Origin of the sequence: Sutcliffiella halmapala (assembly GCF_050107295.1) — a bacterium.
GTDB lineage: Bacteria > Bacillota > Bacilli > Bacillales > Bacillaceae_I > Sutcliffiella_A > Sutcliffiella_A halmapala_A.
Map to the genome: position 1 here is coordinate 1 of NZ_JBNIKR010000003.1, position 57,671 is coordinate 57,671.

54 protein-coding genes (1 of these 54 running past the window's edge) are annotated in these 57,671 nt (G+C 40.6%); 5 read left to right on the forward strand and 49 right to left on the reverse strand.

Annotated elements, in window-relative coordinates; translation table 11 throughout:
- Together ACQCT5_RS06010 and ACQCT5_RS06015 are read right to left on the reverse strand one after the other, a co-directional pair.
- Positions 1-429, reverse strand: a 429-nt coding sequence (locus ACQCT5_RS06010; RefSeq protein ID WP_499640008.1) for an NUDIX hydrolase, incomplete at its 3' end; no start/stop codon positions are given.
- A 59-nt stretch (positions 430-488) separates the two neighbouring features.
- Positions 489-920, reverse strand: coding sequence for a WapI family immunity protein (locus ACQCT5_RS06015; protein WP_499640010.1), 432 nt, complete (start codon positions 918-920; stop codon positions 489-491).
- 336 nt (positions 921-1,256) lie between these two features.
- Here ACQCT5_RS06015 and ACQCT5_RS06020 point away from each other — a divergent pair, with 336 nt between their 5' ends.
- Entirely contained in the window at positions 1,257-1,577 is a 321-nt protein-coding gene (locus ACQCT5_RS06020) for a hypothetical protein (protein ID WP_499640012.1), read from the forward strand.
- 44 nt (positions 1,578-1,621) lie between these two features.
- Positions 1,622-2,233: a hypothetical protein gene (locus ACQCT5_RS06025; protein ID WP_499640014.1), complete on the forward strand. Its 612-nt coding sequence runs from the start codon at positions 1,622-1,624 to the stop codon at positions 2,231-2,233.
- Between the two features lie 570 nt (positions 2,234-2,803).
- Here ACQCT5_RS06025 and ACQCT5_RS06030 read toward each other — a convergent pair.
- From ACQCT5_RS06030 to ACQCT5_RS06180, 31 genes are all read right to left on the reverse strand, one after another.
- Positions 2,804-3,997, reverse strand: a complete 1,194-nt coding sequence (locus tag ACQCT5_RS06030) for a PDZ domain-containing protein (RefSeq protein WP_499640016.1) — start codon at positions 3,995-3,997, stop codon at positions 2,804-2,806.
- Between the two features lie 97 nt (positions 3,998-4,094).
- Positions 4,095-5,573 carry a S41 family peptidase gene (locus tag ACQCT5_RS06035; protein WP_499640018.1) on the reverse strand — a complete coding sequence of 493 codons (1,479 nt, stop codon included), beginning with the start codon at positions 5,571-5,573 and terminating at the stop codon, positions 4,095-4,097.
- A 237-nt stretch (positions 5,574-5,810) separates the two neighbouring features.
- A complete protein-coding gene (locus ACQCT5_RS06040) occupies positions 5,811-7,133 on the reverse strand; it encodes a murein hydrolase activator EnvC family protein (protein WP_499640020.1) in 1,323 nt (440 codons plus the stop codon).
- A gap of 103 nt (positions 7,134-7,236) precedes the next feature.
- On the reverse strand, positions 7,237-8,130 hold the full coding sequence (ftsX, locus tag ACQCT5_RS06045; RefSeq protein WP_499640022.1) for a permease-like cell division protein FtsX: 894 nt from the start codon (positions 8,128-8,130) through the stop codon (positions 7,237-7,239).
- Entirely contained in the window at positions 8,120-8,806 is a 687-nt protein-coding gene (ftsE, locus tag ACQCT5_RS06050; protein ID WP_499640024.1) for a cell division ATP-binding protein FtsE, read from the reverse strand. Before ftsE ends, ftsX begins: the two co-directional genes overlap by 11 nt.
- Before the next feature lie 371 nt (positions 8,807-9,177).
- Positions 9,178-11,604 (reverse strand): S8 family serine peptidase, encoded by a 2,427-nt coding sequence (locus ACQCT5_RS06055; RefSeq protein ID WP_499640026.1) that lies wholly within the window; start codon positions 11,602-11,604, stop codon positions 9,178-9,180.
- Between the two features lie 364 nt (positions 11,605-11,968).
- Positions 11,969-12,313, reverse strand: coding sequence for a cytochrome c551 (gene cccB / locus ACQCT5_RS06060; RefSeq protein ID WP_499640028.1), 345 nt, complete (start codon positions 12,311-12,313; stop codon positions 11,969-11,971).
- Between the two features lie 69 nt (positions 12,314-12,382).
- Positions 12,383-13,210 carry a YitT family protein gene (locus ACQCT5_RS06065; protein WP_499640553.1) on the reverse strand — a complete coding sequence of 276 codons (828 nt, stop codon included), beginning with the start codon at positions 13,208-13,210 and terminating at the stop codon, positions 12,383-12,385.
- A 494-nt stretch (positions 13,211-13,704) separates the two neighbouring features.
- A protein-coding gene (prfB, locus tag ACQCT5_RS06070; protein ID WP_499640030.1) for a peptide chain release factor 2 occupies positions 13,705-14,803 on the reverse strand; the annotation gives its coding sequence in 2 pieces (ribosomal slippage) (positions 13,705-14,730 and positions 14,732-14,803; 1,098 coding nt in all).
- Positions 14,804-14,957: 154 nt separating this feature from the next.
- The gene (gene secA, locus ACQCT5_RS06075; protein WP_499640031.1) at positions 14,958-17,468 is read right to left on the reverse strand and encodes a preprotein translocase subunit SecA; all 2,511 of its coding nucleotides are present in this window, start codon (positions 17,466-17,468) and stop codon (positions 14,958-14,960) included.
- 189 nt (positions 17,469-17,657) lie between these two features.
- Complete coding sequence (gene hpf / locus ACQCT5_RS06080; protein WP_224839949.1) at positions 17,658-18,218, reverse strand: ribosome hibernation-promoting factor, HPF/YfiA family; 561 nt, start codon at positions 18,216-18,218, stop codon at positions 17,658-17,660.
- A 272-nt stretch (positions 18,219-18,490) separates the two neighbouring features.
- Complete coding sequence (locus ACQCT5_RS06085) at positions 18,491-18,877, reverse strand: DUF8042 domain-containing protein (RefSeq protein ID WP_499640555.1); 387 nt, start codon at positions 18,875-18,877, stop codon at positions 18,491-18,493.
- A 9-nt stretch (positions 18,878-18,886) separates the two neighbouring features.
- On the reverse strand, positions 18,887-19,240 hold the full coding sequence (fliT, locus tag ACQCT5_RS06090) for a flagellar protein FliT (protein WP_499640034.1): 354 nt from the start codon (positions 19,238-19,240) through the stop codon (positions 18,887-18,889).
- On the reverse strand, positions 19,240-19,641 hold the full coding sequence (fliS, locus tag ACQCT5_RS06095) for a flagellar export chaperone FliS (protein ID WP_499640036.1): 402 nt from the start codon (positions 19,639-19,641) through the stop codon (positions 19,240-19,242). The genes fliT and fliS overlap by 1 nt, the downstream gene beginning before the upstream one ends.
- 21 nt (positions 19,642-19,662) lie before the next feature.
- Positions 19,663-21,462: a flagellar filament capping protein FliD gene (gene fliD, locus ACQCT5_RS06100; RefSeq protein ID WP_499640038.1), complete on the reverse strand. Its 1,800-nt coding sequence runs from the start codon at positions 21,460-21,462 to the stop codon at positions 19,663-19,665.
- An 11-nt stretch (positions 21,463-21,473) separates the two neighbouring features.
- Complete coding sequence (gene flaG, locus ACQCT5_RS06105; RefSeq protein WP_499640040.1) at positions 21,474-21,818, reverse strand: flagellar protein FlaG; 345 nt, start codon at positions 21,816-21,818, stop codon at positions 21,474-21,476.
- A 657-nt stretch (positions 21,819-22,475) separates the two neighbouring features.
- Complete coding sequence (gene hag / locus ACQCT5_RS06110) at positions 22,476-23,306, reverse strand: flagellin Hag (RefSeq protein WP_499640042.1); 831 nt, start codon at positions 23,304-23,306, stop codon at positions 22,476-22,478.
- A 163-nt stretch (positions 23,307-23,469) separates the two neighbouring features.
- Positions 23,470-23,697 carry a carbon storage regulator CsrA gene (gene csrA / locus ACQCT5_RS06115; RefSeq protein ID WP_499640044.1) on the reverse strand — a complete coding sequence of 76 codons (228 nt, stop codon included), beginning with the start codon at positions 23,695-23,697 and terminating at the stop codon, positions 23,470-23,472.
- Between the two features lie 15 nt (positions 23,698-23,712).
- Complete coding sequence (fliW, locus tag ACQCT5_RS06120; protein WP_499640046.1) at positions 23,713-24,150, reverse strand: flagellar assembly protein FliW; 438 nt, start codon at positions 24,148-24,150, stop codon at positions 23,713-23,715.
- 12 nt (positions 24,151-24,162) lie between these two features.
- A complete protein-coding gene (locus ACQCT5_RS06125; RefSeq protein ID WP_499640048.1) occupies positions 24,163-24,756 on the reverse strand; it encodes a DUF6470 family protein in 594 nt (197 codons plus the stop codon).
- Between the two features lie 71 nt (positions 24,757-24,827).
- Entirely contained in the window at positions 24,828-25,706 is an 879-nt protein-coding gene (gene flgL, locus ACQCT5_RS06130) for a flagellar hook-associated protein FlgL (RefSeq protein ID WP_499640050.1), read from the reverse strand.
- Positions 25,707-25,715: 9 nt separating this feature from the next.
- Positions 25,716-27,578: a flagellar hook-associated protein FlgK gene (flgK, locus tag ACQCT5_RS06135; protein ID WP_499640052.1), complete on the reverse strand. Its 1,863-nt coding sequence runs from the start codon at positions 27,576-27,578 to the stop codon at positions 25,716-25,718.
- 12 nt (positions 27,579-27,590) lie between these two features.
- Positions 27,591-28,055 (reverse strand): flagellar export chaperone FlgN, encoded by a 465-nt coding sequence (gene flgN / locus ACQCT5_RS06140; RefSeq protein ID WP_499640054.1) that lies wholly within the window; start codon positions 28,053-28,055, stop codon positions 27,591-27,593.
- 9 nt (positions 28,056-28,064) lie between these two features.
- On the reverse strand, positions 28,065-28,322 hold the full coding sequence (flgM, locus tag ACQCT5_RS06145) for a flagellar biosynthesis anti-sigma factor FlgM (protein WP_499640056.1): 258 nt from the start codon (positions 28,320-28,322) through the stop codon (positions 28,065-28,067).
- A 63-nt stretch (positions 28,323-28,385) separates the two neighbouring features.
- The gene (locus ACQCT5_RS06150) at positions 28,386-28,802 is read right to left on the reverse strand and encodes a TIGR03826 family flagellar region protein (protein WP_499640058.1); all 417 of its coding nucleotides are present in this window, start codon (positions 28,800-28,802) and stop codon (positions 28,386-28,388) included.
- Positions 28,803-28,862: 60 nt separating this feature from the next.
- Complete coding sequence (locus ACQCT5_RS06155) at positions 28,863-29,543, reverse strand: ComF family protein (RefSeq protein ID WP_499640060.1); 681 nt, start codon at positions 29,541-29,543, stop codon at positions 28,863-28,865.
- Positions 29,536-30,909, reverse strand: coding sequence for an ATP-dependent helicase ComFA (locus tag ACQCT5_RS06160; protein ID WP_499640062.1), 1,374 nt, complete (start codon positions 30,907-30,909; stop codon positions 29,536-29,538). Before ACQCT5_RS06160 ends, ACQCT5_RS06155 begins: the two co-directional genes overlap by 8 nt.
- Positions 30,906-31,877, reverse strand: a complete 972-nt coding sequence (locus ACQCT5_RS06165; RefSeq protein WP_499640064.1) for a nuclease-related domain-containing protein — start codon at positions 31,875-31,877, stop codon at positions 30,906-30,908. The genes ACQCT5_RS06160 and ACQCT5_RS06165 overlap by 4 nt, the downstream gene beginning before the upstream one ends.
- Positions 31,878-32,299: 422 nt before the next feature.
- Positions 32,300-33,142 carry a DegV family protein gene (locus tag ACQCT5_RS06170; protein ID WP_499640066.1) on the reverse strand — a complete coding sequence of 281 codons (843 nt, stop codon included), beginning with the start codon at positions 33,140-33,142 and terminating at the stop codon, positions 32,300-32,302.
- Between the two features lie 320 nt (positions 33,143-33,462).
- On the reverse strand, positions 33,463-34,164 hold the full coding sequence (locus tag ACQCT5_RS06175) for a response regulator (protein WP_417898889.1): 702 nt from the start codon (positions 34,162-34,164) through the stop codon (positions 33,463-33,465).
- Between the two features lie 27 nt (positions 34,165-34,191).
- Positions 34,192-35,334 (reverse strand): sensor histidine kinase, encoded by a 1,143-nt coding sequence (locus tag ACQCT5_RS06180; protein ID WP_499640067.1) that lies wholly within the window; start codon positions 35,332-35,334, stop codon positions 34,192-34,194.
- 329 nt (positions 35,335-35,663) lie between these two features.
- Between ACQCT5_RS06180 and ACQCT5_RS06185 the strand changes: the two genes are divergently transcribed.
- The 3 genes from ACQCT5_RS06185 (at position 35,664) to ACQCT5_RS06195 (ending at position 38,644) form a co-directional block, all read left to right on the forward strand.
- Positions 35,664-36,305, forward strand: coding sequence for a YigZ family protein (locus ACQCT5_RS06185; RefSeq protein ID WP_499640557.1), 642 nt, complete (start codon positions 35,664-35,666; stop codon positions 36,303-36,305).
- 88 nt (positions 36,306-36,393) lie between these two features.
- Positions 36,394-37,047, forward strand: a complete 654-nt coding sequence (locus ACQCT5_RS06190) for an SH3 domain-containing protein (protein WP_499640069.1) — start codon at positions 36,394-36,396, stop codon at positions 37,045-37,047.
- Between the two features lies 1 nt (position 37,048).
- Complete coding sequence (locus ACQCT5_RS06195; RefSeq protein WP_499640071.1) at positions 37,049-38,644, forward strand: SpoIID/LytB domain-containing protein; 1,596 nt, start codon at positions 37,049-37,051, stop codon at positions 38,642-38,644.
- 50 nt (positions 38,645-38,694) lie between these two features.
- On the opposite strand, the gene ACQCT5_RS06200 is transcribed toward ACQCT5_RS06195, so the two are convergent.
- From ACQCT5_RS06200 to ACQCT5_RS06275, 16 genes are all read right to left on the reverse strand, one after another.
- Positions 38,695-39,657 (reverse strand): LCP family protein, encoded by a 963-nt coding sequence (locus ACQCT5_RS06200; RefSeq protein ID WP_499640073.1) that lies wholly within the window; start codon positions 39,655-39,657, stop codon positions 38,695-38,697.
- A 45-nt stretch (positions 39,658-39,702) separates the two neighbouring features.
- Positions 39,703-41,013, reverse strand: a complete 1,311-nt coding sequence (locus ACQCT5_RS06205; RefSeq protein WP_499640075.1) for a UDP-glucose dehydrogenase family protein — start codon at positions 41,011-41,013, stop codon at positions 39,703-39,705.
- 15 nt (positions 41,014-41,028) lie between these two features.
- Positions 41,029-41,895 carry a UTP--glucose-1-phosphate uridylyltransferase GalU gene (gene galU, locus ACQCT5_RS06210; RefSeq protein ID WP_499640559.1) on the reverse strand — a complete coding sequence of 289 codons (867 nt, stop codon included), beginning with the start codon at positions 41,893-41,895 and terminating at the stop codon, positions 41,029-41,031.
- Between the two features lie 19 nt (positions 41,896-41,914).
- Positions 41,915-42,913: an NAD-dependent epimerase gene (locus tag ACQCT5_RS06215; RefSeq protein WP_499640077.1), complete on the reverse strand. Its 999-nt coding sequence runs from the start codon at positions 42,911-42,913 to the stop codon at positions 41,915-41,917.
- A 14-nt stretch (positions 42,914-42,927) separates the two neighbouring features.
- A complete protein-coding gene (locus ACQCT5_RS06220; protein WP_499640079.1) occupies positions 42,928-43,764 on the reverse strand; it encodes a glycosyltransferase in 837 nt (278 codons plus the stop codon).
- A 98-nt stretch (positions 43,765-43,862) separates the two neighbouring features.
- Positions 43,863-44,957 (reverse strand): glycosyltransferase family 4 protein, encoded by a 1,095-nt coding sequence (locus ACQCT5_RS06225; protein ID WP_499640080.1) that lies wholly within the window; start codon positions 44,955-44,957, stop codon positions 43,863-43,865.
- 306 nt (positions 44,958-45,263) lie between these two features.
- Complete coding sequence (locus ACQCT5_RS06230; RefSeq protein ID WP_499640082.1) at positions 45,264-46,502, reverse strand: hypothetical protein; 1,239 nt, start codon at positions 46,500-46,502, stop codon at positions 45,264-45,266.
- Positions 46,503-46,648: 146 nt separating this feature from the next.
- A complete protein-coding gene (locus ACQCT5_RS06235) occupies positions 46,649-48,787 on the reverse strand; it encodes a hypothetical protein (RefSeq protein WP_499640084.1) in 2,139 nt (712 codons plus the stop codon).
- Positions 48,777-49,040 (reverse strand): hypothetical protein, encoded by a 264-nt coding sequence (locus ACQCT5_RS06240; protein ID WP_499640086.1) that lies wholly within the window; start codon positions 49,038-49,040, stop codon positions 48,777-48,779. The genes ACQCT5_RS06235 and ACQCT5_RS06240 overlap by 11 nt, the downstream gene beginning before the upstream one ends.
- Before the next feature lie 151 nt (positions 49,041-49,191).
- Positions 49,192-50,565 carry a phenylacetate--CoA ligase family protein gene (locus tag ACQCT5_RS06245; protein WP_499640087.1) on the reverse strand — a complete coding sequence of 458 codons (1,374 nt, stop codon included), beginning with the start codon at positions 50,563-50,565 and terminating at the stop codon, positions 49,192-49,194.
- A 3-nt stretch (positions 50,566-50,568) separates the two neighbouring features.
- A complete protein-coding gene (locus ACQCT5_RS06250; protein WP_499640089.1) occupies positions 50,569-51,861 on the reverse strand; it encodes a lipopolysaccharide biosynthesis protein in 1,293 nt (430 codons plus the stop codon).
- Between the two features lie 174 nt (positions 51,862-52,035).
- On the reverse strand, positions 52,036-53,154 hold the full coding sequence (locus ACQCT5_RS06255; protein ID WP_499640090.1) for a glycosyltransferase: 1,119 nt from the start codon (positions 53,152-53,154) through the stop codon (positions 52,036-52,038).
- Between the two features lie 116 nt (positions 53,155-53,270).
- The gene (locus tag ACQCT5_RS06260; RefSeq protein WP_499640092.1) at positions 53,271-54,191 is read right to left on the reverse strand and encodes a glycosyltransferase family A protein; all 921 of its coding nucleotides are present in this window, start codon (positions 54,189-54,191) and stop codon (positions 53,271-53,273) included.
- Positions 54,192-54,202: 11 nt separating this feature from the next.
- On the reverse strand, positions 54,203-55,333 hold the full coding sequence (locus ACQCT5_RS06265; RefSeq protein ID WP_499640094.1) for a glycosyltransferase: 1,131 nt from the start codon (positions 55,331-55,333) through the stop codon (positions 54,203-54,205).
- A 66-nt stretch (positions 55,334-55,399) separates the two neighbouring features.
- Positions 55,400-56,836 (reverse strand): lipopolysaccharide biosynthesis protein, encoded by a 1,437-nt coding sequence (locus ACQCT5_RS06270; RefSeq protein ID WP_499640096.1) that lies wholly within the window; start codon positions 56,834-56,836, stop codon positions 55,400-55,402.
- A 269-nt stretch (positions 56,837-57,105) separates the two neighbouring features.
- Positions 57,106-57,671: the final stretch of a cell wall-binding repeat-containing protein gene (locus ACQCT5_RS06275; protein ID WP_499640561.1), read on the reverse strand. The gene runs 4,093 nt beyond the window's last position; only the last 566 of its 4,659 coding nucleotides appear in the window; the start codon falls outside the window, past its right edge; the stop codon is at positions 57,106-57,108.

A 57,671-nucleotide genomic window follows, 5' to 3' on the forward strand; every position in this document is an offset into this window, starting at 1 on the left:
AAATTCAATATAAAATGGGTGTTTGCTATTATCAAGACAGTATTCAATTCTTTGCTTAAAGTTTCCCACGGTTACCATTTCTAACGCTTTCTCAATAGGATAGAACCCTACTTCTAGACTCTCTGATGAAGTTGTTAATTTTCCTCCTATTGGCTTAGCCAAAAACAGCGTATTACAGATTGATTTGTTCACATTTTGAAATATTCCACAGAATTTCAGAACTTCAATATCAATACCCGATTCCTCTTTAGTTTCTCTTACTGCGGCATCTTTCAAAGACTCGCCTTCTTCAACTATTCCACCTGGCATTTCCCACCCTCTACTAGGTCCCTTAATTAACAAAATTTCCTTTTCGTCATTGATTACAATAGTTGCTGCTGAAACAAAATGTTTTGGTGGTGTGTAAATTTGTTGTGTACTTTGTACCAAAATAACCCCCCTCTTTTTATGTTATTCTTCTTCAACAATCCTGCCCTATAGTGGAATAACTAAGGCTTTCCGATTACAGGGAAATGAGTTAGAATATCATCCAATTCTCTTATTAGCCTAATTAAAGATGTTTGATCTGATTCATATTCGAATTTAAGAACAGCACCATAGCCCGCAGGATAGCAGGTCTCAGCTGTCCACAACATCTGACCTAAATTGTTCATTTCACATTCAAACTGCAAATAACTATCTAAATTTTTTAGGCTTGCTTTTCCTCTTAAAGAGCGCTTCAATAATTTAAGTTCATTAACAAAGTCTCTTAATTCATCAGTTCTTAAATCTGCATCAAAACTAACAATGTAGCCTGGAATCTCTATTCTTATTTTCGATTTAACCCAATTACCATCCCAATAATCGAAACTGTTAGGATAATTTCGATGTAACACATCAATCTCTATTTTTGTTTCCTTACCTAAAAGATGGAATTTCATTTACTCACCTCTAAAAAACAATTCGTATTAGGAATTAACAATCTTCTCTTCTACAATGCCCTATTGCTTAATACCAATTATTTCAAATATCGACCATTAACTCAATATACAATTTCACAAAAATATGCAGCTTACCTTGTTCCAGATAATGCTTCTTTTATTCAACAATAAAACATATTTTTTTGAATATTCATAATGTATATAAGGGAATTTATGGTATTATAAGAATGTACGTTATTCATTTTGTCTGTTAATTGAAGTGATATATTCTTTGGGGTTATCGAATATTTGAATCGATTCCTTCTATTATCCGTATTCAGTGAAGGGGTGGTATTTTTGAAGAGATATTTATTTTTCGTATTGCTGGTTTTAGTGGTGGAGATCGGAATTCTTGTCGTAATATCGTTGATTTTTGATACGAACCTGTTAACGACATTCTTTTATGGTTCTTGTTTTTTCACTTTCTTTGCATTTTTAATCGGAACAACAGGCGATGCATTATCTAAGAATTCTCAAGTCGCTGTTTTTGATTCTTTGTTAGGGAGTTATAAACCTCAACACGAGAAAATGACATTTTCAATCAGTCCATTTTTAATAGGATCTTTGTTATGCCTTGGAACTTATTTTTCCTTGTACTACTTGGGTGTCATTGGATAATAATCGATATATTACTTGATTTATTTGGGGATGGGGGGGTTCATTTGAAGAAAAAAGACTTTATCAGTATCGCCTTCATCATTTTATGCGTTATTACCACCATAGCTGTCATTAGAGAACAAGATGCATTGGATGTGATGGGAGGGCTGCATGACGACAATGACGAATTAACGAAACGAATTTCTGATTTAGAAAAGGAATTTGAGGAAAGTTCTAAGTTAAAGAAGGATTATGATAACTTAAAGGAAAAACACGCCCTTTTAGAAAAAGAAGTGGATGAGTTGAAAACTTCTGTTAACTACGAGGACTTTGTGGAAGCGATAAGCATAATCGAAGCCTATAAAGTAGTACAATCATTCAGAGATGTTGAAGAGTTCTTGGCATGGGGACCTAATATTGGGATGGGTACTATGGACCGCGAGGGAACGTGCCCTTGCTCGCTTACCTTTGGTCAAAAAGGTATTTTATGGGAGCCTAATGCGGTGCTTGATCTTAGGGAATTTAGACACGAAAAAGACAAAATAATCCTAACCTATAATACCACAGAAGATATAGAGAAGGATTATCAATTTGTAATGACCAAGTCAGCAGGATGGAACGATAATAAAGAGAAATGGAAAATAGCAGAAATTATTCAAGAAGAGAAAGTGGAATAAAGATGGGTCTGAACTTGAGAAGAGATGTCCGAAAACTCTTGAGGGACATAACTGAATAATCTAAATAAACGCAGGGATAGCGACCCCGTAATCATTGTTGGTGTACCCTTCATGCAGCCTATAACGTGGTTGGAATTATTATATATTGTAATGAGCTTAAGTTTAGATCACTTAGCTGTTCAACAATTGTTCAAAAGTTTGTTTTAGTGCATCAATCAGTTTTTCATCCAATTCTTTTATACTTACAAGGATCTCCAAATCAACGTCTCCTTTTTCTGATCTATTTTAATTTCAATAAAGAAAACAGAACTTTAAATAGAATAGGCGATAAACCACTAAAATATCTCGAATTCAGGTCTTCCACATAATGGCCCGATAGTTGAAGATTAATATCTACATTTTTAAGTTAATCCATTGTAACTTCGTGGTTTATTGGTCAGTAAAATAAAAAATAGAGAAACGATTATTTCGTTTCTCTAAAGTATATCCATATTACTTCATTTCCGGAAAATTATGAATCCCAATCCGATAAATCGTGAACAGATTCCGAAGAATTATGGAAATTTACAATTAACCAGCTTCCGTACGTTTCCACTTCTTCCCGTACTGAACAAATAGCAATCCTAATTCATGATGATCGCCTTCGTAAATCGCACATTGTGCAAAGCGGTCCTCGCCATTCGTGTCCACGACCTGCAGCTTGCAGAATGCTCTGTTTTGCTGAAGCGCTTCGTAAAAGCCCTCTACCGTAGAAACCGGGATACCATTTACTTTTACAATGATTTCCCCGATCTGGAGATTCATTTTTTCCGCAGGACTTTGTGGAATCACTCCCAAAATGATCAGCCCTTTATCTCGTTGAACGAAGATTGGCTGGCTTTCATCATCATGGGTGCGCACTCTGTAGTGGATAAATTCCCTTCCAAACACCGCCAGGACAGCTGAAAGGATGGCTGCTGTCTCCCACCATACTCCTGCAATGGCCAGGGCCAAAATCAAGACCCCAAGCGCCGACATCTGACGCCCCGTAATTGGGACGGTTTCCTTTGGAAGGCTTGCTTTCAATCTTTGATAAAAGCCCATTGCGAAAGGAACGAGCCAGATGGAAAACGACTGTTCTCCGACTTGAAGAACCGGCCACCACTCAAAGCTGGTTTGTAGGGCCTCCCCGGGAACCAGCACGAACAATGGCAGTACCCATACACGTTGGGAAACATGAGATCCGACCGGAAGTCCACGCTTGCTTTTCTCCAATTGAGGCGACGTTTGCGTGGATGCCTGCCTAATAACCAGCATTCCCTCTGCAATCATGAGAATCCCCATGAGGACAGCCATGCTTGGTAGATGCGTCTCCGCTATTGAAGATAATAACCGATCCACACTTGCTATACCGGTTGTCCATTTCGGAAGCAGGACAACCAACAAAAGAGAAAAACCGAATATGTAGCCTGTTGAGAGGAAACGAGGCTTAATAAACAGGGTAAAAACCACTGTGACAATACTGATCAAAAAAATGGTTCCAAATGGAAGAATGATTCCTGCACCAAGTGTAAGTATGGATAAAGCCAGTCCCAAAACAAGCGTCTTCAACGCTTTTTGCAACTCAGTGAGACCATATTCCACCCGGATGTGAAAATCATGACGCTCCCGCTTGACGCGAAAATAACCTAATACCACTGCTACGGCCATGGTTACATAAAAAACAGGATGGATGAATAAGCGACCCACACCCTTCAGTAACTCCAATAACCATGATTCTATCATCGAATCACCGCCTAACATCGTCTGAAATATCTGTTGTTCTTATTATTTTAACACAAAAAAGCCGGTCCTCACCATAGGAGAAGCCGGCCTTGAAAATTTATTTGAATAAGTTTTTCATTGCTTCCTGAAGCTGTACATCATTCTTTTCGGCACGGACCGCTTCAAGCAGCTTGGACTGGATAAGCTCTGCAGTATTGCCATCAACCTTCCCTGTTGCGGAAAGTTCATTTTCCGATTGGAAGCTCTTTACGGCAGTTTCTGTTTCCTTGCTGAAGTAGCCATCCTCACGTCCTGGATCAAAGCCCAGACCTTTTAGCATAAGCTGAACATTTTTCACTTTCTCACTATTCGTATCGTAGCCCAGTTGTTCTTCTTTTTCCAGATTGATCGGATTTGCATAGAAGAAATCCGGCTGCTTCACAGGAATAGTAGGTTCCACTCCTTTTTCATGAATCCAGTTTCCATCTGGGGTCAGCCATTTGTATAGCGTCAGCTTCAGGTTGCTGCCATCGCCCATTGGCACCGCCTGCTGAACAGTCCCTTTACCAAATGAAGCATCTCCGACGATTTCATAATTTCCAGCCTCTTTTAAGGCACCTGCCAAAATTTCAGAGGCGGAGGCACTTCCTTTATCAATCAATGTGATAATCGGATATGGCTTTTGTTCTGTAATCGAGGAGAAGAAGCGCTGCTTTTCTCCATTACGCTGTTCTATCTGTACATAAGGCTTATCCTTGGTCACCAATTCGGAAGCAATGACCTGCACCTGCTCGAGCAAGCCTCCTGGGTTTCCACGGACATCGACAACAAGGCCCTCGATGTTCTGTTCCTCCAATGCAGCGAGCTGCTTTTTAAAATCCTCACCCGTATTTTGGGAGAAGGATGTAATCTGAATGTATCCGACCTTTTTACCTTCATGGTCATAGGTTTCCGAGTAGACGGTTTCAATCGGTATCGTATCACGTGTCACTTCGACCACAAACGGATCCTGTACGCCAGGGCGCTGAATCTGAAGCTTTACAACGCTACCCTTTTCCCCGCGGATTTTCAGTACCGCTTGGTAAAGGTCCAAACCTTCAATGTCCTCTTCATCCACTTTCAGAATCTGGTCATTTGGCTGCAATCCCGCTTTTTCTGCAGGGGAGCCTTTGAATGGGGAGACGATGGTCACTTTGCCATTTTGCATGCCAACCTCCGCACCGATTCCCTCAAAAGAAGATTCAAGGGATTGGTTGAACTGATCGGCGGTTTCTTTATCCATATAGACGGAATAAGGGTCCTCCAACGTATCTACCATACCTTGGATGGCACCTTGAATGAGCTTTTCGGATTCTACTTCCTCGACATATCTGGAGGAAATCAATTCATATGCCTGTTGGATCTTCGCCATTTGGGAGTCTAGATCCTTGGCTGTTTCTTTTGATGGTTCTTCAAGTGTGATGTCATAATCCTGTGACTGCTGAGAAGGAACAGCGGAAACCGGGTTCGACCCTAGCCATGTAAGAGCGGCATATGTGCCTCCTGCCCCAACTAAAACGGATAGTACCATTAATAATGTGACGATTTTGCGATTCATGAAAGCTCCTCCTCATCCCTATACCCAATACCGAACGACTAATATATGAGCAATTGTATCACAGCCCTGCATGGTTGGAAATTAAAAACGCTTATGTAAACGGTCTGCTGTATCGATTGTTTCATCACTCGCTAAGTAGGTAGGCTAATGTTGCAGTAAAAGGCATTACACGTTGAAAGTGTAATGCCTTTTGTCAGAAATAGTATATGTGGTGCTTGTACATAATATGTGTACTTTTTAGAAATTAATATAGTTGGCTGGGTTTACTGCATTGGACTTGGAACCATTCCATGAACCTTTGTGCAATTCAAAGTGTAAATGCGCCCCGAATGAATATCCAGTGTTACCCATTATACCGATTTGCTGGCCTTTGGATACGGATGTACCAGCTGGTGCTCCCGGACGCTCCAGATGAGCATAAACCGTTGTAAATGTTTGGCCATCAATGTAGTGAGTGATGAATACTACATTTCCATAAGAACTGGAGTAGTAGGATTGGAATACAGTACCGCTCGCTGCTGCCACGACTGGTACATCACCAGATCTACCATTTTTTCCGATATCAACACCAAAGTGATTTCCACCCCAACGTCCGCCATAACCGGAAGTAACGGATCCTGTAGCTGGTCGTGTCCAGTCACCGGATGATACTGGCGGTGGAGAAACTACATGTGCTGGCGGTGCGGGCTTTCCGGCTGCTGCTGCCGCTTCAGCAGCTTTTCTGGCCTCTTCCGCTTTTCTTGCTTCCTCGGCTTCTCTTCTTGCACGCTCTTCCGCTTCTTTTCTTGCGCGTTCTTCTGCAGCTTTAATTTCTGCGCGAATCGCTTTTTCTTGTGCCGCTAGGATCTGCGCTTCATTTTCAAGCTCATGGATCTCATGCATCGTTTCTTGCTCTTTTTTCTTAAGCTGTGCCATTAGGGCATCTTTTTCTTTGATTTGGTTCTTTAATTGAACTTCCATCGCTTCCAATTCTGTCAGCTGTTGCTCTAGGGAAGCCAGTTTTTCACGTAGTTCCAGCTCTTTATCCTCTAATAGCTGTAAGTCCTCTTGATGAGCTTTTAAAATATCACGGTCTGCTTGTACAATCGTAGCTACCGCACCAACGCGGTCTAAGAAATCTCCAAAGCTTTGTGCTCCCAGTAATACATCCAGGTAGTTAACGGCTCCTCCACCCTGTTGGAAAGAGCGAGCGCGATCTTTTAGAAGCTCATTTCTTTTTTCAATACGTTCTTTTAAAACAACAATCTCTTCTTGAAGTTTTGTAATATCTTTTCTTGTACCATCAATTTCTTCTTTTTTCGCACTGATTTTCGCTTTTGTTTCACCGACTGCTATATCTAATTGCTTTACTTCTTCCGCTAAAGTCTTCTGTTCGGCCTGAAGCTGATTCACTTCATCCTGCTTACCGGACCTTGTTGATTCATTATTGGATTGTTCATTTCGTACGTCATTCAGCTTTTCTTTTAAATTTGCAGAAGCTGTATCTGATAAGCCAGTAGAGAAAAATCCAGAAAATCCTATAACGGCAGCAATAGCGACTGTACCAATCTTTCTTCTCATCCCTTGTTTCCCCCTAAAATCTTATGTACTGATAGGGATTAATTACCAATCCCTATCAGGTTTTTGTTTTTTTATTATGGGTAGACCATTTATATGGATTCTTTTAAACTCGCAAAAACTTCCGGACGGACATCATGCTTCCCCAAACACCGATGAATGCACCAATTGCAACCAGGATTCCAATGACTTGGAAGGCGAAAGGATAGAACGGAAGCAGTTGAATGAATGTGCCCTGGATTCTCGGTTCTACCAAATCTATTAGATAATAGTAGGATGTGAGAATGATTCCGATAGGCACGATGGAACCCAGCACTCCCAGCCAAAGTCCTTCAAGGAAGAACGGCCAGCGGATAAAGCCGTTGGTTGCGCCAACCAGCTTCATGATTTCGATCTCTTTTCTTCGTGCAAAAATGGTGATCTTGATTGTATTGGAGATCAGGAACATGGCAGTAAAGACAAGTCCAAGAATCAAGGCAAGACCTACGTTTCTAGCAATCTCGAATACTTTAAATAACCGTTCCACCGTTTCGGCCCCGTAAATGACCTTATGTGTGAAATTCATTTCATCTATTTTTTTCGCTGCCGCGATCGTGTCCTGCGGATTAGCTGTCTTTACAATAAATACATCGTATAGTGGATTGTTCTGTTCAAACAGCTCGAATGCGCCACCATCGTCACCAAAGCTGTCAACCAATCCTTTCAGTTCTTCTTCCTTTGATGAATAATCGACCGTTTCGACTTCGGGTAATTTCTCTATCTGATCGCGAAGTGCGTTTTGATCTTCCTCTGTTGCTGTAAGGTCTATGTGCACTCGGATCTCTACGTCTTTTTCAATTTCATTAGCAACGCTATTCAGGTTCATCATGAGGACAAGGAATACTCCGACGAGTAATAATGTCACGGTTACGGCACTGACGGATGCAAATGTCATCCAGCCGTTTCTTGCTAAGCTTTTAAGGCTTTCCCTGAAATGTCGCAAGAGAGTTCTAGGCTTCATATCCGTAGTCCCCCTCTGCTTGGTCACGCGCGATTCTTCCGTTCTCAATTGCAATGACACGCTTCTTGATCGTGTTTACAATTTCACGGTTATGCGTCGCCATGACAATGGTTGTGCCCTTGTCGTTAATTTCTTCAAAGATGTTCATGATTTCCCATGAAGTATCAGGATCAAGGTTTCCTGTCGGTTCATCGGCAATCATTACCTTAGGGCTATTTACAATCGATCGTGCAATGGATATACGTTGCTGTTCTCCACCGGAAAGTTCATTCGGCAGATGGCGAGCTTTGTGCTTCAGCTTTACTAGATCTAAAACTTCCATCACACGCTTCTTTATATTTTTCGGACTTTCTTCAATAACTTCAAGCGCAAAGGCTACATTTTCATATACAGTTAATTGCGGGAGGAGTTTGAAATCCTGGAAAACCACTCCGATATTTCTTCTTAAAAGTGGAACCTTGCTTTCCTTCAGTTTGGATAGGTTCACCCCGTCTATAATGATGGAACCACTTGTCGGTTTTTCCTCGCGGTACATCATCTTGATGAAGGTGGACTTACCAGCACCACTCGGGCCTACAACATAGACAAACTCTCCAGCTTTAATGTTTACATTTATTCCATCAACAGCTTGAACGCCGTTAGGATATTTTTTAAAGACGTCTTGCATTTGTATCATTTAATCACCTATTGGGTTAGAATATTTGAATAGATTACTTGATGAAATTTTAATAAATACTGTATAGCTGCTACTTAGGGTCAGCTAATTCCACAAGTGGATATGTATATTTATCACAAATTTCCGCATAAATTCACTTCTTCATTATAACATCTATTTCGACAAAATCAGAGTTTTAATTATTACAGTTTCTTTTCAAATCGGAGTCATAGCTGGAAATAGAGGTTGTTTTTTCCTAAAATGAAGAAATTCCGTGGATAATGTCGATGAAAAACGATAGAAATCTATCTTTTCCTGGGGAATTTTGTAGGATGATAATAAAACATGGCCGGAGTTCACAGAACCCCGGCCATGTTTGTTAGTTGTTATTTCTATTCAATAGTCAATACATCTGCACCTAGTATAGCCCGGTCCAGTTCACCTTTCTTCGCATACACCGCTACACGGTATTGTCCTGCTGGCAACACTGTACCATTCACTAAAGTACCGTCCCAGTCATGATAGTTGTAGCCTTTGCCAAGATCTCCAGCATATAGAGCATCCCCCACATAGGATCCAAGCCCCCCTGCAGCATTTGCAGTGTAAACCCAAACCTGCAATTCTTCTGCTCCGCCCGGCAAGTAGGAGTAGAATTCAAACTCGTTGCCACCAAGTGCCGTAAATCCAAAGTGTGTCACACGAGGATAGTCAGGCTCCCCAATAAATAGGATAGTAGGAACCTCAATTACTGTGTCTCCCTCAGAAACAGTTAAATGTCCTTCATAGTAACCAGCAGCTAATTTAGATGCATCCACTTGAACATTCACATTGACCTTTTGGGTTTTGCCAGGATTAACTTTCAGGTTTTTACTGGTAGACACCTTCACATGTTTGCCTACTTCATTTTTGAAAGTAAATTCCGCAGAATACACTTTGGTTTCGTCAGATAGATTTTGAATCTCAAACTGTTGTTTTTCCACTTGCTTTCCTTTCGGCTTTTCAAAGGTTCCAAAAGAATAGCTTCCCGGATTAACCAAAGTTTCAGCTTTAAGCGCATCCACTACTCGAATGCTTCCTGCCCCTTGTGTGTTGTGCGGATATTCTGTTCCTGTTGCCGGGTTGATCAGCTTCTCGGCTGTATTCATCAATGCCGATTTCACTTCATAGACACCCCAGCCCGGGTTAGCCTGCAAAATCACTGCCGCAGCACCAGCGACATGCGGGGAAGCCATGCTTGTCCCTTGCTTCGCTCCATATCCGTGAGGGGAATCAGGATTGAATGTTGGAACTGTACTCACGATATTAACACCAGGTGCGGAAACATCCGGCTTGATCATCCACGTATCAATTACAGGACCGCGGGATGAGAAGTCAGCCATTGATTCGCCCACCGCTTTATCAAATTGGATATTAAAGCTTACTGTCACGTCTGCCACTTTTGCTTTTAATGCTTCTCCATCCTCCTGGTTCAGCATGATCGTCGGAACCGCCATTCCTGGAATCAGCGGCATTGTGCCTTCCACGTTATTGTATAGAACGGCTCCTTCCGCACCTGCTTTTGCCGCTTCCGTTGCTTTGTCCACGAATGGGATACCTGCTCCACGGCTGATCAGAGCGATTTTACCAGTCAAATCTTTTCCTTCAAAATCAGCTGGTGCACCAAATCCTACATCCACCAGTTCAAAAGCTTTTCCATTCAAGGATAATAATTCCGCTTCCGATGGGAATCCTTGCACTGCTGAGGATGCGTAGGATACGCCGTCCGATGAAGTGGTTGCTGCCTTGTAGACATTATACGGCAATTGTGTTGCCCCAACGGAGATCGCTTCTCTTGATGTACCAGGAGAACCGACTGTCCAGTTATTTGGACCACTGTTTCCGTTGGAAGTAACCGCTACTACGCCCTCTGCCATTGCTTGATCCAAAGCGATGGAGGTTGCCCAATCCGGTGCATTCAAGGAATTGCCTAAAGAAAGGTTCATGACGTCTGCACCGTCTTGCACTGCGCGCTCAATCGCTGCCACTACATTTTCCGTAGATCCACTTCCACCAGGGCCAAGAACACGGTATGCAAGCAAGGTTGCATCAGGTGCTACCCCTTTGATCTGTCCATTCGCCGCAATGGTACCTGCAACGTGGGAACCGTGTGTCGTCTCTGCTCCACGTGGATCTCCCTTAGGAGTTTCCTGTGGATCATTGTCGTTATCAACAAAGTCCCATCCAAGATACTCACCGAAATTCGGCGCCAAATCCGGATGCGTGTAGTCGACACCAGTGTCAATGACAGCTACTGTCACACCTTCACCGGTAAAGCCTAGATCCCATGCTTCGTTTGCTCCGATAAATGGGGCCGAATCAAACATCGCCGGGCTGTTTTCCTCCTCCGAAACTAGCTCCTCTGTCGTGGTGTACTCCACGTTAGGATAAACAGCCTTTACTCCAGGGGTCGCTAGCAGACTAGGAATCTCGTTTGCCGGCAGCTTCAAGGAGAACCCTGAAAATACATAGTCATATTCCCGGTTCACTTTATTTGTTGATACCCTTTTATCCAATTCATTCTTTACAAGTTCACGAGCACTTTTCAAGCTTTGCTTCGTTTGCTTTTTCCCATTGTGCTTCGCTTCTACAATGGACTGTTCCTGTAATTCAACAAGAACGGTTACCGCTTCTGAGGAAGATAAATCGAAATCACCCTGTAAGGTAGCTAGTTCTCCCCCTGAATTTTGTGAGTTAGCTTGTACACCATTTGAAGAGAATGCACTAAAGACCAGTACAATCGCAAACAACGGCATAAGAGCTGTCATCCACTTCTTTTTCAAATCTCCCACTCCCCCATACTTTTAGTTAATGGCAGCACACTATACTCTGAATATTCAGAACTAAGGATGCAGACCATTACATAAATTGTCATTCGACAATCTAAATAAAAGTATATTTACAAAAATTCTTATTTTCAATATAATTTTCCATCCCTTTGGCGAATGAAAGAAAAAGGGGAAAATCGGAGCGTTAATATGTAATATATTCCCTTTATATGTAGATTCAACGCACTATTTTCTGAAAATAAAAAATAGTATAATAGATAGAGTGTTTTTTATATCAGAAAAGCATTTGGTAATTTTTAGTTGAATTTAAAAAGGTTTCTTCCAAGGGTAATTCCCTAAAAGAAACCTTTTTCCGTCATTATTTTTGCTCCGCCAACCAGGCTGCAACCGTAGTCGCTTCTTCACCTTTGACGATGCCGCCCTTCATTTGGCCTTGGCCGTTTGCAATGATCTCTTCAATTTCTGCCTGGCTGTACTTGCTTCCTACCTTCTGAAGGTTTGGACCGAAGCCGCCCTCCAGGTTACCGCCATGACAGCTTGAACAGCTTTGCTGGAAGATTTGTTCCGCTTCCGCAGTATCAACGGCACCGCCGCCCTCTTCTGCAGGTGCATCAGTGGCTGTATTGTTCTCTTCTCCGCCACCACACGCAGCCAACGTGAGCAGTGACGTTCCAAATACGAATGCTAAAAAGTACTTTTTCATCAGGTTGTCCTCCTAAGGATAGAAGTAAAATATACCAACATGACATTATTATATCCTACCTATTCCCTTCTATTCCCTTTTAAAACCTTCGCCAAGTACCTCGGAAGCATTCATTACGACCACAAACGCAGATGTATCAATGCTCCGCACCACTTGTTTCAATTTTGTGAATTCAGTTTGATCGACCACACACATCAGAACAGGTCGCTCATCCTCCGTATAACCGCCAGTAGCAGAAAGCTTGGTCACACCGCGATCGATTTTCGTCAGAATCGCTTGTTTTACCTCTTCTTCCTTTTGCGTAATCACGATTGCCATCTTAGAATACCCAAGCCCGACCTGAACAAAATCAATCGTTTTGCTTGTTACGAAAAGACCGATGAGTGCATACATTCCTAGCTCCAGATCGAATACGATCGCTGCTGAAATAACGATTAGTCCATCTATGGCAGCAACACATGTACCAAGTGTGAGGCCAGTATACTTATGGATGATTTGAGCTGCAAGGTCGGTACCACCAGTAGAAGCACGCCCACGGAAGACGAGACCAAGTCCTAGACCTACCCCAATCCCTCCGAAAAGACTTCCAAGCAACGGATCTTTTGTCGCAGGCTCAAGTCCAGCTGTCCAAAGTACAATCAACGGCAGGGTAATCGTCCCAACCAGTGTCTTTAAACCAAATTGTTTTCCGAGCAGGATGACGCCTGCAAGGAATAACGGAATATTGAAGCAAAGTTGCACAATACCCGGCTCCCACCCCAGAGTGGCATCCAGAATCGTACTGATCCCGCTTACTCCGCCAGATGCCACCCGATTCGGAAGCAAGAACAGGTTAAAGGCAAGCGCCACAATGGCGGAGCCCAAAATTACATATGTATATTCTTTTACCCGTTGCATAACAGGATTTACTTGATAACCATTTCTATTACGATGTTTCAATTTGCTGTCCCTCCAAAGTTGTACCTATTAAAAAAATTCACACAACGAGCAAGAGTATAGCACGCGGATGAGGCGGTGTAAATGGTATTGGTATAACGTGGTAAAGCGTTAAATGGACGGGCGTTTGGTGGTAGTGTTTGTTAGTTTGACTGGTTTTATGAGGGGGGGCTGGTATTTGGGGCGTGCGGGGGTTTTGTAACCGAGGCGTCGTAGGTGAGGTCGATATTTGTCTGTTCATGTGGAATGGAGCGGTAAATTGAAATTATCGGGCGAAAAAATAAAAAAGCGGGCGGAAAAACCCTATTATCGGGCGCAAATTTAATAAAGCGGGCGAAACTAACCTGTTATCGGGCGAATCCGCATTTGATACCCGTACCCCTATAAGTATTAACCGGCCCTTCTGCTAAATAAAAAAGAAACCACCAGCCAATCGGCCGGAGGTTTCCAACATTTTATAGCTTCGAACGCAAATACGCATCAATAAACGGATCCAAATCGCCATCCATCACGGCCTGGGTGTTACCAACTTCCGTATTCGTACGGTGATCTTTCACCATGGAGTACGGGTGAAACACGTAGGAACGGATTTGGCTTCCCCAACCGATGTCCTTTTGCTCGCCGCGGATTTCATCCAATTCAGCCTGCTGTTCATCCAGCTTCTTTTGATAAAGCTTGGCTTGCAGCATCTTCATTGCACGTTCACGGTTCTTGATCTGGGAACGTTCTGTCTGACATGTTACCACGACATTGGTTGGGATATGCGTGATACGGACAGCGGAATCGGTCGTATTGATATGCTGACCACCCGCTCCACTCGCACGGTACGTATCGATTTTCAGATCTTCCGTACGGATGTCGATTTCAATGTTGTCGTCGAACTCCGGCATTACTTCACAGGATACGAAGGAAGTATGACGGCGGCCCGAGGAGTCGAAAGGTGAAATACGTACAAGGCGGTGTACGCCTTTTTCCGCTTTCAAATATCCATAGGCATTGTGGCCCTTGATCAATAACGTAACACTCTTGATTCCGGCTTCGTCGCCAGGAAGGTAATCCAGTGTTTCCACCTTGAAGCCTTTGCGCTCTGCCCAACGGGTATACATTCGGAGAAGCAGGGAACCCCAGTCCTGTGATTCCGTTCCGCCTGCACCAGGATGCAATTCAAGAATCGCATTGTTTTTGTCATGCTCCCCGCTTAGTAAAAGCTGAAGCTCAAATTTATTGAAGTCTTCAGTGACAGTTTTCACCTCAGAGGAAAGCTCCGCTTGCAGCTCCTCATCCGGCTCTTCTTTTAAAAGATCGTAAGTCAGTTGAAGGTTATCGTAGTTTTCGCTAAGTTCATTAAATTGGCTGACCGGCTCTTTCAGTGCGTTCGCTTCGTTGATGACAATCTGCGCTGCGTTTTGGTCATTCCAGAATTCCGGGTTGGACATTTCATTGTCCAGCTCCGCGATGCGTCGTTCTTTGACCTCTAAGTCAAAGAGACCCCCTAAACTCGACTAATCGCTTAGCCATTTTTTCTAACTCATGTCTGATTTCTACTAATTCCATATCATTCACCTCATATTTATTTCGCACAGATAGTTTATTGCTCACTAATAGTCTATTCTAACGTATTTTATGAAAATAAAAAAGTCGGGGAAGCTAGTTCTTTCCAATCGCACGAAAAAGCGGGGCCGACAAGCAGCCCCACCTTTTCAAAAAATTACTGTCCGCAGCAATTTTTATATTTCTTGCCGCTGCCGCAAATGCATGCGTCATTACGGCCGATTTCCATTACTTTTTTTACTGGCTTTTTCTTAGGAGGCTCGCCGCCGCTCTCTTTTGGAACGACCGCCTGGCCTTTTGCCACCTCTTGACGCTGAAGATTGTTGCGGATCTGTGCCTTCATCACATATTTCGCAACGTCATCCTCGATAGCCGCAATCATGTTCTCAAACATGGAGAAGCCTTCGAACTGGTATTCACGAAGCGGATCGATCTGGCCGTAAGCACGTAAATGGATACCCTGGCGCAGCTGATCCATTGCATCGATGTGATCCATCCACTTGCTGTCCACTGCACGAAGCACGACAACCTTTTCGAACTCACGCATCTGTTCTGCGGATAGCTCCTGCTCTTTTTCATCATAACGGGCCTTCACTTTTTCCAGGATAACTTCAGAGATTTCCTCTGGCTCTTTTCCACGGAAGTCATTGACCGTTACAGCACCCTCTTCAAGCAGGTTCGCTTCCACATAGTCCACGATACCTTGAAGATTCCACTCCTCAGGAAGGTCCTCTTTCGGAGTGTAAAGTCCGACATTGCGCTCGACAGAGGAAGTAAGCATTCTCTCGACCACTTCACGCAGGTTCTCGGAATCAAGCACTTCAAAGCGTTGCGTGTAGATAACTTCCCGTTGCTGACGAAGTACATCGTCATATTGAAGAAGCTGCTTACGCGCATCAAAGTTGTTACCCTCGACACGTTTCTGCGCGGATTCAACTGCACGGGAAACCATCTTGCTCTGGATCGGCTGGCTATCATCCATACCAAGACGCTCCATCATCGCTTTCATATTGTCGGATCCGAAGCGTCGCATCAATTCATCTTCCATCGATAGATAGAATTGCGTTACCCCCGGGTCTCCCTGACGTCCGGAACGACCACGAAGCTGATTATCGATACGGCGGGATTCATGGCGCTCTGTCCCGATGACCGCAAGACCGCCAACCTCTTTCACACCTTCACCAAGCTTGATGTCCGTACCACGACCGGCCATGTTCGTCGCGATCGTAACCGCACCCATCTGCCCGGCATCCAGGATAATCTGTGCTTCACGTCCATGGTTTTTCGCATTCAGGACATTATGCTTAATGCCTCGCTTTGATAAAAGACGTGAAATCACTTCAGAAGTTTCAATCGCAACCGTACCTACCAGCACCGGCTGGCCATTTTTATGGCGCTCTGCAATGTCATCCGCTACAGCGTTAAACTTGCCTTCAATACTTTTATAGATAAGATCAGCACGGTCATCACGCACGATATCCTTATTCGTCGGAATCGCAATAACGCTCATATTATAGATGTTGCGGAATTCCTCTTCCTCCGTTTTCGCTGTACCAGTCATCCCGGCAAGCTTTTCATACATACGGAAGTAGTTCTGGAACGTGATTGTCGCGAGCGTCATGCTCTCATTTTGTATATCCAAGCCTTCCTTCGCTTCAATCGCTTGGTGAAGTCCATCGGAATAGCGTCGGCCCTTCATCAGACGGCCGGTAAATTGGTCAACGATGACCACTTCGCCTTCCTGCACCACATAATCCACGTCATTGTGCATCGTTACATGCGCTTTTAACGCCTGGTTGATATGGTGGTTCAGGGCAACATGGGAGATGTCGAACAGGTTCTCGATGCCAAAAGCCTTCTCCGACTTCGTAATCCCTTCCTCGGTCAATTGAACACCTTTTGTTTTTACATCATATGTGTAGTCCGTGTCACGGATCAACGTACGTGCAAAAGCATTCGCCTGGATGTAAAGTGCCGCTGACTTTTGCGCACTTCCTGAAATGATAAGCGGTGTACGCGCTTCATCAATCAAAATGGAGTCGACTTCATCGATTACAGCATAGTGAAGAGGACGCTGTGTCATCTGTTCCTTGTACAGCACCATGTTGTCACGCAGGTAATCAAAGCCAAATTCATTATTTGTTCCATATGTAATGTCCGCTTTGTACGCTTCAATTTTTTCCTCACGGGAAAGACCGTTCAGATTCAATCCGACTGTCAGGCCAAGGAACTGATACAGCTCACCCATTTCCGTCGCGTCACGGCTTGCCAAGTATTCATTGACCGTAACAACGTGAACACCTTTACCGGTAATGGCATTCAAATAAACAGGCATGGTCGCAGTAAGCGTTTTACCTTCCCCTGTTTTCATCTCGGAAATATTCCCTTCATGCAAGGAAATACCACCCATCAGTTGAACCTTGTAAGGATAAAGACCCAATACACGCTTTGCCGCTTCACGGACAACCGCAAAAGCTTCCACCAGCATGTCCTCCAAGCTCTCACCCTTCTGGTAACGAGCCTGAAACTCAGCCGTCTTTTCGCGCAGCTGCTCGTCCGTCAGCTTTGCAACATCCGCGCTCAGTGAATCTATCTGATCCGCCATTTTATCCAGACGTTTTAGTTGACGCTTATTCATATCAAACACTTTATTCAATAAACCAAGCATATATGAACGCTCCTCTGTACCTATAGTCTAATAGCCTACAATAATATTTAAATTTTAACACTTCTTGGGTGAAGGTACAACTCAAAGCGGTGAGGCTTGGAGTAAGTAAAACCCATCCCTTCAGCGAAAATTGTCGAACCTTCCTCTTCACAAACTTAAAAAAGGGACCCGACATGGGCCCCTTTATCATCAATAGGATTCAATCAAACCGTATTTCCCATCGTTGCGCTTATACACGACATTCGTTTCGTTAGTCGCAGCATTCAGGAATACGAAGAAATTGTGTCCTAGCAGGTTCATTTGTAAAATTGCCTCTTCACTGTCCATCGGCTTCAGATTGTAGCGCTTCGTTCTCACTAAATCCGCTTCATCCTCCTCATCCTCCACTGCTACATGGGAAGGTGCGCCGTTGTCGATCACTTCATTGAATAAGTATTTTGGTGAACCCGTGTCACGAAGCTTACGGTTCACTTTCGTTTTATGTTTTCGGATTTGACGTTCCAATTTATCCACGACCAGATCAATCGCTGCATATAGGTCATCATGACTTTCCTCTGCACGCAGTACCAATCCTGTCATCGGAATCGTCACTTCAATTTTTTGTTGGTTGTTGTAGACTTTCAGGTTGACTTTGCTTTCTGCATTATCAGTTGAGTCAAAATAGCGCTCAATCTTTCCGATCTTATTCTCTACATAATCTCGGATTGCTGGAGTTACCTCAATGTTTTCACCGCGAACGTTGTACTTCATAAACGAACTCCTCCTTTTGTTACTGTTTGGAATCCTTGCCTCCAAACAATGCGTCTACACCTTTCCAATTTTAGGAAAGTTAAGCTTTTATTAAAGCTATGTAAACATATTTCTACAATACCCAACAGCTTTCCTGCCTAAACGTAAAATTAATGTGAAGATTTTGTGAATCCCTTTATTCCAATGACTCTGACGGGTGAAACAAGTATATGCTGGACAAAGGTAAAACTTGCCTCAAAATAAGAAAAACTCTCTGGAATTTCTCCAAAGAGTTAATGTGTCAGTAGAGGTAAAAGTTGCTTCTGCATATCAAACTTCCATTCCTCAAAAGCGGGAATAAGATAAGTGGAAAAGACCTCTTTTTCTTTTATAGGATGCGCACTGAAATGGCCTAATGACTCCAGTTCATCAATAAACCCTTCGAACTCGGTAATCACCTTCAAGGCATCCTTCTGATCTGAAAACCAATCCACCATAAAAACATGAGTCTCTACAATCTTGGTGATGGCCAAGTAGCTATCCTCTTTCACCTGTTTTGCTGTATTTGATGCAGGCTGGTCCGCATTATCACAAAGATAAAGAAAAGCCTCTTCCAATGATTCCAACAGCCCATTATACTGTTGCAGCACCAAGAACTCCTCTTCGTTCAAACGCATCATCCGTGACACCTAATTCCTCTTGTCATAATACATCCCATCAATCGAAATGCCAGCATAGGCCTGACCATACGCCTTTGCTGTTTTCTTTGATTGCTGGATCTGACCCCACTCCTGCTTCAGCTGCTTTTGGAACATCTCAAGTTTTGGGGTAATCTGCTGGCTTTTATCGGCCACACTGCGACCAAGCGCCATCTCAATCTCTGAAAAAGGAGGAGACAGCTTCTTCAGTAGAACATCACGGATCTGAAGGCCTTTGTCGATTTCTGCAATATACGTGTCACGTTGTTCTTCTGCAGGAAGCTCATTTTCCAAAAGAGCAAGAAGGTGTGTCGTCACCTTATCCAAATCCTCAACTACCGTCATTACGCCTGTCCACCCTGCGCAAAAGCCTGCTGACGGTTGGTTTGGATGACCTGCTTCCATGTATCGCGGAATTCAGTCATGAGCGCTTCGACTTCTTCGATGATCGATTCGTCGTTTTTGATATTGGCTTCAATTAAACGACGGTTCATGTAGTCGTACATGGACAACATAGATTTAGAGACTTCTAGATCGGTGTTTAACGTCACCATAAGCTCCTGAACGATTTTCTGGGCTTTTATTAGATTCGAATTTTTGAGTTCCAGATTCTTCTCTTCAATCCCTTTTTTCGCCAGTCTCATAAACTTTAAAGCTCCGTTATATAACATGAGGGTAAGCTCTCCTGGGGAAGCTGTAGAGACTGAATTTTGTTGATATGCCTGATATGGGTTATTGATTGCCATTATTGAACACTCCTTTTACGGTCACCCATTGTTGTAGAATTGACTCATTAGTTGCATGGATTGTTGATTGGATACGTTGATTGCTTTTTCCATGGCTGTGAATTGGCGCCAGTAGCGCTCTTCTTTTTGTTGGAGACGCATTTCGAATACTGAGATGTGTTGGTCGACGTTTAAAAGTTCACGACCAATGGTAAATTGTTGGCTCGTACGCATCGAATTTCCAGCACGGACTTCAATTTGTTGAATCGTTGTATCAACAGAATCTCTTAATCTTCTAGCTAAACCTTGAGAATTTTTATCTGCTCCGTTTGCAGTGAAAAGTTCCATTACAGATGCTGAATCTTGTTGAATAGCTTCTCTCAGCTTGTCTTCATTGATTACCAGCTTTCCATCATCACGATAATTCGCACTTGTAGTAATACCAATTTGAGCAAGCTGATTAAATGCACCAGTTGCACCTGATAAAGGCTCATAAAAATTCGATCTCAGTTGACCCAAACCAGAAGTAAGAATCGAATCATTTTTTAAAAGCCCACTTTTAGCCTTTTCCTCCCATTGCTCAATCTGCTTTTCTGATAGTGATTCCTTTTCTTCATCGGTTAAAGGCTTGTAATCACGATAGACGGCTTGTGAAGTTTTTTCATTTATTTTAGTAATTAAATCATTATACTTCTCCACATAATTCTTAATGGCATCGAAAGTTTTGTCAGTATCGTTATTGACGGTAATGACTGCTGATTCACCTGACATGTTTTCGTTAAGAGTGAATGTCACACCATTAACAGTGAATGTATTAGAATTTCTGGTGGTAGTTACACCGTTGATGGTAACTTGAGCAGCTGTTCCACCTTGTTCATTTGTTTCATTCAACCCGACGACACTTGTTAAAAATAGACCATCAAATTCTATTTCAGCAGTTGCGGAAGCGTCTTTAAAGGTTCCAGCTTCTCTTTTCGTCATCATCATGGTATTGGATTGTTCATCATAAAAAGCCGTAACACCTAATGAAGAACTATTAATCTTAGACATAACGTCTTCCATACTGGCTGTTCCATCAAATGAAAAAGTTTCAATAACTGCCTCACTTTGTTGATTGTAAGTAGTCATAGAGAACTCAAATGTATAATGATCATAATCAAAGCCTTTAACATTACTTCCTGATGGGATGGCATTTTTGAATGTCAGCTTCCCCGTATTCTCATCCAAAAGTACCTGGCTATCTGTTAAATCAGCCTCAGCAGTGTTTGTAGTTACAGTGAAAATTTTGTCTATCCCTGCTATATTTACTGTAATTTCACCATTGCCGTTTATACTTGCAGCATTTATCGCGCCTTTTGCTAGGTTAATAGAATTTGTCTCAGTAGCTATCGTTATATCATCTTGAGTAACAGTTTTTGAAACCCACATGTTACTCATTGCATCTCCGCTAGTGAATTTACTTCTCTGTTCCCACAGACCTTTCGATGATTCTAAAATTTCTCCAGAAGTAACAAATCCTGAAGTGGAGTTGGATGCTGCGGTTGCCACAGTTACATCAGAAATGGTATAGGTAGCATTAGCTGCAGTAGAAGAAGCACTAGCCGTTACCTTTGTATTACTGGAAGTTACCTGCTTCTGAGAATATGAACTCTGTAAAGTCATATCAAAAGACAGATTTCTAAAGTCCGTTAATAGTTTATTCAAATCTCGGTAGTCGTCACGCTTCCATTCTAGAAGCTGTTTTTGCTGTGTTAGTTTATTCATTGGAATTCGCTCAGCCTTCATTAAATCACTGACCATTTGATCTATATCCATTCCACTTGCAAAACCACTAATTCGCATTTGAGTCACCCCTAAATCTTTTTATCAACAAATAACCCCATATATTCCGTCATTGCTGCGTACATATCCAGAAACTTCTTGGATGGGATCTCCCTGATTACTTCATCTGTTGCAGAATCAACTACTTTTACGTAATATTCTTTTAGCTTGTCATGTAGTTCGAAACGAATAGAAACGTTTATAGGAGTAATGAACTCGTTCATTCCCTCCACTATCTTTTCCATCTGCATCTTGCTAAGTTCGGGATGCTTTTCTTTTGTTACCTGAATTGAATTTTCCACCTTATTTGAAACTGTCTTTTGATCTTGTAATCTAGTTGTGCTGTCTAAGCTGGGCCCTAATTTTGTTATATTCATGCGGGTTCCCTCCGACAAAATGTATACTCTAGTGATATTATCGGAGTGTTTTTGAAAAAGTGAAGGATGAAAAGTTCTTAATTAATGGTTTAATACTTGAATTCTCAATTATAAAGGATTTCGAAAGGAGAGAAGACACTTAGAAGAATTTAGTAAATATGGGCTCTTAAATAATAACTATTAAAAAACCTTAGGGAATACACCTAAAAGGTTTTTAAGTAAATTAACGAAGAAGTTGTAAAACTCCTTGTGGTTGTTTGTTCGATTGCTTTGCTACTATGTCTTTCGATCTTAGAATAGACTATATCTTCATCCTATTCATATAGGAGCTCGGCACTTCGAACAGTTTTCGCCGCCCTATGAGATTCATAGTCATAGCTTTCGCTTTAGACCGTACTTCTCTTTTTGTTGAACCTTCTCCAGAGTTTCCTCCAAGAAGCTTGGCTACCAATGATGAAATCAGCGTGAAACATTTTGTGAAACAAGAATCTTCGCGGTGTCATTGTGACGCAAACTTTCACGTACCTTGTTTCTTGAGCAGACTAGAAGTAGATTTCATGTTTTTTTGGAAAAGAACTCTAAATTGCTTTAGTATTCTTGTAGTAAAGCAAAAAAAGAGACCCTAGAAAACTAGAGTCCCTTTCAATTCATCTAAAATTAACGAAGAAGTTGTAATACACCTTGTGGTTGTTGGTTAGCTTGAGCTAACATTGCTTGAGCAGCTTGAGAAAGAATTGAGTTCTTGGTTTGACTCATCATTTCTTTCGCCATATCTACGTCACGAATTCGAGATTCCGCAGCAGTTAGGTTTTCAGAAGCAGTTCCTAAATTATTTATTGTATGCTCTAATCTATTTTGTTTAGCACCTAATTGTGAACGCTCATCAGAAACTAGTTTAATAGCTGAATCGATAGTTGCAATTGCGGCTGTAGAAGTCGCTGAATCTGTGCTTAAATCAATTCCATCTACTCCCAGAGCTGCAGACTGCATATCAGCAAAGTTTACTGTTAGTGTCTGTGTGTCGTTAGCACCAATTTGGAAAGTGAATGCTCCGTCACTAGCAGTACCTCCAGATACATTTAACAATTTTTCACCATTAAACTCAGTTTGTGTTGCAATTCTATCAATTTCGTCAATCAAATCATCTACTTCTAACTGTATTTCTGCTCTGTCATCAGCAGTGTTCGTATCATTGGATGATTGAACTGCTAATTCACGCATACGTTGCAGAATAGAATGTGTTTCATTTAAAGCACCTTCACCTGTTTGGATCATCGATATTCCATCTTGAGCATTACGAGAAGCTTGATCCAAACCACGAATCTGACCACGCATTTTCTCAGAAATCGCTAGACCGGCAGCATCGTCCCCAGCACGGTTAATCCGTAACCCAGAAGACAATTTCTCCATAGACTTCATTTGTCCTGCGGAAGCAGCATTCAATTGACGGTGCGTATTCAACGCAGCGATATTGTGATTAATTCTCATTATTATTTTCCTCCTTGAGTTGTCGCCGATTTCACGTCCTTGTGTAATCGGTACTATATTTGCAGATAGATCAAAAGTCGGCCGCCTTTTGATTCTATTTGCTTACATGTTTTATATCGACCTGTCTCGACAACGTTTAATAGGGTTTGGAGAAAAATTTACATTATTTTTTTATTTGTTTCGATAGGGCCTGAAGCAGGTCTAGTGAGGAGTGAGACGCTGCGTTGTTTTCTTCCTGGATGGATAGATAGATTTCTTTACGGTGTATCTCCACATGCTTTGGCGCTTCAATTCCAATCTTCACTTGATCGCCGTTTATGCCGATCACTTTAATTTCGATGTCATCGCCAATTTTGATTGCTTCATCTTTTTTACGCGTTAGTACTAACATGTCGTCTCCTCCTTTCTATTTCGCTTCAGCTTTTTGAAATAGTTTGTGTTTTGTTAAATAGGATGAACATGTTAGAATGACTTGCTTGCCAAGATTATTCTTTTTATTAATGACAACTGGCGCCTGCAGGTTTGCCGTTGTTCTTGTAAATGGTTCCTGGACAGTTAGCACTGTAAACACTTCCACATCTTCCGGGGCATTAAGTTCGAGCGCCTCGACAGTTTGTTCCTCCAGCTTAAAATCATAGTCCTTGAATAAAGCAAATGGATTTGTAACCACAAAGCCTAACTCTGGAGTACTTACACTCTGCAAAATCTGAAACACCCCATCCTCAGAAAATGGAATTACCGTGAACTGTTTTTCTTCATTGAATCCAGGTATCCCATTAGGAAAAGTCACAACATCCTGCTCCGATACTTCTAAAACTCCATGATATTTCGTCTCGATTTTCATCTTCTCACAACCTTATATAGTTTGTTCGTAGCCACCTGTACCGACATGGCGCAGGTTATCAAAATCTATCTTTAACGACTGGTATTTTGCAAGATTCACTTCTGTTGAACCAGGAGTGTAGTCATGAATCGGTTTATTGGTCTGAACTTGGATATTTGGCCTGTTTTCCTTGAAGCGGATTTCCACTTTTCCTGGATCATAGTCTATTTTCACACTAAAGTGGGAAGGAATCCAACCGATATTGAACTGATCTTGGGGACCTTCACTGTTTCTTTTCGCCTGCCGTGCAATTGCACCGCCACTATGCTCGATCCGCATCATTTCATTTCCGTCCTGAGCAACACGCGCCAACCCCTCCAGCCAATCCTGATAGCCTTGCTGGGCCGCTTCTTCAATCCGCCTTCCCACACTTTTCAAGTCCATATCTTCCCGGGCCTTGGTCTGGTCGATGCTTAAGCGGGAAGGGATTCGTTCAATCGTCAATTCCGCTTTCGGCTGTTCGATTGTCATTTCGGCCTTGGGCTGCTGGATTTCCTGAACCGGCTTTCTTATAGCCAATTCGGGCTGGGCAAATGTTGACTCCAATCTTATTTGAGGAAAAAGCATGGTAAACCCCTCCTATTCGTAAAAAACTGCCTTAAAGCTCTGTCATGCAGACAGCCCTAAGACAGTTCTTTTTAGCGTAAAAAGTCCATTAATGATGGCTGAAGAATTCGCGCACCCACTCCAAGAGAAGCTCGATGGACACTTTCCTGACTCGTCAAATCCATGATGACGCGTTCAATATCCGCATCCTCATTATCAGAAAGGATACGTGTTGCGACAACCTCTTGGTATCCGATACGATTGTCGACCATTTCCAGTCGGTTATAGCGTGCTCCAAGTTCAGAACGTTCCGCTGAAATCAGATCGGTCTGCTGATCAAAACGGCCCATCAATTCCTTTAGGCTATCCATATCACTTGTTTCAAGAGCTGTTTGAATTCCGTTCCAAACTTCCATCATCTCTTTATTGAATACATTATCCACATTGATGTTGGCCTGAAGCTTGATCCCTCTGGAAACTTCAATCGTGAAAGGTGAATTTTCTGTACTAACAGAGGAAGGATCATTCGCATCTGTAATTCTTGGTTTATCAATTGCCGTCCCATTAAAGATGTATCTTCCTGCGACTTGCGTATTCGAAACCTGGACAAAATCCTCTTTCAATTGTTCAATCTCCACAGCAATCGCTTTACGATCTTCAGGAGAGAGCGTATCCGTACCACCCTGTACCATCAATTCGCGCGCACGATGCATCACACTCTGCACATGATCCAGTGCCGCTTCAGAGTTCTCCATCCACGCATAGGATTCACTAAGGTTGCGCTTATACTGCTCAAGCTCTGTCAGGTTTGTACGGTAGTACATCCCTTTCATCGCTACAACCGGGTCGTCAGATGGCCTGGAAATCTTTTTGCCGGTTGCCAATTGCTCCTGAAGCTTACCCAGTTTGCCGTAGCTCGTACTCAATTGTCGCAATGAGTTTTGACTTAACATGCTTTGTGTTACTCGCATTTAACTCTCCTACCTTCCGCCGATGCCCATGCCGTTGATGATTTTGTCCAACAGTTCGTCTGTCAGGGTGATCATGCGGGCTGAGGCATTATAAGCATGCTGGAATTGGATCATACTTGACATTTCTTCGTCCAGGGATACACCGCTTACCGATTGGCGGCGCTGATCCACGGATAATTTTAATGTTTCACTATTATAAGAAAGGCGATTCGCTTCCTGGGCATCTACTGCCAATCCGCCGATGACACTTTCATAGTAGTCCTGAAAAGTGGTGGATACTCCGTTTAGCTTCAATGGACGGGATTTCACTTCGGCAAGTGCTATCGCATTGCTTCCGTCCCCGATCCGCCCTGCTACTTCACCTTTTTGAGGAATATTGATCGTGATGAAGTTCCCGTTAGAAACATCATCTAACCGAACAAGGTCCATATCGAATGCCACGGATGGGTCGCCGTTTTCATCCACAAACTCCTCTGACAAGCTTGTCGCAAGCTCTGAAAGACTTGCAAAGCTTCCTGACGTCTTCATCTCCTGTTTTGGAGATTGTGTCATATCATAGACCGTATAAGTAAACTGTTGAGCACCCGCTGCATCCACCGTCGACTGAAGCGTGATGGATACGGCGTCCTTCCCGTTATACCCATGAAAGCTTCCCGTAGGAATGACACCCTGGTTATAACCGGATGCTGCGATATTATCAAGGGAACGCATGATATCCTGCGAAACGGTAAACAGCTTCGCCGCATCTTTTTTGTTATCGAAATTGATGTCCGTGTTCTTGAATGAAAAGAATTCAAAGGCGGTATGCTTTCCTTCATTCATAGAGCTGATGCTCCAGCCTGATTCATGCACTCTATTAATCTCCTGGGCAAAATCAAAAGCGATCGTGTCCAAGTGGTTGAGCATATCTGGATAGAGTCCCATCTCCTTCTGTCCGTCCATAAAGCCGAAGGAATCGATCAGTCCTCTTAATTTACCGGATGCCTGCATGGAGTCTACTCCAAAACTGAAATCCCCTATCTTAAATCCGTCCACTAGACCTGAAGTTTGGTGTAACTCCAAGGCCATATCATTGGACCTTAATCTGGTTGCATCCACCAGTGAACCTAGCTTTCTTCCAGTATGGTCCACTAGATCAATATTTACTTTTCCATCCGCGATCGCTAACGCATTCCCGCCGCTTCCGACAGGTGTCGTTTTGATATTGACGATCTGGGACAATTCATCTATCAGTCTATCGCGCTCATCATACAGGTCATTAGGCAGATAGCCATGCGGCTCGATTTCCCCGATCTGCTTGTTCAGGTTGTTGATTTGCTGTGAAAGTGAATTGACCTGTTTTACGGTCACATTCATCTCGTTTTTGATGTCCTGCTGAACTGAAGTCAATGAATTCGATAGATAACTAAACGTCTCAGCAACCGCCAAGCCCCGCTGCCTAACTACCGAACGTGCCCCAGCATTGGTCGGATTTACCGCCAGGTCCTGGAATGCCTGCCAGAAACGATCGAGCGTCGTGGATAATCCCGTTTCGGATGGCTCATTCATGATTTCTTCCATCTTTTGCAGTGCATCGGCTCGAGAATCCCAATATCCAAGTTTGTTACTTTCTCCGCGATATTGAATATCAAGAAAGCTTTCCCGTACACGCTGGATGCTTCCCGCTTCCACCCCGGTTCCCATCTGTCCTGGTATTTGCGGGCGGTTCATCGATGCAGGAGGATAAGGCTCCGTTTGGTTAAAATTGACGCGTTGCCTTGTGTAACCGGTTGTATTCGCATTGGCGATATTGTGCCCGACTGTCTGCAGGGCCGTTTGCTGAGTGACTAAACCACGTCTCGCAACCTCGAGACTATGAAATGTTGATCGCATGGGGTCTTCCTCCTAAGCTTTTGAATCGAACATGGAGCGTGTCGGGGTAGTGGTGTTCTTCTTTATGTTCGCACCTTTTTCATAGGTAACCGCACTCGGCTCCTGTGTCAGGGTATTCAATGTTACCGTGATGAATTGCAAGGATTGGTTCAACAGTTGCTGATTCAGCTCGTTCTGCTGCTGGATGCTTTGGATCGTGCCCGTCAGGCGGTCTTTTAGCTGAAGCAAGGATTCCCGCTCGGCTGCATTCGCTTCTTCTGCAAGCTCCGAAACTGTTTTTCCATCTGAAAGCGCCGCTCTTTGCTGCTCAAGCTGATAGATCGCTTTAGTGAATTTCTTTTCCTCTTGGGTGAGCTCCTGCAGGTCTTCCAGGCTATTACTCTTCACAACCTCTGCTTTCCGTACCGTCAATTCATACAGATAGTCATGGAGCGTGGCCAGCTTTTCTAGGGTCGTGATAATGGTTGAAATGGACATAAGCGCTCCTTATTTCTTATAGAAATCAATCATATTTTTCGCTACAGTTTTAGAGTCTACCTGGTAGGTTCCGTTCTCGACGGCTATCTTTAGAGATGCCACCTTCTCTTGTCTGGCTTCAGCAAACTTGGAACGCTCCTGCAGCTCCAGCGCTTTATTTGAAATTTCTATCTGATCCGCTTTTGCATGACTCGAAGCTTTCATCGTCTGCTTCGCCTGATTTTTATATGGATTGATTCCAGAAGGACCAATATTATTTATTTTCATAAGCATATCCCTTCTTTCTCGTTCAATTTTCTACTTATTATATCGGCAACATCATCTAAAAGTTTATCTCTTATTTTTATTTACAGCATGGTAGGTTTTACCTAAGTTTTTCAGCTCCAGCTGACGTTCTTCTTCCCTAACCACTTGAGTAAGCTGCGTCTGGATATCCTTTTTACAAGTTACACAAAGCTTTTCTTCCCTTATTAATGTACCACATCGGTCGCACGGATAACCCAATTGCGGGAACTGGGCAAGCTGAATTCTTCCTTTGCGGATGAATTTAATAATCAGCGCTTCTGATACGCCCGTTCCACTCACAACCTGCTCCATCGTTGCCGTCCTATTTTGACGCTGGCGGATAAATTTATAAACCTTCTGGTAATCTTCTTCCTCCTGCTTATAGCAATCCATACACACTTCGCGAAAAGCATTCTTTATGTAAACCTGCCCGCAATTTGGACAATTATCAAGTTGAGACATCGCGAAACTCCCCTTTATCCGAATTCTTCTATCCTTTATATCGTATGGATTCCGAAAAAGTTAACTTCGAATAAGCGTGATGGAGGAGATTTCTTTCGCGCCTGCATCCTTCAGACGCTTTGCCGCCATCCGGATGGTTGTTCCTGTGGTGTAGATATCGTCGAGGAGTACAATATTTCTATTACGAATGGCCTCTGGTAGCGCAACGTAAAATTGATTCTCTCCTGACACCCGATCTGAGCGTCCCTTCTTGGACTGCTTTTCAGTTTCACGCTTGGCCAAAGCCTCCACAATTTCAACTTCCAGCTGCTGAGCCCAAAATAAGGATTGATTGAAGCCACGGTCATATAACCGTTCTTCACTCAAAGGGATAGGTACAACAAGCAGATCCTGAAAATGTGTCTTGTAGATTTTTTTCAACTCCTCCTTAAAAAGTTTCGCAAGCACAGCATCCCCTCGAAACTTGTAAAGCGCCAGCACTTCCTTCATAAAAGAATTATAGTGATAAGCAGATCTGTTATACTTCAATACCCCTTTATACTCCGAGTTCTCCCATCTCTTACAGTCTGAACACACACTGTCCGGCCATTCCCGACCACAGCCATTGCACAGCGCTCCCCCGATCTTTTCGAACTTTGCTTCACACTCTCCACAAACCAGCTTTTCCTTTCCCAACCCTAGAAATTCGGTCCATCCAAAATGCTCAGCAATTGACTCCTGACACAACAGGCATTTACTCATGCAAGAACCCTCCCTGCTTTGCCCGGTAATTCATCCTTCTGATATGGTCTCTTGCCCTATTCATTTCCCCTGTTTTCCCATAGTGGAAAAAGCGTACATCGCCTGATGAGAACTTGGCATTCCGTCCGGCCCTTCCCGCTATCTGCACCAAAGCACTTTCGGTAAAAATGTCATCCTCCGCTCCAAGCACCCCAACCTGCACATTCGGCACGGTCACCCCGCGCTCAAGGATGGTCGTCGTCACCAGGATTTTGACTGTGCCTTCCCGAAAACGAGCCACTTTCTCTTTTCGTTCTTTGTCCTTGGAATGCACACCTGCAACCTCATCTCCATAGCTTACTTGCAAAATTGCCACAACCTTTTCCAAGAGTTCGATATCCGGTACAAAAAGAAAAATGGGTTTTCCTTCATTAAAAAATTGTTTTATCCATAGCTTTACATTGGTTGGCACCCGACCTTTTCCCAGCTTTGCACGCCATTTCCCGCACCACTCAAATTGAGGCACCGGAAGAGGCTTGCCATGATATCTTGCCGGGATGACCACACTATCCAGCTTTTTCAGCCTAACCTCACGCTGCATCTCTTTTGATGGAGTGGCAGAAAGGTAAACCACTGCCCCATCCTCCTTCCTTGCTTCATTCGCAGCATACTGCAGCATCGGTTCCATCGAGTAAGGAAAGGCGTCCACCTCATCAATGATGATGGTGTTGAAAGCCCGGTAATAACGGAGCAACTGATGAGTGGTTGAAATCGTAAGCGGGGCATTTTTCGTGCGGTCTTCACTTCCACCGTAAAGCACAGCGATTTCCGTTTCTGGGAATACCTGCTGAAGGCGAGGGGCGAGTTCAAGCACTACGTCGGTTCTTGGCGTGGCAATGCAAACTCTGTCACCTTTTAGTAGTGTAGCTTCGATTCCTTTGAAAAGGACCTCAGTTTTTCCGGCTCCGCAAACTGCCCACACAAGAAGAGAAGTCCTGTTTTGCACGGCTTGCACTACCTGGTCGGAGGCAAGCTGTTGTCCTTTTGATAGGGTGCCATTCCAGTTCAAACGATGATTTAGATGACTTTCTAATTTAGGTCCATTCCAACTGATTAAAGGCGTACACTCATTCACACGCCCCATCTGAATGCACTTCCTGCAATATGCGCACTCTTTTTGGCAACGGGCACAATGAAAGCTTGCGAACAGCTCCCGATCCTTGTTGCCGCAGCGATTGCAGATGAAGTCTTTAACACCGTGGTGAAAGTGCAGATAGCCGTTTTGATGGTGATGTTGGATCAGGTCGCTTGTAAAGGGAAGTTCGTCCGGGAGGAGGCGTTTGCCGGAGAGGAATTGGTGGAGGTCTTGTGAATAGGAATTCTTCATAATTTCATTATCCCATCGAGAAAATATACGCTGTTCTTTCCTTGTCCTTTGCAAGGAAGATCCAAGGCTTGCAAAATTCTAAGTGTTGATGATTTGCTAGGTATCAGCAGAAGATTTCTAGCCTTTTTGTTAGTAATCGTGTTTCCGATTAATAGCAAATAATCCTTCAATGTCTCCACATGCGCTGTTCTGGATTTGCATCCGCAATCAATACAGAGCCAATGTCCCTTTTTTCTTTTCATAGGGAAGTGCATGCAATCAGGGCATATTACCCCGTTTTTGAATTCACTTACGGGGATATTGTAGTAGTCAAATAATGCGAAGTTGTCTGGTATATGCTTTTTAATTAAAGTGCGGACTAATTTACGAAGTTCTTTCCCATCTAATATAGAGTTTGGAAAATTCCCATGAATGGTGGTCATTCTGTTTGGAAGATTGGTAAGGAAGGTGACTTTCTTCATTAGGGATGTTGTGCTACCCAACAAAGTAGCATTCTTATTTGTTAATACTACTTGCGCAATTATGGGGATGCTTTTACCAATGTGGTTTTCCATCCACTTTTCAAGCTGATGTTTTTGCCGTTCCACCTGCGATATCGGATCGCCTAATGCTTCGTAGCCATCCAAGGTTTTTCTCTTTAACTGATGGCACTTTTCATCAAATTCCAGTTCTCCGGTTACATTCTTTGAATCAAGCAATAAGCAGTGAGAAGGACTCAGCAACACGGTATCCATCTGGAAACACCTGCTCTTATGGTCTTCAAGCCGGAGCCCATGAAGGATTTGATAATTTTCATCCGGAAGAAAGGTTAAGTAGTAGTCCATTGCCTGCTCTCCCCGGTAACCTGCCTGAAGTCTTCCTAATTCTGCTTCAATGAGTGGATATTTCGGGTGATCGGACCGCACTCTCCTACTCCCGGCCTCTACCGTCAACAATCTAACAGACTTTTCTCTTGTTTTTTTGATCATTTCATCACTCCTTAATGGTTATAGGGCACACTTTCTTCAGAGAAACTGTTAAATCCTGCTTTACTTTTAAAATGGAAATTTGGGTTTGTTACGAAAAAACGGTTTTCGCCCGAAAATTCGAAAATACGCCCGATTCTCATGCGTTTGCGCCCGAAAATGAATATTTACCGCCCGGTAACAAGCAGCTTTCGCCCGCAAAATTAATTTTTCGCCCGAACGCAAATTTGAACAGATACGACAACTCTCTCCAGCCCCCTCCGGACGGACGCACACACTCCATCACCAGCCCCCTCCGAACAACCCGACCAGCCCGACCGGACCCCAACGAATAGACTCCGCCTCCGTGCCCAACCCAAAAACAAAAAAACACCACACTCCAAGTGTGGTGTCCCCATTCCGCCCTACTCAACCTCAACAACCATCTACCGCTTATACCACCCAAGCCCCATCGCACCTTCACCCAAATGAGTACCAATGACCGGGCCAAAATAACTCAAGAAAAACTCCACATGCGGGTACTTCTCCTCAAGCTCCCTCTTCATTTCTTCCGCTTCCGCGTCCCGATTCGCATGAATCACAACCGCCCGCATCGGAACTCCCAAAGAAGCATCTTCATCTAACAAATCATATATGCGTTTCAAAGCTTTCTTCCTCGTACGAATCTTCTCAAAAGGAACAATTTTCGTATCCACAAAATGCAACAAAGGCTTCACCTGCAATAAACTTCCCACTAGTGCCTGTGCACTGCTCAAACGGCCTCCGCGCTGCAGATGGGAAAGATCATCCACCATAAAATAGGCGCGATCCGACTCCTTCATCACATTCAACCGAGAAATAATCTCTTCCGGCCCCTTGCCCTCAGCCGCCATTTCTGCCGCTTCTAAAACATAGAACCCTTGAATCATGCAGCTGATTTCCGAGTCGAATGCGTGAACTTCAATATCGTCCACCATGTCCCCTGCAGCAACCGCTCCCTGGAACGTCCCGCTGATGCCGCTCGATAAATGGATGCTCACCACCGCGTCATACTCAGCCGAGAGCTTCTCATAAAGCTTCACAAATTCCCCGATCGCCGGCTGGGAGGTGGAAGGAAGCTCCTTCTTGTTCTTTACTTCCTCATAAAACTGGTCGGCCTTGATTTCGACCTCCTCCTGGTAAGATTCGTTGCCGAATATCACATTAAGAGGGATCATATGTATATGATGCTTTGCGCGTATTTCTGCTGGGATGTAGGCTGTACTATCTGTAACTATAGCCGTTTTCATAATAAGTAACCTTCCTTAATCCATATTTCTTATAGGATGTTTTCGCATACATTGTTGCTTTTGACGTATTCAACGGAGATACGTAATATTATTTGCATTCGTGCTCTTTTTCCGTGTAATAGATTTTTTCTTTTGAATAATACGGGGATAAATGCTGTAAAAAATCCAAACCCCGATTTTTTACGGCCATAAGCAACATACTTTACGAAAAGAGCCTTCTTATATATAGATTGTACATGAAACCCCCATAAGTTTCACCATCTCTTTGCTTTTTATTACCATTAAAAAAGAAAAGCCCTGGAGCTTCTTTCTCTCCAAGACTAACGAACCTCTACCCAGCCGTTTTTGATTGCTACTACTACGGCTTGCGTGCGGTCATTTACATTCATTTTTTGAAGGATGTTACTTACATGGTTTTTCACTGTTTTTTCACTGATGAACAATGCTTCCCCGATTGCTTTGTTGCTTTTTCCGTCTGCCAATAGCTGAAGGACTTCGCATTCGCGGCGAGTCAACAGATGCAATGGACGGCGAATTTCGACTTGCTTATACGCTAGCGTCGCAGCACCGCCGCCGTTTGATGCGCCGTTCTCGGAAAGGCGTCGATATTCCCTTACCAGATTATGCGTCACCTTCGGATGCAGGTATGACCCGCCATCAGCGACCACCTTCACAGCGTCTACCAATGCATCTGCATCCATTTCCTTCAACAGATAGCCGCGTGCTCCTGTTTGCAGGGCATGGGTGACATAGTTTTCATCATCATGGATGGAAAGGACGATTACCTTTGCTTCCGGGTTTGCCTCCACGAGTTGCTTGGTCGCGTCGACTCCGTTCATCTTCGGCATGTTGATATCCATGATGATGACATCCGGATTATGCTTTTCCATCAGATCCAACGCTTCAATTCCATCGTCGCCTTCTGCCACTACATGAAAATTGGCTTCAAAATCCAGAATGCGTTTTACACCTTCACGGAAAAGCTGATGATCATCAATAATTACGATTTTTGTTGTATCCATTTTTCTCTCATCCTCCCAAATCTTTCATTAGCTTAATGGAATCTGGATAAATACCGTGGTTCCCGATCCTGGCTTGGATTGTATCTTTAGCTCGCCACTGATCAGTTCTACCCGTTCCCTCATTCCGAGTAAGCCAAACGACTTTTCTTTTTTTTCTGTCGTGTCGAACCCTACTCCGTCATCCTTGACGATAACTGTTATAAGAGTGGGTTTTAATTCGAGTTTTACATGGATATGATTTGCTTGTGCATGCTTGATTGCATTTTGCAGCGATTCCTGGATTAAACGGAATACTGCCACCTCTAGATTTGCTGATAATCTTGATTCGGAACCCATGTGTACGAATTCCACTCTTGGCTGTCCATTATGATATTCTTCTGTTGTTGAAATGTATTTCTTTAAAGTCGGTATCAACCCAAGATCATCCAGCGCCATCGGGCGTAGATCGTAGATGATTCGCCTCACCTCATAAAGGGCGGAACGGACCATCACCTTCAAGGAGCGGATCTCACTCAGCGCTTCCGATGCTCCCCGTTCACGGAAGGTCCGGTCAATCAGATCCGAACGCATCATGACATTTGCAAGCATCTGCGCAGGTCCATCATGGATTTCCCGCGACAACCTTCTGCGTTCTTCCTCTTGCGCTTCCATAATTTTAAAACCGAATTCACGCTTTTCAGATGCATCTGCTATCATCTGTCCTACCTGCTGCAGATCACTTGTTACATAATTCAGCACAACGGACACCTGACTAACAAGGCGATCCGCTTTTGTAATCGTCTCTTCGAGGTTGACCAGCCTGCGTTCAATCTCATTGCGGCGATTACGAAGCTGCACTTCCAATTGCGAAGTAGTATGAAGCTCTAACTGTAACTCATGCGCATGATCATAGGCATGCCTGATTTGCTCTTCAGTAAATTTTTTAAATTGCCTGCTCACTTCTGATAGTCGGTTTCTCGCCATTCGAACCTGCATTTCCAGTTTATCCTGCTTATGGATCAACTGTGCAACTTCAAGCTTTACCGAGTTTAACTCTTTGGCCAGTGTCTCGAATTCTTTTCTAGAGTTTTCCCCAATTTCGAAAATTTCATCTTTGCTCACTTCAACCGTTTTTACCATTTGTTCAATTATCATGTCTAATTGTTTAGAGTTTATAACTTTCCGAGACATAGGACATCCTCCAAAAGACCCTGTATTCTTAAAAGAATATCAGCAATCCTTCTTATTCTATATAGTACATTATACCCAATAGACCAAAAGACACTACACGGTATACTATTCTTAATATTTTTGCATTTTGTGGGGGTAATGTCGAAAATTGTCCATTACTAATTATATCGGACAAAAGCTTTACTTGTATAACATTATTATTACAATCCTATTAAGCATGGATTAAATTACATTTGAAGTTTAAGGTCAAAAAGACTAAAATATTTAGGTGTTATTTTAATTGACTGTACTTACACAGCTTCATGTAAAAGGAAAGGGGCGTCTCTCAACTGTTACATAATTACCTTACTGTAAAAGAATTCGGCGATAATGAGATAACTATACAGAAGTCAAGGTTTATCGCTTCCATTAGTAGAGTAACTAACGAGCATGATGCTCAGCAGTTTATTCAACAAATCAAAAAGAAATATAAAGACGCTACACACAACTGTTCAGCGTATACAATCGGTGAGCATGATCAGATTCAGAAAGCAAATGATGATGGTGAACCCACTGGCACTGCCGGAGTTCCCATGTTAGAAGTATTGAAGAAAAAAAAACTAAAGGATACTGTTGTAGTAGTTACCCGTTATTACGGGGGCATTAAACTTGGAGCAGGTGGTTTAATTCGCGCTTACGGGAAAGCAGTTTCAGAGGGTTTAACAAAAACGGGTATTGTAGAGAGAAAATTGAAGCGATTAGTAAAAATCACGTTGGATTATTCCAACTTAGGAAAAATAGAAAATGAGCTACGATTAAACAATGATTACGATCTACTCGATATTATTTACAATGAAAATGTAGAAGTGAAAGTTTCTATTGATACTAAAGACGAAGAGAAATTTGTGGTTTATATAACAGACTTATTAAATGGAAAATTAGTCATTAGCCTGGGAGAAGTTATATATTTTGAAAGTAATGTAAATTTTTGACGAAAAAGGTACTTTAATCTCTTTTTTTATGTAAAAATGTATAATATAGTTTAAAAGATTAATAGATAGAATATTTAGGAGGATAAAATTGAAAAAAACTATTTTTATTACTGTGTCAGCTCTGCTTATCGGAACTTTGGTAGGATCTATTTTTACATCAACATCTAGTGCATCTTCAAATTTTGTTATTGCTAGTGTTGAATGGGTAAATGCACAATTAAATCCTATTAAATCAAAAATCACTGAACTCGAAAGCAAGGTAGGAGAAGGCGGTCCAAGCACTCCACAACCTGGGACTTCAAGTGGATTTACAGGATTAAAAATAGTAGTTACAAATACTGCTAATATCAGAAGTGGACTTTCCACAGCAACTCCTGCCCTGATTAGTAACTCTCCAGCCGGAACTGAGTTCAATTATCTACAAACACATTATGATCAAAATGGAAATAGGTGGTACGAAGGTAAATTCGTAGATGGGACTACTGCTTATATCGTAGCTACCCACTCCAAAGTGGATGTACCTGCAGCTTCTAATTATTCACAAATCGTCTTCACTAAGGATGCAAACATCAGAAGTGATAAAAGCTTTAAAGGTAGTGTAGTCACGATGTTAACTAAAAGTTCAAAAGCAACTTATCTTCAAACCCAAACAAATAATATCGGGGAAACGTGGTATCAAATCAGACTATCTGACGGCAAAACAGCATGGGTCATCGCACACGCTGCCGAGGTGGTAAGGTAAGATGATGAAAAAACTGCTTTTAATTCCTCTTCTTGCCCTAGCATTAGTTTTTCAACCGATTAACGCAGATGCAGCAACGAAAACAACATATACAGAAGAAGTAAAAGTATCAGTTTATCGATCTACTTCACCCAATGTTTCCATTACACTAAAAGGAATGTATGCAGTAGATTCATCCTACCTTTCGAAAAGATTCATTGAACATAATACTACGCTTTCTATCACTAGGAATGGCAGTAACTTATCAGTTGGGTTCGGAAGAGAATCTGCCACTTCAGGCTATGATATCCCTGTTAACGAATATCAAGGTTCTCTTATCACTGCTGCTTCAGGTATGGTAAATATCCGTGATATTCCAACTACAACTGAAGAAAGCAAAGTCATTACTACAATGGATAATAGAGAGGCTGCAGAATATTTAGGAGAAAGTAAGAACACAAATGATGTGCATTCTCCATGGTATAAAGTAAATGTAAAGGGCATTACCGGATGGATTGCATCCAGCGTATCGAACGGCCCAACCACTTACCCACAGTCCTTGGGAAGAAATTTTTCCACCTTCCAAGTAGACGGGAAGGAATATAGAGGTTCTTTTATCATTAAAAAGTATGGAAGTAATGGAATCGAAATCGTCAATGTATTAGGGATTGAAGATTATATCAAGGGTGTAGTCCCAAATGAATCATACCCTTCTTGGCACATGGAAGCATTAAAAGCACAATCAGTGACTGCCAGAAGCTATGCATATGCTTCTGGAATTCTCTCTAACACAACCAGCAGTCAAGTATATAATGGATTTAGTTCAGAGCATTCAAGAACAAATGAAGCTGTAGAAGCTACAAAAGGTGAAGTGGTAAAGTATCAAGGGAAACCAATCATGACCTTTTTCGGAGCGGCTAGTGGCGGTGTGACAGCCAATTATGGAGATGTATGGTCAAGCGGCGGACATAAACCTTACTATGCCTCTGTTCCGGATCCATATGAAGCACAAGCTATTGCAGAAGCCGGGGCCATGGTGCAACGGGCGCACAAGTGGACCTTTAATTATAGTGCCAATGAATTGCTTTCCGAATACACGCTTGTAACTAAGCAACCTTTTTCTCCTACAGTATCTTTGCTTGATATGGAAATTACGAAAACTGGTGCAAACGGGGAAGTTAGTAGTGTTACGTACAAAACTACCGATGGAACTTTCACCAGAACAGGAAACGAAGGCCAGATCAGAGCCATTTTCCCTTCTGAACCTGCTTTCTATAACATGCTTCCTTCTAGTATGTTTAATGTATCTTATACCAAAGATTATACAGTAAAACTAGCTGATCAGGATGTAGATGCATTCAGCGTCTATAACCAAAAAATCCAACTACCTAATGGTACTCAGTCTATTACAGGAACAGATGTTAATATTCTTTCTTCTTCTGGAACTGTCTCGCACCCGAGTGCACCAAAAACCATTACAGTATCCGGTGGCGGATGGGGACATCGAATCGGGATGAGCCAATGGGGAGCACAAGGATTCGCTAAATTTGGAAACAAGAACTATAAAGAAATACTTGTTCATTATTATCCGGGAACAGAAGTATCCTCTCAATATTAAGAAAACCCCCAAGAGTCATTTTGACTTTTTTGGGGGTTTCTTTGTGCTTATCAATTTATATCCAAGTGTTCTTTAAGCTCTACAATTACTTCATCCAGTGACTCCTGGTCAATTTCATAATAGTATATACCTTCAATGTTGCTGTCCGCTCCATTAAGGTTTACACTTTCAATCTTAGAGCTACCTACATCGGAATACGTTCGCAGTAAACTTATCATGTCCTTGGTCTTTAAACTTGTCGTAACGTTTTCACCAATATGATTTAATATATCATCAAGTTCCAGCAATATTTTTTGTGGAGATGCAGAATCAATTGCAGCAGAAATAACTTGTTTTTGACGATCGATTCGACCCAAGTCACCACGAGGATCATACTTCCTCATTCTCACATAGGCGAGGGCTTCTTCACCAGTCAACGTGTCCTTACCTTCTGCAAAATAAACGCGTTCACCTGTCCCAGCAATCACCTCAGAGAAATTAAACGGAACATCGACTGTAACTCCACCCAACTCGTTCACTATCTCTACAAAGGCTTCAAAATTAATTGTCGCATAGTAGTCGATAGGTATATCCAAAAGATTTTCTAAAGTATCAATCGCCATATCTGGGCCACCGAAAGCGAATGCATGATTTATTTTATCATACTCTCCCCGGCCTACAATTTCTACTCTTGAGTCCCGAGGGATACTTAGCATTTTAATGGTTTTATCGTCAGGGTTTAATGTTAAAACAATAATGGTATCAGTTCTTCCATTGGCTCCACCACTTGAATAGTCCTCAATACCGAAGAGTGCTATGGAAATGGGTTCCTTCATTAAAGACACATTTTCTTCCCTCAGTTTGGAGTACTCCCCTCTTTCCAATTCCGAGTGGGTATCCTGCATGGTAGCAAAAAAACGGTATACATAAAAACTTCCTATTAACAATAATATAAACAAGCTAAATAGGATTAGTTTGGCAATTCTTCTTTTATTCAGCTTTTTCCTTCTAACACTTCTACTATTTTTATTCATTGATTCATCTGCCTTAAATAGGATTAAGCAAAAGCAAACTAATGATTAGTTTGCTTTTACTTTTGGTCTACCGATGGAATAATATTCAATTTTCTCTTTAGACATTACATCTGAATCAAAGCAATTTCGTCCATCGATGACAATCGCTGTCTTCATATTATCCTTGAAAGCATCAATTGATAAGGATTTCACTTCATCCCATTCTGTAACAATTAATGCTACATCTGCATCAGCAAGAGCTTTTTCAGCTGAATCCACGTATTTGACCTCGGATGGTAATACTTTTTTTGCATTCTCTATAGCAATTGGATCATATGCAGTAATTTCAGCCCCTAGTTTCACTAGCTCTTGTGCAATATAGATTGACGGTGCTTCACGCATATCATCCGTGTTAGGTTTAAAAGCCAGACCAAGCAATGCAACCTTGACTCCCGAAATGGAATCAAAAACTTTTTTCATTTTTTCAACAAGTAACAGCTTTTGCTTATTATTAACCGAAGTGATGGCTTTAATTATTTTTGCATCATATTCAACTGTATTGGCCATATGATTCAGGGCACTAACATCCTTAGGGAAACAAGAGCCACCATAGCCAATGCCTGCATTGAGGAATTTATTCCCTATTCTATCGTCCATACCCATTGCTTTGGAAACTGACTCTATATCCGCTCCCAAAAGATCGCAAAGGTTAGCCACTTCATTGATAAAGCTAATTTTCGTAGCTAAAAATACGTTAGAAGCGTACTTAATCATCTCTGCACTTCTTATGTTAGTATGGAAAACAGGGCAATTCAATGGCTTATACAGTTCTTCCAATTTAATTGCAACACCGTCTTTTTCTGAGCCGATGACAATTCGATCAGCATTAAATGTATCATAAACGGCAGAGCCTTCTCGTAAGAATTCCGGATTTGATGCTACATCAATCTGTACATCTGCATTTTTGTTTTCATTTAAGATACCTTTGACGATTTCATTCGTACCTACTGGCACAGTACTCTTTACTACAACGATGGCATCTCTCTTTAACTGTGTCGCAATATCCATTGCGGCTTGCTCAATGTATTTCAAATCGGCAGCACCTGATTCGTCTTGAGGGGTCCCAACTGCAATAAAGATTACATCTGCATTAGAAAAGCCTTCCTCATGACTGACGGTGAAAGAAAGTCTGCCTTCGTTAATATTTTTAACCATCAATTCATCCAAACCTGGTTCATATATAGGAGAAATACCTTTGCTCATCTTGTCCACTTTATTTTGATCAATGTCCACACATACTACTTTATGTCCGATGTCAGAAAGACAAACTCCAGTTACCAATCCAACATAACCTGTACCTACAACTGAGATGTTCATATTACCCTCCAACAACTAATTCATGATTTTTTTCAAATAGTTTCTTACTTCTTCTTGCAAGTCCGATCTTTCAAGGGCAAATTCGATTTGCGCCTGAATAAATCCAAACTTATCCCCTACATCATATCTTCTGCCTTTAAAATCATAAGCTAATACTGCATTCAGGGTATTCAATTTGTTAATCGCGTCTGTAAGCTGTATCTCGCCACCAGAGCCTGGTTCTTGGTTTTCAAGAATATCAAAAATATCTGGAGTCAATACATACCTACCCATTATTGCCAAATTGGAAGGTGCATCCTCTTTTTTCGGCTTTTCTACTAAAGAATGGATATCATACACATCTAAACTCTTTTCCTTTGCAGGCGAGATGATCCCATACTTAGATACTTCCTCGTCAGGTACAGTTTGCACCCCAACGACAGATGACTCGTATTTATCATATACATCTATAAGTTGTTTGAGACAAGGCACTTCAGATTTAACGATATCATCCCCAAGAAGAACAGCGAATGGCTCATTCCCGATAAATCTGCTTGCAACTGAAATAGCATGCCCTAATCCTTTTGGCTCTTTTTGGCGAATATAATGAATATTTGCCAGGGATGATATTTCTTGTACTTCCTTGAGCATTTCCATTTTATCTTTTTTATAAAGAGTTTCTTCCAACTCGTAAGATTTATCGAAATGATCTTCAATCGCTCTTTTTCCACGACCACTTACAATGATAATATCCTCGATACCTGATGCTACTGCTTCTTCAACAATATATTGGATAGTGGGTTTATCCACAATAGGAAGCATTTCTTTAGGTTGTGCTTTTGTTGCAGGTAAAAATCGGGTACCTAAACCTGCAGCTGGAATAATCGCTTTTCTCACTTTCATATTTACACCTGATTTCATATTAGTTTTTATAATATTCTTTGTACCAACTAACAAACTTTCCTAATCCTTCGTTGAGACTGGTGGAAGGTTTAAATCCTACTGCATCTGTCAGGTCTTGTATGTCTGCATATGTTGCTTCGACATCCCCTGGTTGCATTGGGAGATACTCAATATTTGCTTTCTTGCCTAAATGATTTTCAAGGATGTGGATGAAATCCATCAAGTTTTCAGGTTGGTTATTTCCAATATTGAACACTCTGTATTTTGCTTTGCTGTTATATCCGTTGTCCAATTTTGCGACTGTCTCTTCTTCAGGGATATTATTTGTTAAACGGACAATCCCTTCGACAATATCATCGATGTAGGTGAAGTCCCGTTTCATTTTCCCATCATTGAATACCTTGATAGTTTTTCCTTCTAAGATATTTTTCGTGAATGAAAAATAAGCCATATCCGGACGTCCCCAAGGACCATAGACGGTAAAGAATCTTAGGCCAGTCACTGGGATTCCATATAAATGACTGTAAGTATGAGCCATCAATTCATTGGATTTCTTAGTTGCTGCATATAAGCTTACCGGGTAGTCAACCTTATCTTCTACAGAGAAAGGCATCTTCGTATTCGCTCCATATACAGAACTAGAAGAAGCATATATAAGATGCTTGATATCATGATGTCTGCACGCTTCAAGGATATTAAGGAAACCGTTGATATTGGAGTCAATATAAGCATGCGGGTTTTCTAGGCTGTATCTAACCCCTGCCTGTGCTGCCAAATTGATTACAGTATGGATGGAATGCTTTCCAAAAACATCAAATACATCTTCTTTATTAGCTAGATCCAATTTATAAAAAGTGAACTTGTCGTTTTCAAGTAAATTCAATCTATCTTCTTTTAATTGAACGTCGTAATAATCATTGACATTATCCATACCAATTACTTCTATTCCTTCTGCAAGAAGTCTCTGTGTCAAATGGTATCCAACAAATCCCGCAGCTCCTGTAACTAAAATCTTCATTCTTACACCTCAATCTAAATTTTTGTTTTCTGTCTTGGATCAATATATTTACTGTATTTCATCAATAAACTTGTAATAAAAGATGGCAAAATACCCAATAATATCGGAATGGACACAGCCATCAATCTATCAAGAGGATTACTTTTTATTTCCCTAGTACCTCTCCAGCGTATTTTCGCATCCAACCATCTATGTTTTAACCCACGTTTTTTCGCATGATTTGTGATAACTCGATATAACATCAGATACTCAGGAAGATTTGCCATTTTATAGCCTCTTCCAATGAAACGGAACCAAAGGTCTATATCCTGGGCTACTCTATAGTTTGTATTATACCCTTTAAGCGTTTTAAGATGGTCCGTCTTCATGATAACAGAAGGATGAATCATTGGACTAGCTTTAACAATAACCTTTCTGATGTTTTGATGATCAGTCGGTACTCTTCTCTCTTTGATGAAATTACCGTTTTCATCTATATCTTTGGCCCATGTACCAAGAACACTCACATCTGGATTATCAGCAAGATATTTCATTTGTTTTTCTAATCTTTCCGGCATACATATATCATCAGCGTCCATCCTCGCTACAAAAGGAGTATCCACTGAGTCGAGAATTTCATTTAAAGAAGAAGTCAATCCTGTATTAACTGAATGTACATTTATAAGTTCAAAGCGATCATCTAGCTCACACCATTTTTTAACCTTTTCCAAGGTTAGATCTTTTGAATTATCGTCGATTATCTTAACTTTAAAATGCTTATATGTTTGATTTGCAATACTTTCAAAAGCTTCATCAATTGTTGTATCACAATTAAAAGTAGAAATCATAAAAGTCACTAATGGCTTTTCCATTCTAATCCTCCAAGCTAATAAAAACTGCTACTATAACAGCTAGAGATTTTTCCAAAAAAAAGGCGTTTAGAATGTATCTATCCGCCCTGTATTAACTATTAAATTCTTCTTTGAGGTATGGACCCCACAAATACTTTAATTTTTCGGATAAAGGTTAATAAAGGTCTATAGTTATTATTTATCAAAGATAACTTTTCTATTAACAATTGAATAACTATCAACAAGCCTAAGAATATAATGGCAGCACCTAGCAGGTTCGCTTTATAGAATGAAATTGCAGATATTGCAAAATATATTGCTATACCATAAATAAATAATACAGCTTTTCTATGAGTGAATCCTACTGCTAACAAGCGATGATGCAAATGATTCTTATCCGGAGACATAATAGCTTGATTATTTAGTTTCCTCCTGATTATGGCAATTAATGTATCTGTTATTGGTACACCCAAAATGATAATTGGAATGATGAGTGTAACAAAAGTTACCTGCTTCAATCCAATCAAAGAACCAACCGCTAACAAATATCCTAAAAGCAGTGAACCAGTGTCACCCATAAATATTTTTGAGGGGTGAAAGTTAAAGAATAGGAATGCCAATGTGCTTCCCATAACAGCCAATGCTAATAATGCTACCATCGTATTGCCGATGATCAGGGCCATTGTAAAAATAGCAGAAAAAGCAATGATTGAGACGCCGGAAGCCAATCCATCCAGGCCATCAATTAAATTCACTGCATTTGTAATCCCGATGATCCATACGAGTGACACGACAAAAGCAACAATCCAGCTGATTTGTATATCCCCTGAAATGAAAGGGATCGTAATTACCTTGATTTGAATTCCGTTTAATAGCACAACCAGTGCAGCCACAAGTTGACCCAATAATTTTATAATTGGTGATAACTCAAATTTATCGTCTAAAAATCCAGTTATAACAATAATAGTAGCACCAAGGATGATGCTCATGGGTAATGTAACACCAACAAAAATTGTTGAGTATAATATAGCGAAGATAAATCCACCATAAATCGACAAACCGCCTAAACGTGGCTTGCTTACTGTATGGACTTTTCTTGCATTCGGTTTATCTACCACACCAATTTTCTTGGCAAGTTTGATAACTGCTGGTGTCAGCAATAAACTTACTAAGAATCCTACTACAAACACGATAATGTAATTTACAATAGTCATTTACACACCTCTTTTGCTGACAATCAACATTTATGCATTTCACTTTTGTTAAGCAAAATAATCATAACACAGGTCCTGAAAAGACGTCTACTATAATAATTTAACAAAGTGTGTACTTCTATTGTGCATATTTACAACTTTTTTTAGTAAAGCAAGTATTGGTATATCAACATTTTACACCGATTGAAAGGACTAGCTGCATGTAAAAAAGCCCTTCCAATATGGTTTCAATCACTTTACATTCTTGTTACAAATTTTGACGTCAACATTCTCCCCTCGATATTTCACGACAATTATTGATGCATTTTATTTTTCTTTATATTCTCTATACCCACTTCTTTTTATTTCATTCTCAAATACAGAAATAATCATCGAAGCAAATAACACGAATACCATCTTTGTCATGATTGTTGTTGTGATAGATCCCAAAAACAAAAATAGTAGGGAGAAAACAGCAAAACCTCGCACTTCAGGTTTTTCAAAGAGATATTTCCTTGCTCTGTAGTAAAAAACAATAAATGGAGTGGCAAACATCACATATCCAATCACACCGAATTGCATGATTCTCATTACCAGCTCACTGTCTATGTACCTAATGTTAAGGGCCTCCAAGGACTCTAAAGTGATTCTTCCGCCAAATAGTCCATTTATCGGATTAAGCCCCTCCAAGAACCAGGTATACATTTTCATGCGGTGTCCAATTGAATGACTCCTGAATTGGCTTCCACCTGCAACCAAGTCTTGAAAAGTGGTAGAAATCCACCAGTTAAAGAATGGATTAAGGAAAAATAAAGCTACAAATAATAATATAGTGGAAAGGCTTATCAACGAAAGTCTTTTAACAATAGACTTCCAGTTATTACCTTTTAAGATGAAACTTCCACCTTCCAGGATGATAATTGTTAAAAGGGCAGCCCGACCGCCGGATATTCCGGCAACAACAAGAGTTAATAGAAGGTAAAGGTATTTATATTTTGGTTCCTTGATGGAAAGGTACTTCCCGATGAAGTAAATAAGAAAGCCGTATAATCCGGCATGAACCAGTAAACCCGAAGGTCTTGCCAAAATGGCGGTAATCGCGGTTGATGGACTTGCAATATTACCTTTTGCGTACAAATCATAATATACTTTAATTATATGGGCAAAAGGAGGAAAAGCTTTTACCAATATAACTAAAATTACATTGACATAAAAATAAATCTTCAATAATTCGTGCGTATATTTAATTTTAGAAAAAATAGGAATCAACATTAAATACATGATAGGAAAAACAAAGTATGATACATCCTTCAGTGAAAGTGAACCTTTTATGACTGCAAGAAAAAGCCCATGTCCTATAAAGTATACTGCACTAATGATAAGGGCAACGAGGTACTCTTTTGGAAAAGTGTTTTTCAAACTATTCACTGATAAAGGAAAAACTTTTTCTCTATTGTGATACATATAAAAAATTATGCCGAACGGTAAAAACAAAATGAAAGGCATATTAGAAATTGTTAGTATTGGAAATAAGAGAATCAATAGTACACAAACTATAAACCACATAATAGCCTCCAGATTTTTTCTAAGTTAGTTAAAACCTATATAATTTTATCATACCCATCTATTGGTTGATACATTTTACAAATAAAAAGGACTTTACGTATGTACGCATGTCCTTTCTATCCTAAAGATTCTGTTCATCTTCAAAATTATTTTGCATATGTCAGAATCGATCTCCAAAAATCATTGATATGACTATCTGGGACCTCTTCTAGCTTTTTCTCTATTTGTGTTGTTTTTCCACTTGTATAAAGATCATAAAGTTCTCCCATGATTTCTTTATCATCCATGAAGTCAAGTTGGTTGATTTTCGCTTCCCAATCCAATCTGGAGTTTGAATAAATGGCAGCATATTCAGCAGCGTTGGTCTTTTCACCAATCATCCATTCGGCTAAAGCTATGTGAGCAACCACTAAATCACTTTGAAATTCTTTTACATAAAGGCCGTCAACCATTTCTCTCGCCTTTTCGTAGTTCCCCTGACTATATTGACTTTTAATATAAAGAAGTTCCACAAAAAGATCATATTGATCTAATGACAAGTACTCCCTATATATCCGCTCTACATCATCCCAGGATTTAGTGTAATAATAATACTCCATTAAATCACTGACCACTTCAATATTCGGGGATAATTCCGCCAATTGAATTAAATATGGTTTTTGCTTGACCAATTGGACTTTTCTATCATAAGTTTCTTCGTAAATATTCAAGGAGCGCACCATATTCAATGAATGAACATCTTCTGGGTTCTTATCGATATTCTCTCGATATCTATCTAAAGCCCCACTGATATCTCCTTCTAAAAGGACTTCATCTGCTGCACTCAAGTCATTGTGAGAGATTTGGAAGTAAGGGAGGCCCGCTTTTGCATCTTTTTGATACCCATTGCTTCTTGCCAATAAATTTCCTTCCCTGTCATATGCAGTTACATACCAATAAAAAATGGAAGAAGGATTGGAGAAACCAAGTAGGGCTTTTTCGATGTTGGCCGCGTTGTTCTTTTTAACACCAAGCCGTTTCAGGCGCATTTCGTCTTTGCTTATTTCCAATTCATTTTTTCTGACGTCAGAAAATACAAGGGTGCTTGTGCCTGAACCCTCCAACCCAAAACTGATTGCATAGGAATAGGCCCCAGGAACTTCTTCCCATCTTAATTTTAACTCTTCCCCAGTTACTTCTTCATAATTGATAGGGGTGGTCAATGTTATGAGGGGGTGTAATTCCACATCAATTTCATTGTCCTCTCCATCCCCTTTTATCTCAACTGGATAGTTTATCTGGGATTGGAAGCTTTCATCATTAAGTTGGGTGTGATCCACACCGACTACCAATTTATATTTTCCAGGTAGTATATCTTCAAATTCAAATTCACCATTTTCGTCTGTCATCGTTCTATATTTTAATGCTTGAGTGAACCCCATTGAACTATCAGGATGCTTCACAAGGTATACACCCACATCATGAAGTATTTCCTCATTAAACTTTATCGATCCAGAAACAGAGCCAGGTTCCTGTTTAAGGTTCATCATTTCCTTTAGACCAGAAAGACTCTGTAAAAAGGAATCGTCTGCCTTAATTTCGTTATCTTCCAAATAGCTATCTATATCATCCAGTGTGTCTAATGCTTCGCTTTGTTGATTCATTCTGGCATTTAATTCCACTTTGGTCTTTGATAAACTCAAATAATAATTGATTCCATAAGGTTTTGCCAATAAAGTTTCAATAAAACTTAGAGCTTCTTTCATCTTTCCATCCGTGATTTGCTGTTGTATGATCACTTGCGAAAGACCCGCACCGTTTGTTGGGTCTCCCTGATATCTTTCATAGGCGTCCATCAACTGAGACTGAACCTCTTCTGTATTATTCTTTTTCCAGCCTTCCGCATTTAATATCTTGGCCACCTTAACCACATAACCGCCATCTACGTCAGCGTTTTTCAAATAATACAATAAATAAGGATATTTTTCCTCCAAGCTAATAAAGTCTACTTCTTTCTTAACTGGAGCATTAATGTTTGGCGGGGTAAGGAAAACTTCATTAAATTCTGAATAGCTCTTTTGAATCATGAAGGTCTCAATCAGCTGAATTTTCTCTTCTTTATTAATCCTTTTACTCTCCAATAGGTCAAATAAACGCTGCTTACTTTCCGGGCTGCCTTTCGCAATCTCCTGTTCAATTTCTCTTGCCTCAATTTCAGGTTGAAGCATATAGAATGTAAATGAACTCAAAACAACCAATAGGAGGATGATTAAATAAAGCTGTTTACTAGAAATTTTAATCTGCATTTTTCTTTACAACCCCTGAATAATTAGTTTGCCAGTAATTATTTACATCAACTTGAATTAATTGATCAACAGGTTTGGGCGACTTGAAACTTTCTGTGGTCATTGGCATGAGTATTAAACATAGAAGGGTTCCAACAATTATTATACAAAGTGTAGTAGCCGTTACTCTTGAAACCGTTATTTCTTTATTTTCTTTAAAATTATGTATGTTCTTTTTAAATCCATCTATTGCCGGTGATATGTTTTTTAGCATGTTTTTTCCTCCAGAGAAGGTAATTACTTTTCGAGACTTCCTGTTCATCATAAATTTTATTGAGTAAAAATACAACATCTCTAATAAATACTTTATATGGAAAAGGCTGAAAACCATATGGGGTTATCAGCCCTCTTTGAAAAATAATACTTTAATAGCTTTTCACCTTAGAAATTGTATATCTATATTTTCCCGAAGGTGCTGGCGGAATATCATCTGTAAATTCAATTTTCACCCGGCACTGATTACCCATTACCAATTGGATTTTCTCAATCATTTGATCGAGGCTTGTTTTATATTTAGTCATCGGGTCTTCTGTATTGTCTTTAAGTACTATCAGTATTTTCACCAAGCTTTTTTCCTCTTGAATTACTTGGAATTTTTTTATCCATTCATCGAAAAGCACCACTCCCACTATATGGATAAAATACGTCGGGTCCACTATTCCCCCGTCTTCCCTAACAAATACATCTGTAGTTCGGCCTGTTATTTCTTTAAAGAGCGGTAATCCTCTCCCACAACTGCATTGCTTGTCAGACCAAACAGCTAAGTCACCAATCTTATATCTTAACAAAGGCATGGCAAAGTTGGTTAGAGAGGTGACAATCACTTCACCAGTTTCTCCCGGACTTGCAACTGAACCATCCGCTTTAACAAGTTCAACATGGTGGGTACCTAAGGAAACATGTAAGCCTTCGTGTTTCTCGCAGTCACATGCCATATCGGCAACCTCTCTGGAACCATAACGGTTAAAAACCTGTGTCTTAAAAGCACGTTCTACCGTTTCGCGCATATGTGGATATAAATTCCCAGCGGATGTCATAATGGCTTTTGGTGAGTGCACTTTCAAATCCTCTTTTTCAACTAAACGGGCCAATTCATAAATACTACTTACATAGGAGGTAATAAGGCTGGGTTTATATTCATTAATTCTATCGACGTAATTTAACATATCCTCGGATGTCATTTTAAATGAATTTAACCAGATCTCATTTCTGACAAAATTTATCAACCTTACTTTAGCAGATTCTTTACCATGAAATAAATCTCTCTCTGATCCCCAAAGCAAAGCTTTTCTGTCCCCTACTTCATATCCGGCCCATTTATCAAAAATCATTTTATTTGCTCGATTATAATCTTTATAATAACGGTCTTGAATTAATTGAACAGGCTGACCAGTAGAGCCTCCTGAAGAATTTTTATACCATTTTCTTTTATCTAAATCGGATGATTTCATCTGATCAAAGTTTTTCTTAATATCTTCTTTTGTTAAGATAGGGAGATTAGAGAAATTTTCAATAAAAATTTCACCATTTTCATTGGCAACCCCACTATCCAATAATTTCTCTTTATAATACGGAACATTATCAAAGCAATGTTTTACCAATTTTATTAGTTTTTTCTCTTGCACTGCTTTTATTTCAGCTTGGCTCTTCCATTGCAGGTCTTCCAACTCGTTGATAAATGTTAGTGTATCGCTCGTTACATTTAAGTTTGTTTTCCATAATCCATTTCTCCAGCCCATAAACTACACTCCTCCTTCAACCCTATTGTTTTGACGATTCTTAACTAAGTAAATGGCCCCAAGTATAAGGACAAGATTGAAAATTGCTCCCGCTATACTATATAACGCAATACTTGTTAAAGCAGTATAATATAAACCTCCAATTACAATAGTTAAAGTTCTAGCGGCAAAAAGTAAAATTTCATAATACATTAGATACTTTTGATAGCCGTATACTTGTATCACAACAAAAGATGGCGAGTTGACAAAACCAATAAACAACCACAAAATCATCCATTGCGCATATCCTCCCGCTTCATACCAGTTACTCCCTAGTGCAAAACCGAATAAAGGTTTACCCCAAATAATAATGATGATTGATGGTATAACTCCAAGAGCAAGAAGTCCCAGCGTAGCTTTTACCAATAATCGATACACATTTTCTCCATTATTAAATGCAGTAGAAGCTCTTTGAAGGAAAACTTGTTTTACAGACTGGGCTATTAAAGTTATAGGCATATTTAAAAGGCGGTGTGATAAAGAATATAGTCCTACCACTTCCGGCCCGAAATAGTATGCTAGTAGGAATGCAGGTATATTTTGTGATAAAGAATTAATAAATGCTTGTGGTGCACTATACTTCGGAAAGTCTTTGTATTCTGCTGCAACTTTCTTACTTTTTTCGACACTTATACTTTCTTTTACCGAAACTTTGTAATTCTTTATAAAATGCATAAGCAACGTGATAAAAGACACTATATGTCCCACTACATATCCAATGACTAATCCTAATGGAGTTGCGCTAAGAAGCCCCATTGGAATTTGGACACCTAATGTTCCTACTGACCGAAGCGCTTTTGAAGAAGCAACTCTTCCAAAGTGTTGCTTTCTAGTATACCAGTAATTTAAACTTTGAAAAATTCCGGAAGCAAATATACTAATTGGCAACCACCATAGCCAAGGTTTTAATTCTGGGGAGTCCATCGCCCGAGAAAACATATCACCGAACAATAGAATAAGTATGATACTGATAAAAGTAGTTAAGAGAACACATATATTAGAAATCCATAATACATTTGCTGCATCCTCTTCCTCTTTAGGCAGCACAATTGCCAATTCATATCTCCAAGTCGCTATAACAGATAATACAATCACTATAGAAGAAAATAATGTAAAAATCCCGAAAGCTTCCGGATCATATAATCTACTCAGTATCGGGGCAGCCGCTACTAATAACCCTTGAGAAATGGCGGTACCGGACATTAGCACTGCTACATTTTTAGCAAAAGAACCTTTTTTCAATTTTCCTTTTAACACATTTAGCACCTTCTAAAATTATAGGAATATTCATCTTGCTTATTATAGTACAAGTAACCATTATTTCATAAAAATAAATAAAAACGAAACAATGAAGTAAAAAAATGTTTCCTTACATCTTTACATATCGTAAAAGTCCCCTTGCTATACAAAGGGACCCTGGCATTCTTTTCGCTATTTCTTATTAATCACTTCAGAATAGATTTTTTGATAGTTTCTTGACATGACTGTAGAACTCAGATGGTTATTGATGATTGCAATGGCAGCATTCCGATAGGTTTCATCCTCGTTGGCTACCCCACTGATAAGATCAAACTTTCCAATGAGTCCGGATTCACTTCCTGTTTCAAAGAGAAAACCAGCTTGATCGTCGTACTCAAGGATTTCTTTATGGGGATTGATATCAGAAAGACAAGTCGGCAAGCCGACAGCCATCGCTTCCAGTACGGAGTTAGGCAAGCCCTCTGCTTTAGAGGCAGAAACAAACCAATCAGAAGCTTTCAGATAATCGTCTACATTCGAAACACGACCAATGATTTTGATATTCTCATGGCCCTCTGCCAATTTTTCGCAACTTTCTCTTAATGGACCACCACCCACAAAGAGTAAAATACTTTCCTTGGCTGCTTTACTTTTTAGAAAAGACTTAATGACCAACTCCGGATCTTTTCTACTGCTGAGATGCCCAACAGAGATAATGATTTTCTTGTTTGCAGGTAAACCAAGTTGCTGCTTCAATTCATCCTTTACGGTCTTGTCCACAGGACTAAATTCTTCGGTGTTTACTCCATTTTGAACTGCAGTTAATTGCAAACCTTTTCCTCTTAGGTATTCCGCTACACTCTTGGAACAAGCTACTGGCTCATCTATCTCTTTTAAGACTTTCATTTGGACATTAGCCATGATTGTCCCCATGAATCTCCCGTAAGTCATTTTATAGTCATAATGCGGATAGTTTCTGATAGTAGTGATTCTTACATATTTTTTTAAAGAGAACGCAGAAATGACATCGGCCCTAATGCCCTGTGTCTGGACAATATCTGTTTTATTACTTTCTAGAATCTCTTTGATTTTGGACACTGCCTTGAAACTTTCGTTTCTGGATAATTTCAGTTGATGGACTTTTATATCATTTGCCAAGTATTTATCAATAAAGGTTTCTTCCGGTTCCGGAGAGAGCGTAATAACCTCAGCTTGAAATTTTGTTTCATCTAAATTCTTAATTATGTTAAATAGTTGATTTACTGGACCACTTCTTTTTAAAGTGGAGACAATATAGGTTATCTTAATCATAGTTCTCCCTTCAAATATCATCACAGAAATTCCGTGAAGGTATGAAAATGCTTTTACATTTTACTTTATATTATTTAATAGGCATAGATTGCGTTATTATAAATAAAAAATTCACTCTAGGTTTTATTCTGATTAGTTGACTGTAGTACTGATACATATTTCAACAAAAAAGGTGGTAGGAGAAGGGCTACCGCTTTTACATTAGGGTAATAGTAGAAGCTTTTACAAGTAAACTTCAATGAATAGAAGTAACTTGTACGATGAACCGCTTTGGAACAATGTAAAAAGCGGGAAGACATAAATCTCCTTTTTAGGTGATTCTCATTTCCCTTCAAGATTTCATTATATTTTTCAAATAAATATTTTAACGCCTTATGGTGATTTTCACTTCGACCACTGATTTGCGTATTCGCTTTTTTAGAAATAGTATAACGGACATTATATTTATTATCATGTGCCACTTTAGTTATCCTACAACATCTTATCCATAGGTCATAGTCCTGCATGGCTGGAAGATTATCATCAAAGCCTCCCGCCTTTTCAAATACACTCTTTTTTAGTGCGACGGACGAAGTGGTTCCTATATAATTGTCTTCTAATATTTTGGGGTAAAGGTTACCAGATGCTATAGCGGGAATCTTTCTGATCACTTTGTTCCTATTAGTATTATAGACAACCAGTTTCCCCGAATACACCAATCCAACGTCGGGGTTTTCTGTAAAAACCATCAACTGATCCTTAATTTTATCGGGTTCCCAATTATCATCATCATCCAAAAACATAAGAATATTCCCTGAAGCGCGTGTAGCTCCAAGGTTTCTTGCATAGCAAGCACCCCTGCTTTTTTCGATTTTCACTGTTATTATCTTGTAAGGGCTTTGAAAGCTTTCTAAAAAAAGCTCCGTTCTCTTATTTTCACCATCAATAACCACAATAACTTCGTCTGGCTTTACTGTTTGCTCGTTAATACTTTTTAAGGCTAGGAGCAAAAGATTCGGTCTATTGTGTGTAGGGATGATTACAGACATCTGATACATTTGCTTTCACCCTATCCCTTCATTTCTTCTAACCTTTTTAGAAAAAACATTTCGTATTTATCTAAAACATATCCAGCTTCCATTTGTTTTAGGTGATGGTCAATCATAGACTGGTCATGGGAAGATAATTGTGTAAACTGATCAATTATTGCAGATGCCAAGGCATTGATATCCCCGACGGCAACTAACCTGCCTAACTCTCCACCCTTTAGTATTTCTTCAGGACCACACTTACAGTTAGTTGATATGGCTGGAACACCTAAATGCAAAGCTTCGACTAAGACATTCCCAAAACCTTCCCATTTAGATGTTAATACAAAAAGGGTGGCTTTTTTTATGTAAGGATAAGGATTTTGTTCATATCCCCGGATATCCACTACTTTTTCCAATTTTTCCTGTTGGATAATACTGATCATTTCCTCTTTGATAGTGGATTTCCCATCACCTAGGATTATTAACCTCGTCTTCGGTAAGACAGATTGAACCTTCGTAAATGCATATAATAGTGTGGGATAATCCTTTGCCTCAAAAAACCTTCCAACAGCCACAATAGTATTATATTCCTTATTTTCCAACCAAGGGTGAGTAATTGGTTCCATTGCTTTTCTTTTAAGAGTTTCATCAATAACTGGATTATAGATAACTTCTATTATATCACTTGGAAGCTTCAAGAACTCCCCCGTTTCCTTAGCAACACACTGAGAGACAGCCACAAAGCCCTTAGCTCTTGGAAATAATCTCCGCATGATCAATGGATAAAACCCATGTATGAAGCTTCTCGGTTTTACTAAAGATAGCTTCAAATTAGTATGAAAACTTATTATATGACATATTTCTTCCCTGGACAGCCTCACAGCTAAACTTGCTACAATATTAGCATTATCCAAAGCTGATAGAAACACATGTGGTTTACTATGAATTAAATATTCACGTAATTTCCATATACTTAGAAAGGTTTTGGGGGCAGCTAAATCTACAATATGTACTTTTGAAGAAACGGTCGAAATTAAAGATCCCTTTTTATTCACCAGCACCAGATCAACTTTATATCCTTTTGCAGCAAACCCATTTGCTAAAGAAATGATAACCTTTTCTGCCCCACCCATCGTAAGTACCGGTATAAAGAAGGCAATATGTTTCATCTATATTCATTTTCCTTATCTAGCTTTTCAAAGCAAGTTTCACTATTAATCATTATAAGAAACCTCTTATCTTTTTATGATTTTCCTACTCATTTTCAATACTCTTTTCCGGGCATCCAAAATGTTAAACAAAACTCCCGCTATCCCAAAAGCTGATACTCCCACAATCAACTGGACAATCAATATAACCGCTCCTGTCCTTTCGTGTAATGGCCATAGCGCTATACACATGATACAGGAAGAAGCCACTATCTTTATAAAGTTCAGTAAAGGGAATGGCAAAGAATCAAATTGAACGTGCACAATGATCCAACTGAGTATAACAGCCACAGCATACGCTACTACTGTAGCTATAGCCGCTCCTTCCAATCCATAAACGGGTATTAATGTAAAATTTAACACAACATTAATAACGGCAGCAATAACTACCGGAAAGATCTGCAGGGCCGTTTTCTGTTTAAGATGAAACATAATATCAACGCAATATAGTTTAAATCCTTTCAAAAATGCCCCGATTGTTATGTATGGAATTAAAAGCATTGCATCCCCACGAAATGATTTCCCCAAGAACAAATGAACAATATTAGGTGAAATAAGGATAAACCCTGTTACAGCCGGTAGAGCAATTAAAAAAAGAAGGCCAGTATTCTTTTTGACTTGTTCGAATGCTGCACTCTCGCCTTTCTCTTCCATTATTTTAATAGCAATAGGAAACGCTGCAAGATTAATGATCATCATTAAAGTAAAAATGGTCTGCTCAGTTAAGTCATAGGTTACAGCATAAATCCCTGTCGCACCTGAATCTAGTAAATAATTAATAATAAGCCTATCAGAATTATGAATGACTACCCCCATTAGTAAAGTGATGGTTAAAGGCATTCCATACTTTAAGAACTTCTTTACATAATCTACACGGAAATAGTCTGGCTCCACAGTCATTTTCCAGTATTTAAATGTTGGGTATAAAAGTGTGATCCAAGTGCCCATGATCAAGCCGATAAGAAGCCCAATCTCTGCAAAGCCTGCAAAGATGAAAGTAGTCCCCAGTAAAAGTCCTAGTGTCGTCCTGCTAAATGCTAACCATCCATATGATTTCGGTGACAGCTTTGCACGCATCAAACTCAAATTAACACTGTTCCAAGACTGTGTCCAAGAGAGTGTCAACGTAACCATTATTATAATAGGAGAAAATTCAGTATTTTTAAAAAACAACATGACGACCGCACCAATAATGAATGTTGTGATTACTAGTCCAATAAATGATATCTTAATGGTTTCAAAAAAGCCCAAATCGTTTTTTAATTGGAGATAGTAACGGAGCAAGCTTAGCTTAATCCATTCAAATAGAACGGCATTAACTATACCAGCAATAGCAAAAACTAATGCATACATCCCATATTCTTCAGGAGACAATAGTCTAGTAAAAATGGCAATACTGGCAAAGCTTATTATTGCAGGGACACCATGGGACAAAAAGTAGGCAAAAGCATGTCTAGAAGACATTGTTAAATTTCCTCCCAATCCAAGAACAAATCAGTTAATTCTATACTATTATACATAAAACAATCATTTACTTAAACTAGTTGCTTTGATATAAAGCAGTATCTACCTTGTAGGTTCTGTTTTCAATTTCAGTTCAAGAAAATTGGGGCTGACTCATGAAAAGACAAACATAATTTAATCAAATATCCAGAATGGCGATATGAAGCTTTTAACGAAAAAAAGAGGAGAGTAACTTTACGTTACTCTCCTCTCACATTTAAATCTTAGAATTATTGTAATAAATCTTTAAGTTTGTTGTAGATGGAATCACTAACCGCATATTTACCACCAAGTACAGCTACGTTAGCCACATTGTTATCGACTAAGTAGTTTTCAACGGAAGGATCCAAATCATTACCTACTAGTAGGATTCCACTATCCACTGCAGCCGCTAAAGCAGCACCTGATAATGCATCAGCAAATTGTTTACCCGTTGCTACGAACATTCCAAGCTCTACATTAGGCTCGAAGTATTCTGCAACTGCTACGCTTGTTTCATAGCGAGTATTACCAGCAATGCGCTCTGGATTTGGAAGATCACTCTCCACAGATTCAGAAACTGCTTCCACTCCACCAATAACTAGAGCTTCAGTTGCGCCTAGCTCACTGATGGTATCGCTAGTACGCTCAGGTAGTTCATTTGTAGCAGTCAATAAGATAGGCAGGTTGTTAGCACCAGCATATGATGCAACAGAAAGAGCATCTGGGAAGTTCTTGCCATTAACAACGACAACAGCATCAGAACCTTCCGGAGCAACTTCGTGTGCAATTTTAGCAGCTGTATCATAACGTGATT

Bases quoted from the DNA above. Each gene is read 5' to 3' on its own strand.
- cccB (WP_499640028.1), bottom strand. From the start codon at position 12,313: ATGAAAAAGTACTTTTTAGCATTCGTATTTGGAACGTCACTGCTCACG.
- ftsX (WP_499640022.1), bottom strand. From the start codon at position 8,130: ATGAAGCCTAGAACTCTCTTGCGACATTTCAGGGAAAGCCTTAAAAGC.
- ACQCT5_RS06040 (WP_499640020.1), bottom strand. From the start codon at position 7,133: ATGAGAAGAAAGATTGGTACAGTCGCTATTGCTGCCGTTATAGGATTT.
- hpf (WP_224839949.1), bottom strand. From the start codon at position 18,218: ATGAAGTACAACGTTCGCGGTGAAAACATTGAGGTAACTCCAGCAATC.
- csrA (WP_499640044.1), bottom strand. From the start codon at position 23,697: ATGTTAGTACTAACGCGTAAAAAAGATGAAGCAATCAAAATTGGCGAT.
- ACQCT5_RS06165 (WP_499640064.1), bottom strand. From the start codon at position 31,877: ATGATCAAAAAAACAAGAGAAAAGTCTGTTAGATTGTTGACGGTAGAG.
- ACQCT5_RS06260 (WP_499640092.1), bottom strand. From the start codon at position 54,191: ATGTATCAGATGTCTGTAATCATCCCTACACACAATAGACCGAATCTT.
- flaG (WP_499640040.1), bottom strand. From the start codon at position 21,818: ATGAATATAACAAAATTAGGGCCCAGCTTAGACAGCACAACTAGATTA.
- ACQCT5_RS06085 (WP_499640555.1), bottom strand. From the start codon at position 18,877: ATGATGCGTTTGAACGAAGAGGAGTTCTTGGTGCTGCAACAGTATAAT.
- hag (WP_499640042.1), bottom strand. From the start codon at position 23,306: ATGAGAATTAATCACAATATCGCTGCGTTGAATACGCACCGTCAATTG.
- ACQCT5_RS06200 (WP_499640073.1), bottom strand. From the start codon at position 39,657: ATGAATAAAAATAGTAGAAGTGTTAGAAGGAAAAAGCTGAATAAAAGA.
- galU (WP_499640559.1), bottom strand. From the start codon at position 41,895: ATGAAAGTGAGAAAAGCGATTATTCCAGCTGCAGGTTTAGGTACCCGA.
- ACQCT5_RS06015 (WP_499640010.1), bottom strand. From the start codon at position 920: ATGAAATTCCATCTTTTAGGTAAGGAAACAAAAATAGAGATTGATGTG.
- flgK (WP_499640052.1), bottom strand. From the start codon at position 27,578: ATGCGATCAACATTTCATAGTCTCGAGGTTGCGAGACGTGGTTTAGTC.
- ACQCT5_RS06265 (WP_499640094.1), bottom strand. From the start codon at position 55,333: ATGAAACATATTGCCTTCTTTATACCGGTACTTACGATGGGTGGGGCA.
- ACQCT5_RS06125 (WP_499640048.1), bottom strand. From the start codon at position 24,756: ATGCTTTTTCCTCAAATAAGATTGGAGTCAACATTTGCCCAGCCCGAA.
- ACQCT5_RS06205 (WP_499640075.1), bottom strand. From the start codon at position 41,013: ATGAACATCTCAGTTGTAGGTACAGGTTATGTTGGATTGGTAACTGGA.
- secA (WP_499640031.1), bottom strand. From the start codon at position 17,468: ATGCTTGGTTTATTGAATAAAGTGTTTGATATGAATAAGCGTCAACTA.
- ACQCT5_RS06160 (WP_499640062.1), bottom strand. From the start codon at position 30,909: ATGAAGAATTCCTATTCACAAGACCTCCACCAATTCCTCTCCGGCAAA.
- ftsE (WP_499640024.1), bottom strand. From the start codon at position 8,806: ATGATACAAATGCAAGACGTCTTTAAAAAATATCCTAACGGCGTTCAA.
- ACQCT5_RS06030 (WP_499640016.1), bottom strand. From the start codon at position 3,997: ATGATAGAATCATGGTTATTGGAGTTACTGAAGGGTGTGGGTCGCTTA.
- ACQCT5_RS06215 (WP_499640077.1), bottom strand. From the start codon at position 42,913: ATGAAGATTTTAGTTACAGGAGCTGCGGGATTTGTTGGATACCATTTG.
- ACQCT5_RS06245 (WP_499640087.1), bottom strand. From the start codon at position 50,565: ATGGGCTGGAGAAATGGATTATGGAAAACAAACTTAAATGTAACGAGC.
- flgL (WP_499640050.1), bottom strand. From the start codon at position 25,706: ATGCGAGTAACACAAAGCATGTTAAGTCAAAACTCATTGCGACAATTG.
- ACQCT5_RS06180 (WP_499640067.1), bottom strand. From the start codon at position 35,334: ATGTCTCGGAAAGTTATAAACTCTAAACAATTAGACATGATAATTGAA.
- fliS (WP_499640036.1), bottom strand. From the start codon at position 19,641: ATGGCAATCAATAACCCATATCAGGCATATCAACAAAATTCAGTCTCT.
- ACQCT5_RS06220 (WP_499640079.1), bottom strand. From the start codon at position 43,764: ATGGAAAAGCCATTAGTGACTTTTATGATTTCTACTTTTAATTGTGAT.
- flgM (WP_499640056.1), bottom strand. From the start codon at position 28,322: ATGAAAATAAATAATATTGGTCCTTCTGGAATCAATCCATATAAAAAT.
- ACQCT5_RS06195 (WP_499640071.1), top strand. From the start codon at position 37,049: ATGATGAAAAAACTGCTTTTAATTCCTCTTCTTGCCCTAGCATTAGTT.
- ACQCT5_RS06035 (WP_499640018.1), bottom strand. From the start codon at position 5,573: ATGAATCGCAAAATCGTCACATTATTAATGGTACTATCCGTTTTAGTT.
- ACQCT5_RS06270 (WP_499640096.1), bottom strand. From the start codon at position 56,836: ATGTCTTCTAGACATGCTTTTGCCTACTTTTTGTCCCATGGTGTCCCT.
- ACQCT5_RS06230 (WP_499640082.1), bottom strand. From the start codon at position 46,502: ATGTGGTTTATAGTTTGTGTACTATTGATTCTCTTATTTCCAATACTA.
- ACQCT5_RS06240 (WP_499640086.1), bottom strand. From the start codon at position 49,040: ATGCTAAAAAACATATCACCGGCAATAGATGGATTTAAAAAGAACATA.
- ACQCT5_RS06255 (WP_499640090.1), bottom strand. From the start codon at position 53,154: ATGATTAAGATAACCTATATTGTCTCCACTTTAAAAAGAAGTGGTCCA.
- ACQCT5_RS06065 (WP_499640553.1), bottom strand. From the start codon at position 13,210: ATGCAACGGGTAAAAGAATATACATATGTAATTTTGGGCTCCGCCATT.
- ACQCT5_RS06225 (WP_499640080.1), bottom strand. From the start codon at position 44,957: ATGACTATTGTAAATTACATTATCGTGTTTGTAGTAGGATTCTTAGTA.
- ACQCT5_RS06155 (WP_499640060.1), bottom strand. From the start codon at position 29,543: ATGAGTAAATGCCTGTTGTGTCAGGAGTCAATTGCTGAGCATTTTGGA.
- flgN (WP_499640054.1), bottom strand. From the start codon at position 28,055: ATGTCCATTTCAACCATTATCACGACCCTAGAAAAGCTGGCCACGCTC.
- fliW (WP_499640046.1), bottom strand. From the start codon at position 24,150: ATGAAAATCGAGACGAAATATCATGGAGTTTTAGAAGTATCGGAGCAG.
- ACQCT5_RS06170 (WP_499640066.1), bottom strand. From the start codon at position 33,142: ATGAAAACGGCTATAGTTACAGATAGTACAGCCTACATCCCAGCAGAA.
- fliT (WP_499640034.1), bottom strand. From the start codon at position 19,240: ATGACGGTAGTTGAGGATTTGGATAAGGTGACGACACACCTTCTTGCT.
- ACQCT5_RS06175 (WP_417898889.1), bottom strand. From the start codon at position 34,164: ATGGATACAACAAAAATCGTAATTATTGATGATCATCAGCTTTTCCGT.
- ACQCT5_RS06150 (WP_499640058.1), bottom strand. From the start codon at position 28,802: ATGTCTCAACTTGATAATTGTCCAAATTGCGGGCAGGTTTACATAAAG.
- fliD (WP_499640038.1), bottom strand. From the start codon at position 21,462: ATGCGAATTAGTGGTTTTGCAAGTGGAATGGATATAGATCAAATGGTC.
- ACQCT5_RS06235 (WP_499640084.1), bottom strand. From the start codon at position 48,787: ATGCAGATTAAAATTTCTAGTAAACAGCTTTATTTAATCATCCTCCTA.